This is a genomic window from Micromonospora sp. NPDC002717, assembly GCF_040295705.1.
GTDB lineage: Bacteria > Actinomycetota > Actinomycetes > Mycobacteriales > Micromonosporaceae > Micromonospora.
The window spans coordinates 1-57,671 of the sequence record NZ_JBEOVW010000032.1; the positions used below are offsets into that span (position 1 = coordinate 1).

The window sequence follows — 57,671 nt, forward strand, 5'->3', positions numbered from 1 at the left end:
AACGCCCGGAACCGGCGGCCCAGCGGCACCTGCCAGTCCCGGTAGTCGACCCGGCGCAGGGATCAAGCCTGACCGCCCGGAGCCGGGCACGGCGGGCCACACCCCCACACCCCCACCAGGGCGAGACAAGGGAAGAGAGAAGAACTCAGACCCCGAGATACCGCAGCACCGCGAGCACCCGTCGGCTGTAACCCCCCGCCCGCGACAGCTCCAGCTTGTCGAAGATCGTGTTGATGTGCTTCTCCACCGCGCTCTGCGACACGTGCAGCCGCCCGGCGATCGTGGCGTTGGTGTGGCCCTGCGCCATGTGGTGCAGCACGTCCCGTTCGCGCGGTGTCAGCCGCGCCAGCGGGTCGGTGCGGTCGGCGCCGGCCAGGACCTGCCGCACCACCTCGGGGTCCAACGCCGTCGCGCCCTCGGCCACCCGGTCCAGGGCGTCGAGGAAGTCGTCCACCTGGGCGACCCGGTCCTTGAGCACGTAGCCGACCCCCTCGGGGCGGTCGGCGAGCAGCCGGGTGGCGTACCGCTTCTCGACGTACTGGGAGAGGACCAGGACTCCGGTGCCGGGCCACCGCCGCCGGATCTCCAGGGCGGCCCGCAGCCCGTCGTCGGTGTGGGTGGGCGGCATCCGTACGTCGGTGACGACGACGTCGGGCCGGTGCCGGGCGACGGCGGCAACCACGTCGTCGGCGGTGGCGACGGCGGCGGCGACCTCGTGGCCCTCCTCGGTCAGCAGCCGGGCCAGGCCCTCGCGCAGCAGCGTGGAGTCCTCGGCGAGCACTATCCGCACGGCAGCTCCACCGACACCGTGGTGGGCCCGCCGGCCGGGCTGTCGACCCGCAGCCGCCCGTCCTGCGCCGCGACCCGTCGCGCCAGGCCGGACAGCCCGCGCCCGGCGGGGTCGGCCCCGCCGACGCCGTCGTCGTGCACCGTCATCCGGACGAACTCCTCCCCGGCCCCGATCTCGACGGTGATCAGGGTAGCGGCGGCGTGCTTGGCCGCGTTGGTCAGCGCCTCGCACGCGACGAAGTACAGCACGGTCTCGACCTGCCGCTGCGGGCGTACCGGCAGGTCGCAGCGGACGCGGACGGGAACGTCGGAGCGCTGGGCGACCATCTCCAGCACCTGCCCGAGGTCGGCGTCGTCGAGCGCGGACGGGTACACCCGCCAGGCCACCTCGCGCAGCTCCGCGACGGCCTGCTGCGCGTCGGCGTGGGCCTGGGCGAGCAGCGCGGTGGTGCGCTCGGCGTCCCGGCTGCGGCGGGCCCGGCCGAGCAGCATGCCGAGGGCGACCAGGCGCTGCTGGAGACCGTCGTGCAGGTCCCGCTCGATGCGCTGCCGTTCGGCGTCCACGGCGGCGATGACGCCGGCGCGGCTGGCGGCCAACTCCCGGACCCGGTCTTCCAGCAGGGTACGGGCGTTCGGGCCGAGCAGGCGCCGGGCGAGCCGGACGTCCAGCGCGGCCACGCTCACCACGGCCTGCACGTTGACCAGGAGCAGCGCCGCGCCGACGACGGCCTGTAGCAGCGCGTCGGTCACGCCGAGGTCGCCGCGGAACACGGCCCGCACCACGATCGTCGCCAGCACCACGCCGACGGCAAGCACCCCGTACGCGAGCAGGCCGAGCGCCCCGGGCAGCAGGCGGGCGGCCAGGTAACCGACCTCCCGCCGGCCCGCCGCCCCGGGCGGGACCTCGACGCCGTGGAACCGGGCCAGCCGGTCCCGCTCGTACCGCGCCAGCGTCGCGGCGTACCGGCGGATCGCGGTGCGGACGCGGCGGCGGGCCGGCGGCACGGCCGCGGCGCCGGCCACGGCGACGGCCGCGCCGAGGAGGAACAGCGCCTCGACCACGGCCGTGAGGATCCCGAGGGCGACCCCGACGGGGATCCGGGTCGGGCGTGGCGTCACCGGCCGGGGCGCCTCCACCGGCTCAGCGCACCCCGTCGCGGTCCCACGGGTCGGACTGCCCGTCGGAGTAGGCGCTGCGGTAGATGGTGCCCCGCCCGGCCGGGTCGGGCGCGTGGTGCAGCGGGGCGGGTCCGGTGGTCGGCTCCGCCTCGACGGCCGCTGCCGCGCCGCGCCGGGCGCGGATCACCCGGGAGACCACGAACCAGCCGACGGCCGCCACGCTCGCGACGATGACCACGTTCTGCAACACACCGACGTACCCCTCGACCAGGTGCCAGTTGTCGCCGAGCAGGTAGCCGGCCATCACGAAGGTGGTGTTCCAGATCAGGCTGCCGAGGGTCGTGTAGACCGCGAACGTCCACACGGGCATCCGCTCCACGCCGGCCGGAATGGAGATCAGGCTGCGGAAGATCGGGATCATCCGGCCGAAGAAGACGGCCTTGACCCCGTGTCGCAGGAACCACTCCTCGGTGCGGTCGACGTCGCTGAGCTTGACCAGCGGCAGCCGCTCCGCGATCGCCCGGATCCGCTCCCGACCGAGCGCGGCGCCGATGTAGTACAGCGCGAGGGCGCCGAGCAGCGAACCGAGGGTGGTCCAGAAGATCGCGCTGACCACACTCATCCGCCCCTGACCGGCGACGAAGCCGGCGAGCGGCAGGATCACCTCGCTGGGGATCGGCGGGAAGAGGTTCTCCAGGGCGACGGCCAGGCCCGCGCCGGGACCACCGAGCCGTTCCACCAGGCCGGTGACGTAGCCGACCAGGCCGTCCTCCGGTGGTGCGGCCTCCCCCGTGGCGGTTCCGGTGGCGAGCAGGGCGTGCGCGGTACGAATCATGGCCCCCACGCTACGAACTCATCCTGAGAGCCGGCCATGGGGCCGGCCGCCCGGTTCCGCCGGGCGACCGCACCGGGCGGGGTGCGGAAAACCGCAGGGGGCCGCGCCCGACGGACCCGGTGGTGGCCGCCGTCCTAGCGGGCCGCCCGCGCCGCGACCGCGCGGGCGGTCCGGCGGTGCGCGGCGGCCTCGTCGGGGCGGCCCAGCGCGGCGGCGAGGTCGCCGAGGTGGTGGGCCACCGGGCCGAGGGTGAGGATGCCGCTGCCGGCCCCGGCCAGCTCGTCGGCGGCGGGCGCCAGTTCGGCGTACGCCCACCGCATCGTCGCGCCGTCACCGAGGGCCAGGGCGGCTCGGGCGGCGAGGCAGAGCCGGGCCTCGCGGAGCAGGTCGTGCGGTGACTCCGGGAGGGCGCGCAGCGCGGCGGCGGCCTCGCCCCGGTGGCCGGTGGAGAGCAGCACCAGGGGCCGGGCCCAGGGCTCGTACGGCCCGAAGTCCCCCTCCGCCCGGTCGTGCCGCCCCGGCCCGCTGGCACCCCGCTCCCCCGGTGCGGGTGACAGGCGCAGGCACAGCAGCGCGAGGGCGAGCAGGCCGTGTTCCATGCCGGGCATCCCGCTGCCGGTGAGCGTGGCCTGCGCGGTCCGGTACGCGGCCTCCGCCCCTTCCGGGTCACCGCCGACCGCCAGCCGCAGGGCGGCGTACCACCGGGTGAAGACGCCCACCAGCGGCAGGTCGTACCGCTCGGCGAGGCGGTCCGCGGCGTCGGCGTGCGCGTCCGCGACCGTGAGGTCGGCGAGGGCGCAGTGCGCCTGCAGGAGGACGAGGTGGCCGAGGACCTCGAAGCTCACCAGCTCGTGCCGGGCGGCCAGGTCGACCAGTTCGGCGCCGATGCGGGCGCGCTCGGCGGCGAGACCGGCCCGGCCGAAGGAGTGCAGGAAGCGGGCGTTGAGCGCGTGCGCGAGCAGCGCCGGGTGCGACAGCCGCCGGGCGATGGCCTCCGCCTCGCGCGCCGCCCGGTGACCCCGGTCGGTGGTCGTGCCGCGCAACTCCAGGGCGAGGGTGCTCAGCAGCCGGCTGCGCCGTTCCGGCTCGTCGTCGCCGAGCGCGGCCAGCGTGCGCTCGGCGGCCCGGACGACCTGGCGGGAGAGCTGCTCGTCGTCGTTGCGGGTCCAGATCGCCGGGACGTCGAACGCGGTCAGCACGCTCGTGGCCAGGCTCGGATCGTCGAGCCCGACGGCCGTGGTGATCGCCGCCGACCGGAGCCGCCGCGCCTCGTCGAGGTGGCCGGTGACGGCGAGTGCCCGGCCCAGTCCCATCGCCGCATCCAGCCGCCCGCGTACGTCGTCGCCGCCCGCACGGTCGTGGGCGGCTACCGCCTGCCGCCACAGGCGGGCCGCCTCGTGCGGGTGGAAGTGGCGTTCGGCCTGCGCTGCCGCCGCCCGGGCGTAGCGCGCGGCGCGGGGCGCGGTGGCGCGGGTCGCCGCGCGGGCGAAGTGGTGGGCGAGGGCGGCGACGTCGTGCGGGTACAGCCGCTCGATGGCGTCCCCGGCGGCGGCGTGCCAGCGGGCCCGACGCGGCCCGGACAGGTCGCCGTAGAGCGTGTCCCGCACCAGGATGTGGGTGAACCGCAGCCGCCCGTCGGCCTCGTGCTCGCCGAGGAAGCCGGCCGCCAGGGCGCGGTCCAGGGCGTCCAGCACCGGCGCGGGGTCGCCGGCCAGCGCGGCCAGCACGTCCGGGTCGACGTCGCGGCCGAGCACCGCCGCCTGCCGCAGCACGGTCTGCGCCGCGTCCGGCAACCGGGCGAGGCGGTGCCGGATCACGTCCCGCACCCCCGCCGGGACCTGGTGCAGCGCCGACTCGCCCTCGGCCGCGAGCAGCCGCGCCAGTTCCCGGACGAAGAACGGGTTCCCGCCGCTGCGACGGTGGATCAGGCGTACCACCGCGTCGTCCAGCGCGGGCCCGGCGACGGCGCGGGCCAGGTCGCCGGTCGCCGGCTCGGGCAGGCCGCCGAGGTAGACCCGGACCGGTTCGGTGGGGGCCACCCGGGCCAGCGCGGCGGTCAGCTCCGGGGTGATCTCGGCGGCGCGGTACGTCCCCACGACCAGCAGCGGGCCGGCGACCGGCTCCGGCGCGCCGACCAGGGCGGTCAGCAGGTCCAGGGTGTCGGCGTCGGCGCGGTGCAGGTCGTCGACGACCAGCAGCACCGGCGCCCGGCCGGCCGCCGCCGACACCACGGCGGCGGTGGCGCGGTGGACCCGGAACCGGGCCGCCGCCGGGTCCTCGCCGGGACCGACGGCGTACGGCCCCGCGCCGGTGCCGTCCGACCCCGCGCCGACGGCGTACGGCCCCGCGCCGGTGCCGTCCGACCCCGCGCCGACGGCGTACGGCCCCGGGTCGGGGCCGGGCGACGGTGTCTCCCGCCGGCCGGTGGCGTGCGGCGCCGGGCCGGTGGTGAGCGCGTCGGTGATCTGGGTCCACGGCCAGGCGGCGGGAGCGCCCTCGTACTCGGGGCTGTGGCCCCACGCCGTCGTCCAGCCGTCGGCGGTCAACTCCCCGGCGAGCGCGTCGGCCAGGGCCGTCTTGCCCGCGCCCGCCTCGCCCGAGACGAGGGCCAGCACGGGGGCGCCGTGCCGGGCGACGTGCCGGGCGGCCTGCCGCAGGAGGGTCAACTCCTCGTCACGGCCGACGAACGGGCGGCGGTCGTCGCGGTCCCGGGCACCGGTCGGCGAGGTCCCGCGCGGCGCCGCCGGGCGGTCGCGTCCCTGCTCGGTGCCGCCGCCGGGAGCGGGTGGCACGGCGTCGGCCCGCGCCGGCGGGGACACCTCGGGCGGGATGAGTTCCGGCGCCTGGGCGAGGATGTCGGCCTCCAGTCGCCGCAGCCGGGGGCCCGGGTCGACGCCGAGTTCCGCCACCAGGGTGGCGCGGGCCTGCCGCAGCGCGGCCAGTGCCTCGCCCTGGCGACCCGACCGGTACAGGGCTGTGGCCAGCAACTGCCAGGCGTCCTCCCGCAGCGGGTGACCGGTGGCGTGGGCCCGCAGTCCGGTGGCCGCCTCGGCGGCCCGGCCCAGGGCCAGCAGCGCCTCGGCCCGCCGCTCGACGGCCAGCATTCGCAGCTCGTCGAGCCGGTCGATCTCGGCCCGGGCCCAGGGCTGCCCGGCGAACTCGGCGTACGCGGGGCCGCGCCACAGGGCGAGCGCGCCGTCCAGGCAGGCCAGCGCCGGCCCGGGCCCGTCCGCTGCCAGCAACTCGCCCGCCTCGGCGACCGCCGCCTCGAACCGCCAGGAGTCCACCGCTTCGGGCGCGGCACGCAGCGCGTACCCGGGCGGATCGGTCACCAACAGCCGGGCCGGCTGCCGGGGTGGCCGGCCCGGTTCCAGGGCCCGGCGCAGGTCGGCGACGAACGTCCGGATCGCCCCCACCGCGCCGTCCGAGGGCTCCTCCCACAGGTCACCGACGAGCCGGTCGACCGGCACGACCCGGCCCCGGGCGACGAGCAGGCGAGCCAGCACCGCCCGCTGGCGGGGGCCCTTCAGCGCGACGGGACCGAGGTCGTTCACCGCCTCCACCGGCCCCAGCACGCCGAAGGCCACCGGGGGTGCCGCCGACTGCCTGGTCATGACACCAATCTAGGCACGCCCGAGCGCCGGCTCTCCCACGGCCGGGTCCGCGCGCCACTCACCCGTTGCTGACCGGTCGCTGACCGGCCCCGGGCAGGCTCGACGCCGGACGACGTGGTCCCCGACGACCACCGCGTCCGCCACCTCACCGGCACCGCAGAGAGGACCACCCGTGAACCCGACCATCAGGGGATTCGACTACCGGCGCGTCACCGTCGCCGACGGCGTCACGCTCAATGCGGCCGTCGCCGGCTCCGGCAGCCCGGTCGTGCTGCTGCACGGCTTCCCACAGACCCACCTCATGTGGCGGCACGTCGCCGCCGACCTCGCCGCCGACCACACCGTGATCTGCCCGGACCTGCGCGGCTACGGCGACAGCGACAAGCCCGCCGACCCCGACGGCACCGCGTACGCGAAGCGGACCATGGCCGCCGATGTCGTCGCGCTGGCCCGCGCGCTGGGGCACGACCGCTTCGCCCTGGCCGGGCACGACCGGGGCGCGCTGGTCGCCGTCCGCGCCGGCCTCGACCATCCGCGGGCGGTCACCCACCTCGCCGCGCTCGACGTGCTGCCGACCCTCGACATGTGGGACGTCCTGCACGGCACGACCGCCGCCGTCGGCTTCCACCTCTACCTGATGGCCCAGCCGCCCGGCCTGCCCGAGCAGCTCATCGGCGCCAGCCCGGACGCCTTCTTCGGCCACTTCCTCGACGCCTGGACCCGGGACCCGGACGCCCTGCCCGCCGACGTGCGGGCCGCGTACCTGCGGGCGTCCCGGGAGGCCGTCACCTCGATCGTCGCCGACTACCGCGCCTCGGCCGGCGTCGACGTCGAGCACGACCGGGCCGACCGCGCGGCCGGCAACAGGCTGCGCATGCCGGTGACGGTGCTGCAGCAGGACTGGGGCGCGGCCCTCGGCTACGACGCGGCCGGGCTGTGGCGGGCGTGGGCACCGGACCTGGAGCACCGCACCGTCTCCTGCGGCCACTTCATGGCCGAGGAGTCGCCCGCCGAGGTCGTCAAGGCCCTGCGCGCCCTCCTGGCCAGGTGACCGGCCGGTAGCCGTACCGGGCTGGGGTGGCCCAGCGCACCCCGCGCGCCGACGGCCGGCCCGGGTCCGCGGCCCGGGTCCGGGTCCGGGTCCGCGGTCCGGGTCCGGGTCCGGGTCGCGGTCCGGGTCGCGGTCCGGGTCGGCTGAGCGGGGCGTCGGATCGGCTGGGCGGGGCTCAGTCGTCGTCCTCGTCGTCGCCCGGCGACCCGGTGTCCACGCGGTCGAGCAGGGCATCGAGGCGGGCCGCCGTGTCGGGCGAGATCCGCTCCTCCTCAACCGCCTCGGCGAGCCGCTCCCGCAGGTCCTCGACCCGCTTCGGCCGGTCCTTCAGCTTGCCGCGGCTCAGGTCGGCGAGCTTGTCCCGCAACTGCTCGACCGTCTTCCGCTCGATCTTGCCCTGGGCCTGCGCCTGCACCAGCACGGCGGCGAACTCGGCGGCGAGCTGGCGCAGGCCGATCGGGTCTGGCTGGGCAGTCGCGGGCGGGGCGGAGGGGGTGGCCTCCGGCGTCGGCGACGCGGTGCTCGGCTCCTCGGCCGGCGTGGCCGTGGACGGGGCGGCGGTCGGCGGCGGATTCCCGTCGTCGTCGAGGGCGAGCACCCCGACGAGCCCGACGAGCAGCGCGACGCCGGCGGCGACCAGCACCGCGATCGGCCGGTTCCCCGAGGTCCGCGAGCCGGTGGCGGGACGCGGGCCGCCGGCGGCCACGGGTCGGCCGACCCCCGCCGGCACGCCGGCCCGGCCGGCGGTCACCGGGAATCCCGGGCGGCCGGTGGAGGCCGCCGCCGAGGTGGGTAGCGAGCGGTCGACCAGCGTGGGCGGGTGCGCCGGTGGGACCGCGCCCGCCGCCGGGGCGGGCAGGGTCGGCAGGAGCGCGGTGTGCGGGTTGGCGGGCGCCGCGCCGGCGAGACGGGCGGCCAGCCGGGCCGCAGTCGGCCGGCGGGCCGGGTCGGCGGCGAGGCAGGCCAGGGTCAGGTCGGCGACGTCGGCGGGCAGGCCGGGGATCCGCAGGGGCGGCACGGGCGTGTGCCCGGCGTGCACCTCCAGCGCGTCCTCCCAGGTCCGCACGGGCAGCGGGGCCTGGCCGGTGAGGGTGCGGTAGAGCAGCGCGCCGAGGGCGTAGACGTCGCTGGCCGGGTTCGGCGGCCCGGGCCGCATCCGCTCCGGCGCGAAGTAGGCGGGCGTGCCCATCAGCAGCTCGCCGGTCTGCCCGGCCAGCGGGTGGTCCGGGCCGGCGAGCGCGGCGATGCCGAAGTCGAGCACCTTGGCGCCGGTCTCGGTGAGCATGACGTTGCCCGGCTTGATGTCGCGGTGCACCACGCCGATGCGGTGGGCGGCGGCGAGCGCGGCGGCGACCTGACCGGCCAGCCGGACGGCGTCCGGCCAGGCGAGCGGCCCGTCGGCGAGCCGGTCGGCGAGGTTGCGCCCCTCCACCAACTCCATCACCAGGTACGGCACGACCGCGCCGCCGGCCAGGCTCGCCTCGCCGTAGTCGTACACCTGGGTCACGTGGGGATGGGTGAGCCGCGCGGCGGCGCGGGCCTCGCGCTGGATGGTGGCCCGCAGCTGCGGGTCGGTGCCGAACTCCCCGGCGAGGGCCTTGACCGCTACGGGGCGGTGCAGCACCTCGTCGTCGGCGCGCCACACCTCGGACATCCCGCCGAGGCCGATGCGCTCGCGCAGGACGTAACGGTCGTGCAACCGAAGGGCGGGCGAGAACGGCGACATAGCCGTTCAGTCTGCCTGGCCCGCCGGGGCGGCCACCACCCGCCATGCCCGGTTGCGCGCCGGCCGTCCCGATGCTGCCGCGACGACCGGCCGCGCGGGTGGCGCACACCACCCGCGCGGGTCCGGCGGCGGGTCAGGAGCAGCGCTGCGGCGCGGGCAGCGACGGCGGCTGGATCCGGTCGGCGAGCCGGCGCAGGGCCCCGGCGGCGGCCAGCCGGGTGGGGGCGAGCCGCGCGGTGCGGGGGCGCTCCGCGCGGACCGGCGCGCCCGGCCGGGCCGAATTGACGTGTCGGGTCACCGCGTCGATGGCGACGACGAAGCCGGTGGGCTGTTCCATGGTCAGCTCCTCGGGACGGGTCCGGTGGAGGTCCGGACGACGAGTGCGGTGGGCAGCAGGACGTGGCCGGCCGCCGGGTCGGCGGGCGGGTCGAGCAGCAGTCGGGCGGCGATGCGCCCCTTCTCCTCGGCGGGTTGCCGCACGGTGGTGAGGCCCGCCGCGGCGGCCTCGGCGATGTCGTCGAAGCCGGTGACCGAGACCGGTGGCGAGCCGGCCTCGGCGAGCGCGTCGAGGACGCCGAGGGCGAGCACGTCCGAGCCGGCCAGCACCGCCGTGGGCGGCTGCGGCGCGGCGAGCGCGGCGGCGACGGCCGCGGCGCCCGCCGACCGGCTGTTGCCGGTGGCGGCGAGCAGGGTCAGCTCGGACCAGGCGACGCCGACCTCGGCGAAGGCGTCGGCGAACCCGGCGAGCCGCGCCCGGGTGGTGGGGTGCGCGACCTCGGCCACGTCGGCGAGCCGCACCTCGCCCGGGGCCGCGCCGGGCCGGACGGCGTCGCCGAGCAGGGCGACGCGGCGGTGCCCGAGCCCGGCCACGTGCGCGGCGACCGCGCGGGCGGCGGCGCGCTCGTCGATGCCGACGTAGCGGTCGTCGGGGCCCGCGTCGTCGCGGGGCGCGGTGGTGACGACGGGCAGGCCGCGGTCGCGGAGCACGTCGACGATCCAGCCCTCGTCGCCGACGCAGTAGACGCAGAAGCCGTCGACGGCGGCGTTCTCCACGGCCCGCCGCGCGGCCGTCTCGTCGGCGGGCAGGGGCACGAGCAGCAGGCTGGTGCCGTGCCGCTCGGCCGCCTCGGCGACGCCGGCCAGGAAGCGGACCGCGAAGGGGTCGGTGAAGGCGTACGACAGCTGGGACTCGAAGAGCACCCCGACGGCGCCGACCCAGCCGCGCCGCAGGGACCGGGCCGTGGGGTTGGGACCGGGGTAGCCGAGCTGCCGGGCGGTGTCGAGGATCCGCTGGCGCAGCGCGGCGGAGAGCTGGTCGGGGCGGCTGTAGGCGTTGGAGACGGTGCTGCGGGACACGCCGACGGCGTCCGCGACGGCCTGCAGGGTCGGCTTCACCGCGCACTCCTCTGTATCGATTCAGTCTGGATCGATACAGAGGCTAGTGCCGACGGGCGGCGGCGTCAATGCGACCCAGCGATCGGCGGCGTCGACACGCCGCGACGGGCGGAGACGAGAACGCCCCGCCCGGTCAGGCCGGGCGGGGCGGCGTCGAGACAGCGGCGGTCAGGGCTTGCGGGCGACCGCACCGTACATGCTGACCTCCGCCGCGGTGGGCCGGGGCAGCGGGGCGCCCTCGGCGCGCCACTCGGCGACCGAGGTGACGCCGGGCTCCACCACCTCGAGCCCGTCGAAGAACCGGGTGAACTCCGCCAGGCTCCGCAGACTGATCACGCCGTGCGGGCCGCCGCCCCGGCCGGCGGCCCGCGCCTCCCGCGCGATCTCCGGGGGCAGGTGGTCGTAGGTGGCGTGGGAAGCCGCGAGGTAGCTGCCGGGCGGCAGCGCCTCGAGCAGCCGGGCGACCACGGCGTACGGGTCGTCGCCGTCGGGCACGAAGTGCAGGATTGCCACCAGCATCAGCGCCACCGGCCGGGACAGGTCGATGGTGCGCAGCAGGTCGGGGTGCCGGAGGATCTTCTCCGGGTCGCGCAGGTCGGCGTCGATGTAGGCGGTGGCACCCTCCGCCGAACTGTTGAGCAGCGCCCGGGCGTGCGCGAGCACGATCGGATCGTTGTCGACGTAGACCACCCGCGACTCGGGGGCGGCCGCCTGGGCGACCTCGTGGGTGTTGTCGGCGGTCGGGATGCCGGTGCCGATGTCGAGGAACTGCCGGATTCCCGCCTCCCGGGCCAGGTGGCGTACGGCCCGCTGGAGGAAGCGACGGTTCTCCAGGGCGGCGGTGCGGATGGTCGGGAAGGCCGCCGCCACCGCGTCGCCGGAGTCCCGGTCGGCCTGGAAGTTGTCCTTGCCGCCCAGCCAGTAGTTGTACCGACGCGCGGGGTGGGCCACCGACGTGTCGATGCGGTCGCTCGGGTGGGTGGGGCCGGTCGTCGCGCCCGGGGCGTCGGCGGTCAAGGCTGCCTCCACGACTCTGCGCCAACCGTCACCGGTGGCGTCCGTCCACTGTCGCCGGTCGGCGATCATGGTAGCCGCACCGCCCCCCGGGGCAGGGCCCCGCGGCCGTCAACCCGGGTAGAGGTCGTCCAGGACCCGGCCGAGGATCTCCGGCGTACGCTCCGGCGGCTCGGCCTCGACGCAGAGTCGCTCCATCGCCACCGCGTAGTAGTCGAGGTCGTCGCGCTTGTCGAGGTAGAGCGCGCTGGTGAGCTGTTCGATGTAGACGATGTCCGGCAGGTCCTGGTCGCCGAAGCGCAGGATCGTGAAGGCGCCGCCCGCCGCGGCGTGCCCGCCGGCCGCGAACGGGATGACCTGGAGCCGGATGTGCGGCGACTTGGTCGCCTCGACGAGTGCCGCCACCTGGCCGCGCATCACCTCCCGGCCGCCGATGGGCCGGCGCAGCGCGGCCTCGTCCACCACCGCCCAGAGCAGCGGCGGGTTCTCACGGCGTAGCAACTGCTGGCGCTGCATGCGCAGGGCGACCCGGCGCTCGATCTCGGCCGGCGCGGCCGTCCCGTGGCCGAGCAGCACCACCGCCCGGGCGTACTCCCTGGTCTGGAGCAGGCCGGGGACGAACTGGACCTCGTAGGAGCGGATGAGTGCCGCGGCGGCTTCCAGACCGAGGTACGACTGGAACCAGCTCGGCAGCACGTCGCCGTAGCGGTGCCACCAGCCCGGGCTGTTGGCGTCCCGGGCGAGCTTGAGCAGCGCCTCGCGTTCCTCGGGCGCGGTGACGCCGTAGAGAGTGAGCAGGTCGGCGACGTCACGCTCCTTGAAGCCGACCCGGCCCAGTTCCATCCGGCTGATCTTCGACTCGGAGGCCCGGATCTCCCAGCCGGCGCCCTCCCGCGTCACCCCGCTGGACTCGCGGAGACGACGCAACTGGGCGCCGAGCAGCATGCGCAGCACGGTGGGCCCGGTGGCCGGGCCGCCCTCGACGGGAACCATCGTCACTGCCGACCTCCGCATGCCGGATCATGCCCGGCCGGGAGCCCCAGCCCCGGCCGACGTGTAAGCATGCCATGAACCGTGAGTGAGAAGAACTCCCAGGGCCAGGGGCCGTCAGCACCGCAGGCGGGACGAGCGCTCAGCCGATGAGATGGTCGAAGTCTCCGTCGCGGGCCCCGAGCACGAAGGCGGCGATCTCGTCCGTCGTGTAGATCAGCGCGGGCCCCTCCGGGTGTCGCGAGTTGCGCAGGGCGATGCCGGCGCCGCCAGGCAGTTGGGCCAGCTCGACGCAGTTGCCGCTCGGGTTGCTCCGGCGGCTCTTCTGCCAGTTGAGCGGGGGCAACTGACTGGTGGGAACGCCGTTCGGTGGCTGCTGCATGGGGCGTCTTTCTCTTTGCGGGCCGCCGCTGCCGGGCGGGCGGGGCTGCGGAGAGTCGCACGGCATCGACGAGAGGGGTTGGCTGCACGTGCATCTGCTCTTGCATCTGCACCGGCCAGCGAGCATGATAACGCACGTGCGCGGTGCCGATCCGCTCACTCTGCGTCATCAACCGCTGGGCTGCCACCAGCGACGACAGGGCCCCGGGACGGGGCGCGGCACGCCGCGCGCCGGGGCCACGGGGCATCGTGGCGATGGGAGGTCTCGTGCCGGATCCGCTCACCGTCGCGTCCGGCATCTGCGCCGCGGGGGCCCTCCTCACCACCTGGCAGCTACGCAGCCGCGCGCTGCGGGCCGAGGCCGAGATCAGGCACCTCCAGGCCGAGCTGACCGCCGAGCGGCACGCCGCCAGCCACGACCCCCTCACCGGCCTGCCCAACCGCCGCGGGTTCTACCGGATCGCCGCCACGCTGCTCACCGACGCGGCCGGGCAGCCGCTGATCGCCGTGGTGCTCGATCTCGACGACTTCAAGCAGATCAACGACCGCTACGGGCACGCGGCCGGCGACCAGGTGCTGATCAGCGTGGCCCAGCGGCTCGCCGCGTTCGCCGGGGACAACCTGGTCGCCCGGCTCGGCGGCGACGAGTTCGCCGGGCTGCTCACCAGCCCGACGGTGGACCGGCGATGGATCGAGCACGCCAGCCGCCGGCTCTGCGAGAGCGTCGCCGCCCCGATCCCCCTCGGCGGGCTCAGCGTCCGGGTGACCGCGTCCGTCGGGCTGGCGCCGGTCACCGGGCCGGCGCAGCTCACCGAGGCGCTCGACCGGGCCGACGCCGCCATGTACCGGGCCAAGAGCCTCGGGTCGGCGGACTCGCCCCGGCAACTCGTCGACACCGCCCACCTGGCGGAGTGCTGACCCGGCGGAGCCACCCCGGCCAACCGCGGCGACCGGCCCGTCGGGCGTCGGTCAGCGCTGCCGGGCCAGGTCGGCCAGCGCCGCGTCGGCCAGGGTGACCAGACCGTGGGGTGACACCAGCCCTCGCACGATGTCGAGCGCCTGCCGCCGGTCGGCCTCGGCGGAGGCGGCGTCGAGCACCTGGCGGGACCAGTCGCCGATGTCGTCGAGGGCGCGCACGCTCAGGAACCAGGCCAGCCGGGTGGCGTCGACGTCGACCCGGCCGTAGCCGGCGAAGGCGGCGGCCTGCTGCGCGGCGGTGACGGGAGCGAAGGCCAGCACACCGCCGATGAGGAACATCAGGTCGCACTCGCGCGGGGCGAGCACGGCGTCGTCCCAGTCGATCAGCCAGACCCGGCCCTCGGGCCCGAGCAGCAGGTTGCCCAGGTGCGGGTCGCCGTGGCAGACCACCGCCGGCCCGGGCCGGTCGCGCAGTTCGTCGCCGAGCCGCTCCACTCCCCGGGCCAGCGCCGCCACCGTCCCCCGTGCCCCCGACCAGATGCGGGCCAGCTCGTCCACCAGCGGATCGCCCTGGTCGCCCGGCCGGAGACCGCGCAGCCGGGCGTCGACCCCGCGCGCCGCCGCCACGATCGCCGCGTGCGCGGCGCCGCCCGGAGGCAGCAGCGCGGCCAGGTCGTCGGTCACCGCCACGTCGTGCACCGCCGCCAGCAGTTCGCCGTACGCGCGCCAGTGCTCAGCCGTCATCGCGCCACCGAGCGCCCGCGCGTCGGAGACCCACGGCACCAGGGACAGCCGGCGCCCGTCCCGGTCGCTCCACAGCCGGCCGTCCCGGGTACGCAGCGGGACGGCGATGCCCGGCACGCCCCGCGCCCCCAGGTACGCCGACACCACCAGGCCGGCCGGACTGCCGCCGCCGCTCAGCTTGACGGCGTACCGCGTACCGTCGGCGGACCGGGCCTGCCACAGCCGCGCGTGCCGGTCCGCACCGTGCCCCACCGCCTCGGCCCCGGTGAGGTCCACCCCGAAGTCCTCGCGGACCCAAGCGCGCAGCGCCTCCGGCGCGTCGTCGGTCATCCCGACACCCTGCCAGTCGCCGCACCGCCCGGCCCACCCATTTACGGCGTCGGCAGAACGTGGTTTCGACGTGTCTCGAGCCGCCTGCCGGGTATGCCGACAGGGTCAGCGCAGCGCCGGCGGAGAGGAACGTTCGTGGCCACCATCCGGGCCCTGGTCCTGAACTGCACCCTGAAGCGGTCACCCGCCCCGTCCAGCGCGGAGGTGCTCGGGCGCGAGGTGCTCGATGCCCTCGCCGAGCAGGGCGTCGAGGGCGAACTGGTCCGGGTCGTCGACCACGACGTACGGTTCGGGGTCTCCACCGACGAGGGCGACGGAGACGGGTGGCCGGCCATCCGGGCCAAGCTGCTGGCCGCGCAGATCCTCGTCGTCGCCACACCGATCTGGCTCGGCCAGCCGTCGGCCGTGTGCAAGATGGTCCTCGAGCGCCTCGACGCCGAACTGTCCGAGACCGACGCCGAGGGTCGGCTGCTCACCTACGGCAAGGTGGCCGGCGTCGCCGTCGTCGGGAACGAGGACGGCGCGCACCACACCATCGGCCAGGTGCAGCAGGCCCTCAACGAGGTCGGATTCACCTGCCCGGCGGCCGGCGCCAGCTACTGGGTGGGCGAGGCACTGCACAAGGTCGACTACATCGACGCCCGGCCGAAGCCGGACACCACGGACCGCACCACGAAGGCCCTGGCGCTCAACAGCGCACACCTCGCCCGGCTGCTGGCCGAGCAGCCGTACCCGCCGCCGGACGCGAAGGGCGCCGGGGTCGGGCCCAGCCGGGAGCCAGCCTGACCGTCAGTGCCCAGCGGTCGCCGGCGCAGGCTGAAGCCGAGCGGTCAGCGCCAGCCGTAGCCGGCGCGCAGGGCCTGCCCGACCCGGTCGAAGCGGGCCCGGTCCAGCACCGCGCCCTCCCGGCGGATGCTGTCCTCCCGCATGGTCAGCACGCGGTCCAGGCGCACCCAGCTCGGCCGGTTGTCCCGGTCCCACTCGCCCGGGCCGAGCGCGAGCCAGTGCCGCTGGCCGTCGCGCTCGCTCTGGCTGGAGAGCATCAGCCCGAACAGGGTCCGGCTGTGCCGGCCCACCACCAGCACGGGGCGGTCCTTGCCCTGCCGCGGGTCGTCCTCGTACGGCACCCAGGTCCAGACGATCTCGCCCGGGTCGGCGTGCCCGTCGAGCTCCGGCGCGTACGCCAGCACGCGGCGCTGCAGCGCGGCGACCTGGCGGCGCCGGGCGACCTGCGCCGGAGCCGGGCCGGGCCGCCGGGGCGACGGGATGACACCGCCGATGCGCGCCGCGACACTCCTCAGAAGACCTGCCACGAGCGGCAGCCTATCTCCCGCCGCGCGGCCCGGCCGGACCGGGACAATCCGGTGGACCCGGGGCCGGTGGTCGATCAGGATCGGCGGCATGACGGTCCCCGCCCACCAGATCCGCGCCGACTTCACCGCCGACACCGTGACCGTGTACCAGGCGTACCCGCCGGAGATCGCCCGCGCGGCGCTGGCCGCCGGTCGCTTCGTGCCACCGTTCAAGCGGGAGCGGATGACCTGGATCAAGCCGTCGTTCCGCTGGATGATGTACCGCTGCGGCTGGGCCACGAAGCCCGGTCAGGAGCGGGTGCTGGCCGTTGAGATCACCCGGTCGGGCTTCGAGTGGGCCCTGGCCCACTCGTGTCTGAGCAGCTTCGACCGCGACCGCTACCCCGACCGGGAGACCTGGTCGCGGCGGCTGCGCGCCAGCCCGGTGCGGGTGCAGTGGGACCCCGAGCGGTCGCTGCGGCTGGCGCCGCTGCCGCACCGGTCGCTCCAGGTCGGGCTGGCCGGCGAGGCGGTGCGCCGGTACGTCGACGAGTGGTTGGTCGCCCTCACCGACGTGACCCCGACGGCCCACGCGGTACGCGCGGCGCTCGACGCCGGCGACGGCCCGGCCGCCGAGGCACTGCTGCCGCCGGAGCGCCCGTACCCGCTGCCGCCGGACGTGGCCGCCGTCGTCGGCGCGACGATCCCGTGAGGGGATTCCGCGCCTGGGCGAGGCGTGGCGCCGCCGGTGCCGTGCGACCGACCGCCGCGCGGCACGTGCCGATCCTCCAGCCGGTGCTGGAGGTGAATCCCCTCGACGGCTTCACGCTCTGGCCGGTGGCCGAGGTCGGCCCGTGGCTGGTGCTCTCCGGTGCGCTGACCGCCGCCGAGGTGGGCACCGTCGTGGCGCGGATCGCGGCGTACAACCACGTCGACGACCGCACCGTGTGGCCCGAGGACGACGATCCGCTGACCGCCGTGCTGCCGGTGACGACGGCCGGGCCGGAGCCGGGTTCCCTCGTGGTGCCCGGCGGCCTGCGCCTCACCGACCCGGGCACGGGGGCGCGGGTCGACCCGGGCTGCTGCAGCGGCCTCGAGGACTGGCGCGCCTGGTACGAGATTCCGTCGGGGGCGTCGCCGGACCAGGGCCACGACCCCGACCCCTGGGTGGAGCACCGCGCGGACGGCACGGTCCGGGTCTGGGCGGACGAGGAGCGTGGTTCGCATGTGGACGTCCGGGTCGACGAGCTGGTGCGGCTCGTCGACGGCGTCCGGGCGGACCTCGCCGGGTTCCTGCGGGAGCTGCGGGCGTGGGCCGACGAGGTCGTACCCGCCGGCGCCGACGCGTTGGTGGAGAGCCTGGACCGGCACCTCCAGGTCTCGGCACCGGCGGCCGGGGCGGCGCCCTGAGCGGCCGGCGGTGGGTGGGGCGGGCGTCGGCCCGCCTCGTGGTGCGGCACGTGCTTGACTGGGGTGTCGGTGCCGGAGCAGGGAGGCGGTGGCAGGTGACCGTCGAGGTGCGGGGCCTGCCCGACGCCCGCCGGTGTGAGCCGTACCGCCCACGCGGTCCGTGGCCGGCTCGCCGCAGGCGGAGCGCCGCGGGCACGACGGCTCTCGCCCTGGCCCTGCTGGCCGGCGCGGCCGGTTGCGCCGGGAGCGAGCGCCCGGAGCCCCCGCCGACCGACGGCCCGTCGGCCACCGCCGCGTCGGTCGGGCCGGCGGTCGAGACCCGCGACGACCTGGCGAGCCTGTTCCGGCAGGCCGGCCTCCAGGGCACCTTCGTCCTGTACGACGTGACGGCGGCGCGCGTCGTCATGGTGGACCGCGCCCGGGCCGAGCGCCGGTTCATCCCGGCCTCGACGTTCAAGGTTCCGCACAGCCTGATCGCGCTCGAGACCAGCGTGGTGCGCGACGAGCACGAGAAGGTTCCGTACGGCGGCCGGCCCCAGCGCGTCGCGGCCTGGGAGCGGGACATGGGGCTGCGTGACGCGGTCCGGGTGTCCAACGTGCCGGTGTTCCAGGAACTGGCCCGGCGGATCGGGCCGGAGCGGGAGCGGGAGTGGCTGCGCCGGCTCGGCTACGGCAACGGCGAGGTCGGCGCCGCGGTGGACGAGTTCTGGCTGCGCGGGCCGCTGACGATCTCGGCCGACGAGCAGGCGCGGTGGCTGGCCCGGCTGGCCCGGGGCGAACTGCCGGCCGACCGGGGGCACCAGGCGACCGTCCGGGACATCCTGCGCCTGGAACGCACCGCCACGCACACCCTGTACGCCAAGACCGGCCAGACGGACGCCACCGAGCCGGGCACCGGGTGGTGGGTCGGCTGGGTCGAGCGCGGCGACCGGCTGTACTGCTTCGCGCTGAACGTGGACATCCGCACCGACGCCGACGCGGACAAGCGACTGCCGCTCGGCCGGCAACTGCTGCGCCGCCTCGGCGCCCTGCCCACCGCCTGACCGTCCCTCACTCGTTACCCAGCGGCGGCGACGCGTGGCCGGCGGGTCGGAGCGACCGACCTTCATCGGATCGTCAAGCGGAGTCAACGCCCGGTACGCGTAGCGCGGCTGGTCCGGCCCTAGGTTCGGCGACCATGAACCGATCGCCCCTCAACCACGCCGTACGCGTCACGACCGCGCTCTCCCTTGTCGCTGCCGGCGCTGTCGCCGGAGCAGCGCTCACGACCGGCCGGCAAGCACCTGCCGCCCTCGCCGTCGCCGCCAGCGGCGTCGGCGCTCCTCCCCCGGCGCTCCGCTACGGCGGGCCGGGTCGGGGTGGCGGCACGCCGGCCGAGCGCGCCTACCATGACATCCTCGACCACGGTCCGAAGGCCAAGATCCTCACCGCCGCGCACCGCGGCCAGTGGCGTGACGCCCCGGAGAACTCCCTGCCCGCGATTGCGGCTGCCTACCAGGACGGCGCTGAGATCGTCGAGATCGACGTGCGGCTGACCAGGGACGGCGTCCCCGTGCTCATGCACGACACCACCGTCGACCGCACGACGAACGGAACCGGCGCCGTCGCCGACCTCACTCTCGCCCAGGTCAAGGCGCTCCGCCTGAAGCAGGGCCTCGGCGGCGCCCAGGCGGCGGTCACCGACGAGCAGGTCCCGACTCTCGCCGAGGCCATGGCGGTCGCGAAGACGCGTGGTCTCGTCAACCTCGACAAGGGCTGGCCGTTCCGCGAGGAGATCTGGAAGGTGCTCGTCGAGACCGGGACGGTCCGCAACGGGCTCTACAAGAGCGCCGCGCCGGTGGCCGAGGTCCAGCGGTTCCTGGCCGGCCACGAAGGCGCGCTCTACCTGCACATGATCGGCGACGCCAATCTCGCCGACGTCGCGGCGTTCGGCGGCGACCAGCCGGTCGGCTACGAGGTCAACTTCGACAGCCAGTACGACGTCGTGGCACGCCAGCCGTTCCTCGACCGGCTGGCGGCGAGCAGCAGGGTCTGGGTCAACTCGATGTGGAACGGTCTGGCGGACCACTTCACCGACGAGGCCTCGCTCATCGATCCTCGTCGAGGCTGGGAGGGGCTGGTCACCAGCTTCGGCGCCACCGTCATCCAGACCGACGACGTCGAGAAGCTCGAGCGGTGGCTGCACACCGGCGACGGCGACCCGGTGCCGAACGGTAGCGTCCGGGTCCAGGCCGAGGACTTCCTTCCGGGCGAGGGCGTGGGCTACCACGACCTCGACGCCGGCAACCGCGGCGGGCTGCCGATGCGCCCCGGCGAGGACGTGGACATCAGTGACGCCGACGGCAACGTGCGGCTCTCGTGGATGCGCGGCGGCGAGTGGCTGACCTACGCCATCGAGGTGCCGCGCAGCGGCAGGTACGCCGTTTCGGCACGGGTGTCCTCGCCGTACTCCCCGGCCGGCACGTACACGCTGTCGTTCGACGGAGGCCCGGAGAGCGAGCGGGTGGCGGTCCTGAACACCACGAGCCACAACAAGCAGGTGCTCCAGCCCAGTGGCGTCGTCCAGGAGCTCGCGGCCGGCCACCACACCGTGCGGGTGAGCCTGCCTGCCGACGCCTACCAGAACTGGAACCTCGACTACCTCCAGTTCGACCCGGTCCGCCCCTGAGGCGGCGGGTGACGCGCGCCGCGCGGAGGGCGGTGGCGAAGTGTGACCAGCCGCCCTCCGCCAGCACGCGTCGTCGCGGGGCATGATGGGCGAATGATCGAACTTCCCCGGGACCTGCCGGTCTTCGAGCGCAGCGCGGTGCGGGTGGTGGTGCTCGACGCCGACGACCGGGTGCTGCTGTTCCACACCCGCGACCCGGACCACCCCCGCCTGGGCACCTGGTGGGAGCTGCCCGGCGGCGGGATGGACCCCGGCGAGACGTACCTGGACACGGCGGTGCGCGAGTTGCGCGAGGAGACCGGCATCGTGGCCGGCCCCGCGCAGATCGGTCGGCCCACCTGGCGGCGGCGGGCCAGCTTCGTGCACCGGCAGCGGCGGCACCTCCAGGACGAGGTGATCGTCCCGGTGCGGCTCGTCGGGCCCGGGCCGGACGTGGACGAGGCACACCGGCTCGACTACGAGCGGGAGGACTACTTCGGCTTCCGCTGGTGGCCGGTCGCCGAGGTGGTGGCCAGCGGTGAACGGTTTTACCCGGGCCAGCTTCCCCGGCTGCTGACGCCCTTTCTCGCCGGCGAGGAGATCGACGAACCGTTCGAGTTGTGGTCTTGACCGCACCGAAAAACGGTCGACAGATGGTGGTGACGCGCGCCCGACCAGCGGGCACAGTGGGGCGGTGACGATCGACATCCGCACTCCCCTGGCCCGCTACGCCGACCGCCTGCACGCCGTGATCGGCGACGGGCACCACGTCGCCTCCCCGCTCGGCGCGTGGCTGCTGCTGGCGCTCGCGGCGCCGGCGACCACCGACGCGACCCGCACGGCGCTGGAGGAGGCGCTCGGCACGGACGCGAAGACGGCCGCCGAGGCGGCCCGCGCCCTGTTGGAGGCGCCGCACCCGCTGGTGCCGTCGGCGACCGCGTTCTGGCACCGGCCGGGGTCCGAAACCGCCGGGCTCGACGGGTGGCGGGCGACCCTGCCCGGGCCGACCGCCACCGGGCCGCTGCCGGAGCAGGCCGGGCTCGACGCGTGGGCCCGCGAGAACACGCTCGACCTCATCGAGACGTTCCCGTTGACGGTCACGCCGGACGTGCTGCTGGTCCTGGCGAGCGCCCTCGCCACCCGGGTGTCCTGGGCCGTGCCGTTCGAGGTGGCGCCCGCTGCGGCGCTCGGGCCGGGCAGCGCCTGGGCCGGCCGGCTGAGCCGGGCGCTGCGCACGCCGGAGCGCGGCCACCGGTGCTGGATCGCGGACACCGCGCGGGCCGGCACCATCGCCGCGCACGCCGCGCAGGCCCAGCCGGCCGGCGCCACCGACGGCGAGGCCGGGCTGGTGGTGGTCTCCGTCGCGGCCGCGCCCGGGGTGGCGGCCGGGAACGTCCTCGCCGCCGCCCACGGGATCGCGGCGGAGGCCGCCGCCGCGGGCGACCGGCTGCCGGCCGGCCGGCGTTCCCTCTTCGACCTCCCGCTCGGCGAGACGCCACTGTGGACGCTGCGGGAGGAGCCGGTCCGGACCTCGGCCCCGGACGGTCGGGAGGAACGCGTCACGGCGGCCCTGCCCTGCTGGTCGGCGGAGAGCCGGCACGAGCTGGCCGCGCCCGAGCTGGGCCTCCACGCCGTCAGCCGGGTGTTCGGCGAGCTGCTGGACGCCCCGGGGCTGGAATACGAGGCGGCGCAGGCCGCGATGGCCCGCTACGGCCGGTACGGCTTCGAAGCCGCCGCCGTCACCGGGATGATGGCGTGGATGAGCCTGCCGCCCGAGGGGACCGCGCGGATCGCGGAGTTGCGCTTCGGCCATCCGTACGCCGTGGTGGCGGTGGCCACCGACACCCGTCCCGGCGGCGCGGCCGGGCCGTGGCACGGCGTACCGGTCTTCTCGGCGTGGGTCGCCGAGCCCGAGGAACTGCCCGAGGCGGATCTCGTCGACCGCCCCACACGCTGACGAGGGCGGGGCCTCCGGCGCGCGCCGGAGGCCCCGCGTCTCACACCCCTACCGGCACCTTCTCCTCCGCGCGCTCGGCGGCACGGGCGGCGAGCCGCTTCTCCCGCTCCTGCGCGCCGATCAGGTCGTCGGGCAGCGAGTCCTCCACCTCGATGTCGAACCGGCGCAGCAGCCGGATCGCGAAGCCGCCGAGGGTGATCAGCACCAGCGCGACGCCGAAGCAGACGTACGCGAAGCCGATGCCACGGCCTGGACCGGTGCCGATCACCGCGCCCACCGACCCGGCGAGCGACCCGCCCGGGGCGAGCATCGGCTCGAACAGGGCGGTCGCGCCGGGGGCGATCAGCGCGAACCCGATCGGCAGGGTCGACCAGGAGATGGTCTGGTTCAGGCTGAACACCCGGCCGTGGAAGCGCTGCGGCACCTTCACCTGGACGATGGTGGCGTAGATCGACTGCGCCGTGGTCATCGCCATCGCCAGCCAGAACGCGCCGACGCAGATCATCGCCACCGAGGCGTCCAGGCCGATCAGCATGCAGCCGACGGCCGTGCCGAGGTTGCCGATCAGCACGCCGATCATGCGCCGGTGCCGGGGGCCGCCCCAGAGCGACATGAGCACGCCGCCGGCGACCGCGCCGAGCGCCTCGGCGAGGGCCACCTGCGCCACCTGCGTCGGGGTGCCGAAGGAGAGCACCAGCGGCGTGGTGAGCACCAGGGCGGGCGCCAGGAAGATGTTGCCCAGCGCGAAGTAGCCGAGCATCAGCCGGAAGCCCCGGTGCTGCCAGGAGTAGCGCATGCCGTTGGCGATGGCCACCAGCAGCCGCTCCTTGGGCCGCCACCCGAGCAGGTCGGGGAAGCGGACCACGGCCAGGGTCAGCACCGCCACCACGTAGCTCGCCACGTCGATGAGCAGGATGCCCTTGAGCTCGATGGCGGCCAGCAGGCCGGCGGCGAAGACCGGCATCAGCAGCATGGCGAAGCCGTTGGTGAGCTGGGTGATGCCCATCGCGTGGCCGAGGTATCGCTTCGGCACGAGCTGCGGCACCGCCGACTGGAACGCGATGCGTTGGAACGACCCGGCGACCTGGCTCAGCGCCACCAGCAGGTAGATGTTCCACAGCTGGAGGTTGTCGGTCCAGAGCAGCGCGGCCAGCACCAGCTGGATCGAGCCGGCGCTGCTGCTGGCGATCATCATGATCTTCCGGCGGCTGACCCGGTCGGTGATCGCCCCGGCGATCGGCAGCATCAGCACGCCGCAGATCAGGGCGAGCGCCCAGAGCAGCCCGAGGTTGGCCACCGAGCCGGTCTGCGTGAACAGCCAGATCGGCAGGGCGAACGCGGTCAGCGCCGACCCGGTGGTGGAGACCAGCTGCCCTGCGGTGACCGCCACGAACCTGGCCATGGACGGCCTGACCACCGCCTTCGCCGGCCGGTCCTCGACGCCGACACGCTGGTGGTCGGCGACCACCCAGCCGGCGTCCTCGTCCCGGGCGGCCGGGGTGAGGGCCGAGACGTCCCCGGCCACGACCGCCGGGTGGACCCGGGTGACGATCTCGGCCAGTTCCTCGGCCCGGTACTTCAGGAAGAAGTGCCCGGCCTGGTCGAGCACCACCAGGCCGAGGGTGTCGCTGAGGAACTGCCACTCCGCGTACCGCTCGGTGTGGTAGTCGGTGACCGGGTCCTCCGAGCCGACCACCGAGATGATCGGCACGCGCAGCTTGGCCGCCTGCCGGTCCAGCAGGCCGGTGAAGTACTCCTCCGAGGCCCGGGAGTCGGCCCGCATGTTGCTGATGATCCGGTCCGCCTGCTCCGGGTCCAGCTCGTCCGTGTCGACGCCCATCGACTTGAGCCAGCTCGCGTAGTGCCGGTTGCTGCGCAGCTGCTCCAGCCGGTTGCGCAGGGTGGCGAACGCGCCCTTCGGGCGGGCGAACGGGAACATCGCCCCGATGTAGAGCGCCTCCAGGTCTCGCCCGGCCGCCTCGACCTTGCGGGCCACCTCGGCGACGATCGCGCTGCCGACGCCACAGTGGCCGTACAGGACGATCGGCCCCTCGACGCGTTCCAGGATCTCCTCGGCGACCCGGCTGGTCAGCTCGTCGAAGGGCAGGCCGTCCTCGCTGAGGCCCACGTCGTGGCCGGGGATGGCGAGGGACCACAGCGCGTGCCCGGCCGGCAGCGCGTCGGCGAGCGGCTGGTAGACGATCGCGCTGCCGCCGCCGTAGGGGACGCAGACGTACGACAGCACGCGCTTGGCCGCCGGGATCGGCTTGGTCAGCTCGTAGAGCAACCGGCGCGGCCCGTCGGCCTCGGCGCTGCCGGACATGAAGGCCGCCAGCTCGCGGATGGTCCGCTGCTGGAACAGGTCCATCACGCCGACCGGCCGGCCGCCGTGTTCCGCCTTGCGGATCTTCGCCACGACCTGGGTGGCGAGCATCGAGTGCCCGCCGAGGTCGAAGAAGTCGTCGTCGATGCCGAGCGTGTCGACGCCGAGCACCTCCGACCAGATCCCGGCCAGCAGCCGCTCGGTGTCGTCGCGCGGCTCCACCAGCGCCACGGACGCCTCGCGGGTGACCACCGGCGCGGGCAGCGCCCGGCGGTCGAGCTTGCCGTTCGGCGACAGCGGCAGCGCGTCGAGGGTGACGAACGCGCTCGGCACCATGTACTCGGGCAGCGTCTCCTTCAGCGCCGACTTCAGCGCGGCGTGCTCCGCCCCGCCGACCACGTACGCGGTCAGCCGCTTGTCGCCGGGGCTGTCCTCGCGGACGATCACCGCCGCCTCGGCCACGCCCGGCTGCTCGCGCAGCGCGCTCTCGATCTCGCCCAGTTCGATCCGCAGGCCGCGCAGCTTGACCTGGTGGTCGATGCGGCCGAGGAACTCGATGACGCCGCCCGTGCCGCCCGGGGCGGTGCGCCAGCGGGCGAGGTCGCCCGTGCGGTACAGCCGCGCCCCGGGCTCCGCGGAGAACGGGTCCGGCACGAACCGCTCGGCGGTCAGCGCCGGCCGGCGGTGATAGCCGCGGGCCAGCCCGACCCCGCCGATGTGCAGTTCGCCGGCCACCCCGACCGGGCACTCCTCGCCGCGCTCGTCGAGCACGTGCAGCCGCAGGTTCGCGATCGGCCCGCCGATCGGCACGCTGGTCAGCCCGGCCAGCAGTGCCGGGTCGCAGTGCCAGGAGCTGACGTCGATGGCCGCCTCGGTCGGGCCGTACAGGTTGTGCAGCCCGCACCACGGCAGCCGGGCGGTGAAGTCGACCGCCGAGGCCAGCGGCAGCTCCTCGCCCGAGCAGATCACCCGGCGCAGCGCCGTCGCCGCCTCGACGCCGTCCTCGGCGAGGAAGACGGTCAGCATCGACGGCACGAAGTGCGCGGTGGTGACCCGCTCGGCGACCAGCAGGTCGCGCAGGTAGCCGGCGTCCTTGTGCCCGCCGGGCTTGGCGAGCACCAGCCGGGCGCCCTCGCGCAGCGGCCAGAAGAACTCCCACACCGACACGTCGAAGCTGGCCGGGGTCTTCTGCAGCACCGCGTCGTCGGCGCCGAGCCCGTAGGTCTTCTGCATCCAGTCGAGCCGGTTGACGATGCCCCGGTGGGTGTTCGGCACCCCCTTCGGGCGTCCCGTGGAGCCGGAGGTGTAGATGACGTACGCCAGGTGCCCGGGGCCGGCGACCGGCGCGGGGTCGTCCGCCGGCTGGTCGGCCCACACCTGCTCGTCGTCGAGGGCGAGGACCGTGGCGCCGGTGTCGGGCAGCACGTCGCGCAGGTGCTCCTGGACCAGCACCACCGGCGCGGCCGCGTCGGTGACCATGAAGGCCAGCCGGTCGGCCGGGTACTCCGGGTCCAGCGGGAGGTAGGCCCCGCCGGCCTTGAGCACGCCGAGCAGCCCGGCGACCAGTTCCACCGAGCGTTCCGCGCAGACCCCGACCAGGCTCTCCGGGCCCACGCCGGCGGCGCGCAGCCGGTGCGCGACCCGGTTGGCGGCGGCGTTCAGCTCGGCGTACGTGACACTGCGGCCCTCGAAGGTGACGGCCACCGCGTCGGGGGTGCGGGTGGCCCGCTCCTCGATCGGCCCGTGCAGCGTCTGCGCCTCGGGGAAGTCGGCGGCGGTGTCGTTCCATCCCGCGAGCAGGTCCCGCTCGTCGGCGGGGAGCAGGTCCAGCGCGGAGATCGGGGTGTCGGGGGCGGCCACCACCGCGCGCAGCAGGGTGCTGAGCCGCCGCGCCATCCGCTCCACCGTGTCGCGGGTGAACAGGTCGGTGTTGAAGACCAGCTTGCCGTAGAGCCCGTCGAGGACCTCCACCGCGTGGAACTCGAAGTCGAACCGGGTGGCGCGCAGCTCCATCGGCGTCCAGTCGAACGTGACGTCGCTGGCGTCGGAGACCTCGTTGAACCGGCCGATCTCGTAGTTCTGGAGCACGAACATCGCCTGGAACACCGGGGAGCGGCTGACGTCGCGGGGCAGGCCCAGCTCGTGCACCACCTTGGCGAACGGTACCTCGCCGTGCTCCAGCCCGTCGAGCACGGCACGCCGGGTGCGGTCCAGCAGCTCGGCGAAGGTGGGGTCGCCGGCCAGCTCGGCCCGCAGCGGCAGCATGTTGATGAACATGCCGACCACGTTCTCCAGCTCCGGCGCGGAGCGCCCCGCCACGGACGCCCCGACGGCGAAGTCGTCCTGCCCGGCGTGCCGGGCCAGCAGCACCTGGTACGCCGCGAGCAGCGTCATGAACAGGGTGCCGCCGTAGGAGCGGGTGAGCGCGTTCAGCCCGTCGGCGGCGGCCCGGTCCAGCCGGAACTCGACGAAGTCGCCGGCGTAGGTCTGGGTGGCCGGGCGGGGCAGGTCCAGCGGGAGTTCCAGCGGGGTGATGCCGGCCAGCCGCTGATTCCAGTAGTCGAGGTGTCCACGGGCCTGCGGCCCGTCCAGCTCCTGGGCCTCCCAGTGGGCGAAGTCGCCGTACTGGATCGGCATGGCGGGCAGCTCCCCGCCGCGGTAGAGGGTGATCAGGTCGCGCAGCAGCACGTCGACCGACCAGCCGTCGCCGACGATGTGGTGCTTGCCGAGGAACAGCACGTGGTCCTCGTCGGCCAGCCGGATCAGCAGGGCGCGCAGCAGCGGGCCCTCGGCCAGGTCGAACGGTTCGGCGGCGGCGGCGTCCACCAGCGCCTGCGCGGCGGCCTCGTCGGGGGCGTCCACGATGGTCAGCGGCACCTCGACGGAGTCCGCGACCACCACGGTGGGCCGCCCGTCGGCGTCGGCCGGGAACCGGGTGCGCAGCGACTCGTGCCGCCGGGTCAGCCCGTCCAGCGCGGCGCGCAGCGCCGCGACGTCGAGCGGCCCGCGCACGCGCAGCGGCACCGCGATGTGGTAGGCCGCCTCGCCCGGAGCGAGCTGGTCCATGAACCAGACCCGCTCCTGGGCGTACGACAGCGGCACCTCGGCGTCCGGCGGACGCGGGGTGATCCGGGCGGTGGGCTTGGCGGCCTGCCGTTTACGCAGGCGCTGCGCGATGAGCGCCTGCCGGGCCGCGTCCCGGGCCGGATCCTTCAGGTCGGTCATCAGGGAGTGTCCTCTTCCGCCGCGAGCAGCGCGGCGACCTCGGTTTCGGAGAGCTCGTCGAGTTCGGCGGCGATCCGCTGCTCGATCTGGGCGGCCAGGTCGGCCACCACCGGGGTGCTGAACAGCGCCCGCATCGGCAGGTCCACGTCCACCTCGGCCCGGATCCGGGCCATCGCCCGCATGCCGCGCAGCGAGTTGCCGCCCAGGGCGAAGAAGTCGTCCAGCGCGCCGACCTTGTCCACCTGGAGGATGTCGGCGTACACCTCGGCGACCAGCGCCTCGGCGTCGGTGCGCGGGGCGACGAACGCGTCGGCGGCCGGGGCGGTGGCCGGGGCGGGCAGCGCCGCGGCGTCCAGCTTGCCGTTCGGCGTCAGCGGCAGCGCGTCGAGGCGGACGAACGCCGCCGGCACCAGGTGCGCCGGCAGCTCCCGGGCCAGGTCGGCCGCGAGCGCCGCCTCGTCGGCCGCGCCGACGACGTAACCGACCAGGGTCGGCTCGCCGGAGTCGGTGCGCACCACCACGGCCGCCTCGCGGACGTCCGGCCGGGCCAGCAGGGCCGACTCGATCTCGCCCAGCTCGATCCGCATGCCACGGATCTTGACCTGGTTGTCGCGGCGGCCGAGGTAGTCCAGCGTGCCGTCGGCCCGCCAGCGGGCCAGGTCGCCGGTGCGGTACATCCGCTGCCCCGGCGGCCCGTACGGGCACGGCAGGAAGCGCTCGGCGGTGAGGCCGGGCCGGCGCAGGTAGCCCCGGGCAAGCTGGTCACCGGCGACGTACAGCTCGCCGGCCACGCCCGGCGGGACCGGGTTCAGCGCGGCGTCGAGCAGGTACACCCGGGTGTTCCAGGTGGGCCGGCCGATCGACACCGCCCCGGCGGGCAACTCCTCGCCCGGCGCGACGCGGGCGGCCACGCAGCCGACGGTCGCCTCGGTCGGGCCGTACTCGTTGATCACGGCGACGCCCGGGTGGGCGGCCCGCCAGTCGGCGAGCTGCTCCGCGGTCAGCGCCTCGCCGCCGATGACCAGGTCGGCCGTCGGCGACAGCTCGGCGTCGAGCAGCGGCAGGTGGCTGGGCGTGACCTTGAGGAACGCCGGCCGGTCGCCGACGCGGGCCGAAGCCTCGTCGATGGCGGCGAGCCGGACGGTGCCGCCGGCGGTGAGCGGGCCGAGCAGGCCGGTGACGGTCAGGTCGAACGACACCGGCGAGTGCAGCAGCGCCGTGCCGGCCAGCCCCGGGTAGGTGTCCCGGGCCCAGGTCAGGTAGGCCGCGACCGCCCGGTGCTCCACCACCACGCCCTTCGGCCGGCCGGTGGAGCCGGAGGTGTAGAGCACGTACGCCGGGTGCCCGGGGCGCAGCGGGGCGAGGCGGTCGGCGTCGGTCAGGTCGGCGTCGTCGCCGTCGACCGGGCCGTCGAGCACCAGCGCGCCGGCGGGCACCAGCCCGGCGGTCTCGGGCGTGGCGAGCACCAGCGCCGGCTCGGAGTCGGCCAGCAGGTAGGCGATCCGCCCGGCCGGGTAGCCGGTGTCCACCGGCACGTACGCGGCGCCGGACTTGAGCACCGCGAGGATCGCCACCACCAGCTCCACGGAGCGGGGCAGGGCCAGCGCGACCCGGGCCTCCGGTCCGGCACCCCGCGCCACCAGGGTGCGCGCCAGGCGGTTCGCGGCGGCGTTCAGCTCGGCGTACGTCAGCGAGACGCCGTCGCGGACCAGGGCGGTGGCGGTCGGGGTGGCCGCCGCCTGCCGCTCGAACTCGGCGACCAGGGTGGCCGCCGGCACCTCGCGGGCGGTGTCGTTCCAGCCCGACAGCACCAGCTCCCGCTCGGCGTCGTCGAGCAGCGGCAGGGCGGAGATCCGCAGCGTCGGGTCGGCGACGGCCGCGGCGAGCAGCCGGACGTACCGGGCGACGACCGCCTCGGCGGTGGCCCGGTCGAACAGCGCGGTGCGGTAGACCAGCCGGCTGTCGGCGGCGGTGATGTCGAACGCTAGGTCGTCCTTGGTGGTGCCCAGCGGCACCGGGTCGAGCCCCGAGTCCGGGATGTAGTTCAGCGCGGTCTGGAAGATCGGCTGCACCGAGGGGTCCCGCTGCGACGCGACCGTCTCGACGATCTTCTGGAACGGGGTCGAGCCGTGCTCCATCGCGTCGACCAGCCCGCCGCGCACCCGGCCGAGCAGCTCGGCGAAGGTGGGGTCGCCGGTCAGGTCGCAGCGCAGCGCGACCGGGTTGACGAACATGCCGATCAGCGGGGCCAGCTCGGCGGTGTCCCGGCCGGCGGTGGAGACGCCCACCACCACGTCGTCGTCGCCGGAGATCCGGGACAGCAGCGCGGTGAACGCGGCGAGCAGCACCATGTACGGGGTGGCGGCGGAGCCGGCGGCGACCTGACCGACCCGGTCGAGCAGGCCCTCGGGCAGGTCGAAGCGCACCTCGTCACCGGCGAAGCCGAGCTGCGCCGGTCGGGGCCGGTCCAGCGGCAGGGCGGTCACCGGCGGCGCGCCCGCCAGATGGCCGCGCCAGAAGGCGAGTTGCCGGTCCAGTTCCGCGCCGGTGAGCTGGTCGCGCTGCCAGACGGCGAAGTCGGCGTACTGGATGGGCAGCTCGGGCACGTCGGCGGGCGCGCCGGTCAGCGCGGCCCGGCTGAACGCGGCCAGCTCGTCGGTGAACACCACCGCCGAGTGGCTGTCGAAGACCGCGTGGTGCGCCACGAACAGCAGCGCCACCTCGTCGTCGGCGAGGCGGACCAGCCGGGCGCGCCAGGGCGGCGGCGCGTCCAGCGGGATCGGCGTGCGGGCCAGCCCGCTCAGCAGCTCCGTCACCCTCTTGTCGCGCTCCGGCCCGGCGAGGCCGCGCAGGTCGTCGACCGGCAGCGCGACCGGCTCGGCGGCGCGGACCACCTGGGTGAGGATGCCGTCGTCGGACCGCAGATGGGTGCGCAGGGACTCGTGCCGGGCGACGATCTGGCCGAACACGTCGTTGGCCTGCTCCGGGGTGATCCCCGCCGGGAAGCGCCACGGGTTGGAGACGTTGTAGACGGGCGAGTCGGTGTCGAGCTGGTTGGCCATCCACACCCGCTCCTGGGCGTAGGAGGCCGGGAAGGTCCACTCCTTCGCGGTGCTCATGAGGTGGCCTCCCGCACGGAACGCGGGCGCATGTCCGTCCAGACGGTGTCGATGTGCGCGAGGCACTCCTCGCGGGTGCCGGCGAAGCCGGCCTCGTGCCAGCCCGCCGGGAGGTCGCGGTCGGCCGACCAGATCGAGTACTGCTCCTCGTCGTTACGGACGACCAGGAATCGGGTTTCGGCCATCACTTCTCTCCAGCGCTCTCGGGGGTGTGCGGTTCGGCCATCGCGACGGCGATCTTGCGGGGACCGGTGAACGGCTCCCGCCCGTGCGCGGCGGTCATGTTGTCCACCACCAGCACGTCGTCGCGCTGGTAGTCGAAGCGGACGCTGGCCGCCCGGTACGCGGCCCGCAGGTGGTCCATCACGTCGGCGGGAATCTCGCCGCCGTCGCCGTAGTAGGTGTTCGACGGCAGCCCCTCGGGGCCGAACATCGCCAGCAGCCCCTCCTGGTAGTCCTTGGGCAGCGTGCTGACGTGGAAGAACGTGGCGTGGTTGAACCAGCGGGGGGTGTCCGAGCCGGGCCGGTGGTGCACGACGTCCCGCACCGCCCGGGTGCGCAGCCCGTCCGAGCCCTGCCACTCCAGCTCGATCCGGTTCGCCGCCGCGTACGCCTCGACCTCGGCGCGGTCGTCGGTGTTGAACACGTGCTGCCAGGGGGTGCCGAAATCGCCGTGGAAGTTGCGCACCAGCATCCAGCGGCGGCGGACGAACTCCTCGCGGACCGCCGGGTCGATCTCCGCGTACACCCGGCGCACGTCGGCGAGCGGGGTCGCGCCCTGCGTCAGCGGCGGGGTGATGCAGTAGAAGAACAGGGTCAGCGGCCAGCGGGCCTGGTACGAGTTCTCGTTGTGCAGGAAGATCTCCTCGTCCGGCGGGTAGTCGGTCGAGGTGTAGACGCGGCCGGCGATGGCGTGCCGGGGCGACGAGCGTTCGGTGTAGACCAGCGGCTCGCCGGACAGCGCCCGCACCACCCGGTCGAAACCCTCGACGCCGCCGACGTCGAACCCGCGGAACAGCAGCCCGCCGTGCTCCACGAGGCTCGCGCGCAGTTCCGCGCGGCGGGCGGCGATCAGCTCGGTCAGCTCCCGGCCGTCGTTCTCGACGACCACCGGCAGCGTGGCGATCGTGTCGCTCATTGCTTCCTCACTCCTGTTGTCGCTCGTCGTCACGCGCGGGGCAGCCGCGGGATGTTGGGGGTGGCCGGCGCGGCCGGTTCGTCGGCGGGGGCGGCGGCCCGCATCTCCTCGATCCGCGCCGCGATCCCGGCCACGGTGGGCGTCTCGAAGAGGCTGCGCATCGGCAGCCGCACCCCGGTCGCCTTGCGCATCGCGGCGATCAGCTGCACCGCCACCAGCGAGTTGCCGCCGAGGGCGAAGAAGTCGTCGTCGACGCCGACCTCGGCGACCCCGAGCCCGTCCTGCCAGACCCGGGCGATGATCGTCTCCAACTCGGTGCGCGGCGCGGCCGAGCCGCCGCCGGTGCCAGACGGCGTCGTGGAGGTCGTCTCCGGCTCGTTCTCCAGGCTCTCCGTGGTCACCCGGCCGGCACGGCTGCGGATGTCCGCCACCGTCCGCGTGGCGATCACGACCTGGGCACCCAGCCCGGCGGTGAGACTGCGCCGGAACGCCTCCACACCGTCCACCGGCCGGATGTCCTCCGTCGGCCCGGCGGCGGTCGACGCCGGGTCCGCCTCCGGCGCGGCGGCCAGGCCACCGGTCACCGCGTCCTGGTCGACCCGCCGCAGCACGAAGTCGCTGATGGCGACGAGTTCCCGGCCGTCGGCGTCGCGCAGCGACAGGTCCGCGGCCACCACCTCGGCGGTGGCGCTGTCCCGGTGCCGCAGGTGGCTGTGGAACCGCGCCGGCAGCGACCCGCGCACCACGATCCGCCCGTACGACAGCGGCAGGTAGGTGCCGGAGCCCTGGCCGCGGCCGAACGCGGTCGCCACGTCCAGCAGCGCCGGGTGCAGGCCCCACGACGGCAGGTCCCCGACCGCCTCGGCGGGCGCCTCGACGCGGGCCAGTTCCTCGCCGTCGCCGAGGTGGTGCTCGCGCAGTGCGGCCCAGCGCGGCCCGAAGGCCAGCATGCTGGTGCGCCCGCGGCCGAACGACGAGTCGTCGTCGACCCGGCGACCCGTCACGGCCGGCTGCTCCGCCGGCGGGGCGGGCTCGACCGTCCAGCCCGCCGACCCGCGCACGTGGGTGCGGGACTGGCCGGCGGCGAGGCTGCACACGGCGAAGTCGACGCCGTCCTCGGCGGGGGTCAGCTCCACCCGGTACTGCGCGACGGTGCCGTCGGGCACCGAGAACGGCTCCAGGAACACCACGTCGCGCAGTTCCACGGCGGCGTCCCCGGCCGGGGCGGGCAGCGCGGCCGTCACCGCCGCGCGGACGGACTCCAGGTGGGCGGTGCCCGGCACCACGGGCACCCCGCCGATGCGGTGCTCGTCGAGCAGCCAGTGACTGGTGGCCGAGACCAGGCCGTGCAGCACGGTGCCGTCGGGCCCGGTGACCTTCGTGGTGAGCACCGGGTGGTCCACCGGGGTGGCGACCGTGTCCCGCGCGGCGGCCCGGAAGCCGGCGGGGACGTTGGTCTCCACGGCCATGCCCACCTCGGCCCAGCCGCCCCAGTTCTGCGACACCACCGGCGCGGCGAAGCCCGCGCCGGCCCGCGCGTACGCGTCGAGGAAGTTGTTCGCCGCGCAGTAGTCGACCTGGCCGAAGCCGCCGATCACGGCGGTGATCGAGGAGCAGAGCACCACGAAGTCCAGCGGCAGGTCGCCGAAGACCCGCGCCAGCGCGAGGGTGCCGGCGAGCTTCGGCGCGAGCACCCGCTCCGCCTCGGCCCGCTCCTTGATCTCGGCCATGCCGCCGCCGGGCAGGCCGGCCGCGTGCACGATGCCGTCGATGCCGCCGTACGCCCGCTCGGCCTCGGCCCGCACCCGGGCCAGGTCGTCGGGGTCGGTGACGTCGGCGGCGAGCACCAGCACCTCGGCGCCGGCGGCCTCCATCCGGCGGATCGCGGCGATGGCCCGGCCGGCGCGGTCGCCGCCGTGCACGGCCAGGTGGTCGTCCCACTCCTCGCGGGCGGGCAGCCCGGAGCGGGCCAGCAGCACCAGCTTCGCCCGGGCCCGGGTGGCGAAGTCCTCGGCGAGGGTGATGCCGATGCCGCCGAGGCCGCCGGTGATCACGTACCGGCCGCCCTCGCGCAGCGCCCTCGGCTCGCTCTCGGCGTCGACGGTGACCTGCTCGTAGCCGGTCACCCAGCGGCGTCCCCCGCGCAGCGTCACCTCGGGCCGCTCCGGGTCGACCGGGCGGCGCAGCTCGGCCACGAGGGCCCGCTCCCCCGCGTCGGCCGGGCCGGCGTCGAGCAGCCGGACGGTCAGGCCGGGGACCTCGGCGGGCAGCACCCGGGCCAGGCCGGCCAGGGTGGCGTGCTCCGGCCGGGTCAGGTCGGCGCCGGTCACGTCGCCGATGCCGGCGGTGACGAGGTCCAGGGCGAACGCGCCCTCCTCGGCGGTCAGGCCGGCGCCGGCCAGCGCCTGCACCAGGTGCAGGGCGCTGAAGAAGCCCCGGTCCTGGGCGGCCCAGGTGGCGGCGACGTCGGCGCCGGCGGGCTCGCCGTCGAGGGCGAACGCGTGCACCAGCCGGGTCGGCACGCCGTCCGCGGCGAGGGCGGCGACCAGCGCGTCGTAGTCGTCCCGGACGCCGGGGCGCAGCCGCCAGCCGTCGCCGTCGGCGGCGAAGCCCTCGCCGGGGCGTACGGTCACCGGCTGCTCACCGGCGGCCCGCAGCGCCGCGACCAGCGCGTCGCCGCGCGGGCCGTCGACGAGGACCAGGCAGCGGCCCAGCGGCGCGGTCCGCGGCTCGGGGGCCGCCTGCCGCCACACCGGCACCGCGAACCACTCGGGCAGCGGCCGGGGCCCGGTCTCGACCGGCGCGGCGGCGCCCGCCTGCACCGGGTCCGGGTCGACCCAGTAACGACGCCGCTCGAACGGGTACGTCGGCAGCGGCACCCGCCGTGCGTCCGGGTCGGAGCCCAGCCGCACCGGCGTGCCGGCGCACCAGAGCGCCGCGGCGGTGCCGAGCAGGGTGGCCAGGTCGCCGGTGGGCTCGCCCGGGCCGGGCAGGCTGCCCAGCGGGACGAGCTTGCGCTGCGCCTCGGACGCCTTGGCCACCTGCATCCGGGCCAGGTTCGCCAGTTGGCGGCCCGGGCCGCACTCCACCAGCGACCAGGTGCCCTCGGCGAGCAGGGTGGCCACGCAGGCGCCGAAGCGGACCGGCTGGCGCAGGTGCGCCGCCCAGTACGCCGGGTCGGTGGCCTGCTGCTCGGTGATCCAGGTGCCGGTCACGTTGGACAGGAACGGTACGGCCGGCGGACGCAGCGCCACCGTCGCCATCAGGGCGGTGAACTCGGCGAGGATGGGGTCCATCATCGGCGAGTGGAAGGCGTGCGAGGTGCGCAGCGCCTTGGTCTTGGCGTCGATCGTGTCGGCGAAGGCGGCGACCGCGTCGCTCGGGCCCGCCACCACGCAGGTGCCCGGGCCGTTGACGGTGGCGATGGCCAGCCCCTCGGGCAGCCGCTCGGCGACCACCGACTCGTCCAGCGGCACGGCGAGCATCGACCCCGGCGCGACGGACTGCATCAGCCGGCCCCGGGCGGCCACCACCCGCAGCGCGTCGGGCAGGCTCAGCACCCCGGCCACCGTCGCGGCGACGTACTCGCCGATCGAGTGGCCGATCATCGCGGCCGGCCGCACGCCGGCGGACTGCCAGAGCACGGCCAGGGCGTACTCGACGACGAACAGGGCGGGCTGGGTGTAGCGGGTCTCGGTGAGCTTCTCCCCCGCCTCGGGGTCGCGGCCGAGGATCAGGTCGCGGATGTCCAGGCCCAGCTCGGGGCGGAGCAGCTCGGCGCACTCGTCCACGACGGCCGCGAAGCCCGGCTCCTCGGCGTAGAGCTGCGCGCCCATCCCGGCGTACTGGGAGCCCTGGCCGGAGAAGAGGAAGGCCGGCCGGGGCGCCGGGCCCTCGACCACGCCGGCCTGCCGGCGGCGCTTGGTGCGCAGCGCGGCGACCGCGTCGGCCAGGTCGGTGGCGACCACGGCGGCACGGTGCGGGTACTGCTGGCGGCCGACGCGCAGGGTGTGCGCGACGTCCGCGAGGTGCTCCGGCCCGCGGTCGGTGGCGGACTGCAGGTGCGCGGCGAGCCGCTGCACGGCCGCGTCCAGCGCGCCGGCGGTCTTCGCCGAGACGTGCAGCAGCTGCGCCGGCCGGACCCGCCGCTCCCGGTACGCCGCCGGCGCCTGCTCCAGCACCACGTGCGCGTTGGTGCCGCCGATGCCGAACGAGCTGACCCCGGCCCGGCGGGGCGTGCCGTCGGTGTCCCACTTGGTCAGCGTGTTCGCCACGTAGAACGGGGTGTCGGCGAACTCGATCGCCGGGTTCGGCGTCTCGTAGTTGATGGTCGGCGGGATCAGCCCGTGCTCCATCGCGAGCACCGTCTTGATGACGCTGACGATGCCGGAGGGCTGGCTGAGGTGGCCGATGTTGGACTTCACCGAGCCGATGCCGCACCAGCCCCGCTCGTCGGTGTCCTTGGTGTAGACGGCCGAGAGCGCGGCGATCTCGATCGGGTCGCCCATCGCGGTGCCGGTGCCGTGCGCCTCGACGTAGCTGATGGTGCGCGGGTCGACGTCGGCCATCGCGACCGCCTGGGCGATCGCCTCCATCTGCCCGTCGACGCTCGGGGCGGTGAAGCCGACCTTGCCGGCGCCGTCGTTGTTGATCGCGTTGCCGAGCACCACGGCGCGGATCGCGTCGCCGTCGGCGATCGCGTCGGAGAGCCGCTTGAGCAGGGTCACCCCCGCGCCGCTGCCCCAGACCGTGCCGTTCGCGTCCGCGTCGAACGGGCGGCACCGGCCGTCGGGCGAGGTGAAGCCGTCCATGCCGAGGTAGCCCACGTGCGGCAGCTCGATGTTGACGCCGCCCGCGAGGGCCATGTCGCACTCGCCGTTGCGCAGCGCCTCGCAGGCCAGGTGGAACGCGACCAGCGAGGTGGAGCAGGCGGTGTGCACGGTCATGCTCGGCCCGCGCAGGTCCAGCCGGTACGACACGTTGGTGGCCACGTAGTTCGGGGAGTTGCCGGTGGCCAGCGAGACGGTGCCGTGCACGTTGCCCCCGACCCGCTTGTTGCGCAGCACGAAGCGGTGCAGGTAGGTGTTGCCGCCGGTGCCGGCGTACACGCCGATCGAGCCGTCGTATCGGGTCGGGTCGTAGCCGGCGTCCTGCAACGCGGTGTAGCAGGACTCCAGGAACAACCGGTGCTGCGGGTCGGTGATCTCCGCCTCGCGGGCGGTCATGCCGAACAGCCCGGCGTCGAACTCGTCGTACCCGTCGACGAGCGGGGCGCGGTTGACCCAGCCCGGGTCGTCGACCTCGTCGGCGGTGGCGCCGCGGGCGATCTGCTCCTCCCGGGTCAGCTCGGTGGCCGACTCGACCCCGTCGACCAGGTTGCGCCAGAACTCGTTCACGTCGGCCGCGCCGGGCAGGCGGGCGGCCAGCCCGACGATGGCGATCGGCTCGATGCCGTCGCCCTCGGGAAGGTCGGTTGCGGTCGGGTTGCTCATCAGGCTGTCCTTCGTCACGCGGTGCCGCCGGGGCGGCGGGGTGGGTTGCGGCGGGTACGACTGCGTCGGGCGGCGGCGCGCAGCGCGGCGCGGGCCAGCTCCGGCCGGTCGGCGGCACCGTCGAGGCTGGCGGCGAGCGCCCGGATGGTGGGGTGGCGGAAGAGGTCGAGCATCGTGATCGAACGGCCGGTGGCGGCGGTGAGCCGGGCGTGCACGGCGGCCAGCGCCAGGGAGTGCCCGCCGATGTCGAAGAAGTTGTCGGTGACCCCGACCTGGTCGCGTTCGAGGACCTCGCGCCAGATCCCGGCGATCAGCTCCTCGGTCTCGGTCAGCCCGTCCGGGCCGGCCGGCAGCACGGCGCGCGGGGCCTCGCCGGCCGCGACGGTCATCGCGCCGAGCTGGGGGGTGGCCACGGTGGGCCGGGGCAGCTCGGTGGCGACCCGGTCGGCCGGCGTGTCCGGCGCGGCGACCAGCGCGCCGACGAGGGCGGCCAGGTCCGCCAGCAGGTCGTCGATCCGGCCGGCGTCGAACAGGTCCGGGTTGTAGACCACCTCGACGCCGTACCGGCCGGCCCGCTCCACCACGTAGACGGTGATGTCGAACGGCGAGCCGGGCTTGGGCACCGCGACCGGCTCGGCGTCCAGACCGGTCAACGCCAGCCGGGGCGGGGCGAAGTTGAGCACGTTGAACAGCACCTGCACCAGCGGCGAGCGGGACGTGTCCCGGCCGACGCCGAGCGCCTCGACGATCCGCTCCAGCGGGGCGCCCGGGTGGGCGGTCGCCTCGTGCAGTTCACCCGCGCACCGGTCGACCAGCTCGGCGAAGCTGGCCCCGCCGCCGCGCACCCGAACGGGGACGGTGTCGATGAAGAAGCCCACCACGTCGTCGAACGCGGCCAGCCGGCGGTCGGCGACGACGGCGCCGACCACGTGGTCGTCGCGGCCGGTGAGCCGGCGCAGCAGCTCGCCGAAGCCGGCCAGCAGCACCGCCGCCACGGTGGTGCCGCGCCGCTCGGCCAGCTCCCGCACCCCGCGGTCGCACGCCTCGGGCAGCCACACCGCCGCCTCGGCGCCGGCGTAGGTCGCCACCGCCGGCCGGGGCCGGTCGCGGGGCAGGTCCAGCACGGTGGGCACGTCGCGCAGGTGCGCCACCCACCAGTCCAGGTCGGCGGCGCCGCGCCGCCGGTCCCGCTCCGCCCGCCAGACGGCGTAGTCCGCGTACGTGGCGGGGAGCGCGGGCAGCGTCGGGCTGCCGCCCACCAGCGCCCGGTCGTACGCCGCCGCGAGGTCGTCGTAGAGCGGCTTCTCGGACCAGCCGTCGAAGACCGCGTGGTGCAGGGTGATCGCCAGGACGTGCTCGTCCGGCCCGAGCCGGTAGACGGTCACCTGCCAGGGCGGCCCGGTGGCCAGGTCGAAGGAGTGCGCCGCTCCGGCGGCGAGCATGCCGGCCAGTTCCGCCTCGGCGTCGGCGCTGCCGGTCAGGTCCACCACGGGGACGGCGATGTCGGTCGGTTCCTCGCGGACCGCGTACGGCACGCCGGCGGTCTGCGGGATGCGCCAGCGCAGCACGTCGTGCCGTTCGGCGACCGCCCGCAGCGCCGCACCGAGGGCGGCGGTGTCCAGCGGGCCGCGCAGCCGGTGCGCCACCGCGATGTTGTAGGGAGCGCTGGAGGGGGCGATCTGGTCGACGAACCAGAGCCGGCGCTGCGGCGCGGAGAGGGTGGGCGGGTTGCCGGTGGTGAGCCCGTCGCCGTCGGCCGGGGCGGCGGCGGTGATCCGCTCCACCAGGCCGGCCAGGGTGCGGCCGGTGAAGACGTCCCGGGTGTCGACGTGCCGGCCCAGCTCGGCCCGGAGCGCGGCGACCAGGCGCATCGCGGCGATGGAGTTGCCGCCGGCGGCGAGGAAGTCGGTCTCCGGGGTGGGCGTCCCGCCGAGCAGCCGGCCCCAGATCCGGGCCACGGCGGCCGGAAGCGGCTCGTCCGCGTCGACGGGACCGGCCGGGGCCGGGACGTCGGCGGCGGCCAGCGCGCGCAGCGCCGGCCGGTCGAGCTTGCCGGTGGTCGGGCTGACCGGCAGGGCGTCGCGGCGCAGCACCCGGGTCGGCAGCATCGCGGCGGTCAGCCGGGGCAGGGCGTACGCCCGGAGCCGCTCGTCGTCGGGGGCGTCGGCCGGGGTGAGGAAGGCGACCAGTTCGGTGCCGGCCGGGCCGGGGACGGCCTCCACGGCGACCTGCCGTACGCCGGGCAGGTCGGCCAGCACGGCCTCCACCTCGCCCAGCTCGATGCGCTGGCCCCGGATCTTGACCTGCCGGTCCATGCGGCCGAGGTAGACCAGCCGGCCGTCGGGCTCCTGCCGGACCAGGTCGCCGGTGCGGTAGAGCCGCTGCCCCGGGTGCTCGCCGAACGGGTCGGGGACGAACCGCTCGGCGGTCAGGCCGGGCCGGCCGAGATAGCCGTCGGCCAGCCCGGGACCGCCGACCAGCAGCTCGCCGGCCTCCCCCGGCGGCACCGGGCGCAGCCCGGCGTCCACCACGTACACGCGGTGGTTGGGGACCGGGCGGCCGATCGGCACCGGGTCGGTCTCGGCACCGGTCAGCTCGCCGCTGACCGCCATCACCGTGGCCTCGGTCGGGCCGTAGGCGTTGACGAAGAGCCGGCCGGGGGCCCAGCGGGCGGCCAGCTCGGCCGGCACCGCCTCGGCGCCGCAGAGCACGACCCGCCAGGCGGGCAGCTCCGCCGGGTCCAGCATGGACAGCACGGTCGGGGTGAGGAGTCCCCAGTTCACCTCGTGCGCGGCGACGAACCGGGCCAGTCGCACCGGGTCGGCCCGGTCGTCGGCGCCGACGAGCTGGACGGCGCCGCCGAGCAGCAGCGGCACGAAGAGGTCGATGATCGCCGCGTCGAAGCTGAGCGAGGCGTAACCGAGGCTGCGTACGCCCTGGTCGGCGCCGGTCACGGCGGCGCAGCCGGTGACGAACTCGACCACGTTCCGGTGGGTGACGACCACCCCCTTGGGCCGGCCGGTGGAGCCCGAGGTGAACAGCACGTACGCGGGGTCGCCGGGGCGGGCCGGGCAGGCGGCCAGCGGCGCCGGCCCGGGCAGCCCGAGCGCCTCGACGCCCGGGACGTCGCCGAACTCGGCCACGGCGGCGTCGCCGACCACCACGGTCACCCCCGCGTCGGCGACGATCTCCCGCAGCCGCCGGCGGGGGCCGCCCGGCTCCAGCGGCACGTAGCAGCCACCGGCGAACAGCACCCCGAGCACGGTGGCCACGAGGTCGGGGTTGCGGGCCCCGCAGACGCCGACCCGGCTCTGCCGGCCGACGCCGCGCCCGCGCAGCGCGGCGGCCACCCCGGCCGCCCGACCGACCAGCTCGGCGTAGGTGAGCCGGGTGTCCCACTGACGCACCGCGACCGCGTCGGGGGTCCGAGCGGCCTGGGCGGCGATCAGCTCGGCCAGCGTCGCGTCCGGCCACGGCAGGGTCTCCCCGTGGACGGCGCTGGTGGACAGGATGTCGGTCACCCGTTCTCTCCCCGGTAGCTCACTGGATCGGTGATCTGCAACCGCAGCTCGCTGACGTAGCCGCGTCCCCGCGCGTCGGTCACCCAGGCGTCCGCCGGGTCCGGCAGCAGCTCGCCGACCGTCACGGTGACGTCGGGGCCGCTCTTCGCGGCGGCGTCGACCATGGCGCAGAGGGACTGGGCGTGCAGCGGGGCGGTGAGGTCGACGTAGCAGGGCTTGATCTCGGTGCCCACCTTGACGAACACCCGCTCGGGCAGCCCGAGACCCGCCCGCCACCGGCGTACGGCGAGGAACCGCTCGGCCTCGCCGGTGACGCCGGCCAGGCCGGTCTGCGCCACCGTCGTCCGCCAGGTCCGCCGCGCCACGACCAGCCGGTCGATGGTGATCCGGGGCGTGTGCGGGGCCGGCGCGAGGAGCTTGAAGGTGTCCAGCAGCAACGCGCCGAGCAGGTTGGCGAAGATCTCCATCAGCGGCCAGCGGGTGCCGTCCGGCAGCACCGCGAGCCACTCGTCGCCGTCGTTCTCCACCCGTGCCTCGGTGGCGCGGACCAGCCGGTCGACGTCGGCGCCCCGGGCCGTGTCGATGCCGAACTGGCGGTCCCGGGGACCGTTGAGCGCGTACGTGATGCGGGTCGTCATCCGCGGGAAGTTCTCCGGGTAGAGCACCCGCGCCCGGGCCGGCCCGAGTTCGGCGTCCAGCGCGGCCCGCAGCGACGGCTGGTCGGGGTGGAACGGGGTCAGCACCGCGCTGTCGAACGGGACGTAGGCCGGGTGCAGCTCGCCGAGGACGAGCAGGAAGTCGCCCCGGTTGAGGGCGTCCAGCCCGGCGGCGGCGATCTGCACGTCCGGACTGTGGATCCGGGCGGACGGCCAGCCGGGCCGGTCGGCGGCGAAGAGGGCACGGGCCCGCTCGGCCAGGTCGGCGCTGCGCAGCCGCAGCTCGGTCTGCCCGGGGTCCACCGCGTCCAGGCCGATCAGCTCCGCCCAGCGGGTGGTCAGCCCGGCGCCGGCCCGGGCGATCGGGCCGTCCGGGGCGAGCAGCAGCCCCTGGGCCAGGGCCCAGATGTCGGCCAGCCGCACCGGCCCGTCGCCGCGCAGCTCGGCGTGCAGCTCCGCGAAGAGCCGTTCGCAGGCGGCGCCGACCTCGGCGGTCAGCCAACGCGCGGCCGTCAGCACGATCGCCAGCGGCTCGGCCAGCGCGTCGAGCACCCCGGAGCCGACCGTGAAGTCAAGGTCGCGGGCGGTCTCCTCGTAGAGCACCGTGCGACCGGCGTACATCTGCCCGGCCTGGCGGGTGGCGGGCCGGCCGGTGACGGCGGTGAACTCGGTGTTCAGCGCGGCCAGCGCGGCGCCGAGCCGGTCCGGGTCGCCGGCCGCCGCGGCCACCGCGTCGCGCGCCGCGCGCAACCGGTCGAACGCGGCCGCCACCTCGGCGCGGACGGACGCGTCGCCGATCGCCTCGATCCGCTCTCCCAGCACCCGCTCGGCGTCCGGGCTGACCGGCAGGCCGGCGTCCCAGGTCAGCAGGCTCCGGTCGACCAGCCGGTCGAGCAGCAGGTAGCCGTCGTCGGCGCTGCGCAGCCCGGCCTCCCCGCCGGCGACGAGCCGCTCCACGAGGGCGACCGCCGGGGTGCGCCCGTCGCAGGCGGCGAGCAGCCGGGCCTCCGCCCCGGTCAGCTCGGTCGGCGGGAGCAGCGGGCGGGTGACCTGCCGGTCGGACAGGCTCAGGTGCGGCGGCAGCGTCGGCGCCCACCAGCGCCGCACGGCCAGGTCGTCGGCGAGCCGGTCGGCGTACGCGATCAGCGCCCACGCCTCGAAGTGGACCTCGCGCCGGGACACCAGCGCCGGCCCCGGCCGCAGCCGCGTGGTCGGCTCGTCCGGGTCGAGCCGACCCCAGCAGACCGGGCCGAAGAAGCCGATCGTCTCCGCCTTGCCGCAGTATCGCTGCCAGTAGCGCAGCAGGCTCAGCTCGCGCTTGCGGCGGCGGACGTTGCGGACGGCCGGGTCGGTGCGCAGCAGGCCGTCCAGCGCGACGAGCATCTCCGCGTTCTGCCAGGTGACCGCCTCGCGCAGCAGCGGGTCGGCGGCGATCTCGTTGGCCACGGCGGAGCCGTCCAGCAGCGCCGTCGCGAACGCCTTGTCGAACGGCTCCGCCTCGCCCTCGCCGCAGAGCAGGGCGTCGGCGGCAGCCGCCGCCTCGGGCGCGGCGAAGGCCGCCAGCCCGGCCGCCGGGAAGCCGGCGGTACGCAGGACGACGTCGCGCCACACCGACCAGCCGGTGTCGCCGAGGGGGATCTTGTGGCTCATCGGGCGTCCTCCCGCTCGTCGGCGTCGACGATGTGCAGCCGCAGCTCGCTGAAGTAGCGCCGGCCGGCCGCGTCGGGCACCCAGGCGTCACCGACCGTGGGCAGCATCTCGCTGACCATCAGCGAGGCGTCGTCACCGCCGTCGGTGCGGGCGGCCCGCACCATCGCGCAGAGCATGGCGCTGAACGCCGGGCTGCTGAGGTCCACGAAGCAGGGCTTGGTCTCGGTGCCGAGCTTGACGTACACCTGCTCCGGCAGGCCCAGACGGCGGCGCCAGTCGCGGACCGCGAGGAACCGTTCCCGTTCGCCGGTGACGGCGGCGAGCCCGCTCTCGCCGACCGTCGTGCGCCAGGTCTGCCGCGCCACGACCAGCTCGCCGACCGTGATCCGGGGCGTGTACGGCGCGGGGCTGACCAGCTTGAACCCGTCGACGGCGTGCGCGCTGAGCAGCGGGGAGAAGATCTCGGGCAGCGTCCAGCGCTGCCCGTCCGGGGCGGTGGCGAACAGCCGGCCGCCGGATTCGGTGACGGTCAGGTCGACCGTGGGCAGCACCCGGTCGGGGTCGGCGCCGGGCGCCGGCGCGAAGGCCAACTGCCGGTCCGTCGGCCCGGTGAGCGCCTCGGCGACCCGGCTGGTGCGCCGGGGCCAGTCGGTCGGGACGAGCAGCCGGATCCGCCGCTCGCCGAGGTCCTCGGTCAGCGCGTCGCGCAGCCGGCCCACGTCGGGGTGCGACGGGGTGAAGACCTGGCAGTCGAAGGACGCCCAGGCGGCGTGCAGCTCGCCGAGGACCACCGTGTAGTCGCCGCGCGCCAGCGCCTCCGCGTCGGCGGCGCAGATCTGCAGGTCGGGGCTGTGCAGCCGGGCGTTGGGCCAGGCCGGCCGCTCGGCCGGGAAGGCCTCGGCGACCCGGGTGGCCAGGTCGGCCACCGGCAGCCTGACCTCCGTCGTCCCGGCCGGCAGCGCGGCCAGGCCGAACAGTCCGGCCCAGCGGTCGGCGAACTCGGCGGCGACCGCGTCTACCGGCCGGGCGCCGTCGCCCCAGAACATGCCCTGCGCCAGGAACCAGAGGTCGGCCAGGGACACCGGGCCGCCGCCCGCCTCGGCGCGCAGCTCGTCGTACAGCTCACGGAACGCCGCGTCGTACGCCCGCTCCAGCGCGTCGACCAGCCAGCGGGCCGCCTGGAGCAGCACCGCGAGCGGGGCGGCGATCCGGTCGAGCAGCGGCTTGCCGAAGACCACGTCGAGGTCGCGGCTGGTGTCCTCGTAGCAGAGGGTGCGGCCGGCGTACATCTGGCCGGCGCGGCGGCGCGGGGGCTGCCCGGTCAGCTCGGTGAAGGTCGCGTCGAGCGTGTCCAGGGCGGCACCGAGCCGCTCCGGGTCGCCGGCGGCGGCGGCCACGGCGTCCCGGGCGGCGCACAGCCGGTCGAAGCCGGCGCGGGCGTCCTGCCGCGCGGGCTCGTCGCCGATCTCCTCGATCCGCCGCCGCAGCACGTCCTCCGCGTCGGGGCTCACCGGCAGCCCCGCGTCCCAGATGATCAGCTCGCGCTCGACCAGCCGGTCCAGCAGCGCGTAGCCGTCCTCCGCCCGGCGCAGCCCGATCGCCGGGTCGGCGACCAGCTCGCGGGCCGGGCGCCGGCCGTCGGCGGCGGCCAGCAGCGCCGCCTCCACCGGGGTGAGCGACACCGGCGGCCGGCCGGGCCGGTGGACGGTGCGGTCGGCGAGGCTCAGCTGCGGGCAGAGCATCGGCGCCCACCAGGCGCGCACCGCCACGTCCCGGCCGATCCGGTCGGCGTAGGCGCTGAGCGCCCAGGACTCGAACCACACCCAGCGGCGCCGGGTCAGGCCCGGGCCGGGGCGCACGTCGGCGGTCTCCGGGCGCGCCGGGTCGAGGGTGACCCAGCAGCTCGGGCCGAAGAAGCCGACCGTCTCGTTCTTGCCGCAGTACCGCTGCCAGTACTTCAGCAGGGCGCGTTCCCGGTCCCGCCGCCGCACGTTGCGCGCCGGGTCGGGGCCGCCCCGCGCCAGGCCGTCCAGCGCGACCACGGCGCCCCGGTTCTGCCAGGTGACCGCCTCCCGCAGCAGCGGATCGGCGGCCAGCTCGGTGATCCGGCGCCCGGTCGCCGTCAGCGCCTCGGCGAGCTCCTTGTCGTACCGCTCCGCGCCTTCGCCGGTGGCGAGCAGCTCGTCGGCGGCCGCCGCGGCCTGCGGAGCGGACAGCATGGTCAGGCCGTCGGCGGGAAAGCCGGTGGTACGCAGGATGGCGTCCCGCCACACCGACCAGCCGGTGTCGCCGAGCGGCACCCGGTGCCCGCCCGCCACCGCGCCGGTCCCGACCGTCGCCGCCGGCGGGACGGCGGCCGCCGGCTCCGGGCCGGCCGTCACGGCCCCGTCGAGGTCGGCGCGGATCGCGGCGAGCAGGTCGGGGAGCCGGTCGTTGAGGAAGAAGTGCCCACCCTCGATCTCGTGCAGGGTGAAGCCGGCGGCGGTGTGCTCCCGCCACGCGTCGCTGTGCTCCCGGCGGACGGCGCGGTCGTGCCGGCCGCTGAACGCCACGATCGGCACCGGCAGCGGCTCGCCCGGGGTGTAGCGGTAGCTGTCGACCCGGCCGAAGTCGGCGCGCAGCAGCGGCAGCAGCAGCTCGACCAGCTCGGGGTGCGCCAGCAGCTCGGCCGGCAACCCGCCGCCGGCGCCCAGGCGGCGCAGCAGCTCGTCGTCGTCCACCCTGGACAGACCGTCGAAGAGGCTGGGCGCGGTGACGTGCGGGGCGCGGGCGCCGCCGACGTAGAGCCGCAGCGGCAGCGGACGGCCGGCGCGGCGCAGCTCGCGGACCACCTCGAAGCCGACCCGGCCGCCCATCGAGTGGCCGTAGATCGCGTACGGGCCGCGGACCCGGTCGGCGATGGCGGACGCGACGTCCACCACCTGGAACTCCGGGTCCTCGCTGATCCGGTTCTCCCGCCCGGGCAGCTGCACCGGCAGCACCTCGACGTCCGGCCCGATCTCCTCCTGCCACCGACGGAAGACGCTCGCGCCGCCGCCGGCGTACGGCAGGCAGAACAGTTGCACCGGCGCCGGTTCACGACGGCCGGCGGAGACGAACCAGTTCACCGCGCACCTTTCTGAGGGGGGTCGATCCAGTACCGCTGGCGTTGGAACGGATAGGTGGGCAGCCCGGTGCGCCGGACCGAGCCCTCGGGGTGCAGCGCCGCCCAGTCCACGTCCCGGCCGGCAACCCAGGCTGTCGCCAGCTCGCGCAGCTCGCCGGGCTCGCCGGCCAGCCGGGCGTCGGTGGCGAGCAGTTCGTCCAGCGCGGCGACGGCGCCGGCGGGGTCGGCCGCCACCACGGCCGCCCGGCAGCCGAAGGCGCGCCGGCCCAGGGCGAGCGTGGCGGCCACGTCCGCGAGCGCCGGGGCGGCCCCGGCGAGGTGCTGCCGCAGCCGGGTCAGCGCCACCCGCAGCGCCGCCGGGGTCCGCGCCGACACCGGCAGCAGGTACGCGGGCGCGTCCGCGCCGTCGACCGGCTCGGCCGGGGGCGGCTGCTCGACCACCACGTGCGCGTTCGTGCCGCCCAGCCCGAACGAGCTGACCCCGGCGACGCGGCGGGTCGCCTCGGGCCAGTCCCGTGCCTTGGTCGGCACGTAGAACGGGCCGCCGGCCAGGTCGATCTCCGGGTGCGGACGGGTGAAGTGCAGGTTCGGCGGGATGACGCCGTGCTGCACGGCGAGTACGGCCTTGATCAGCCCGGCGATGCCGGCGCCCGCGTCGAGGTGGCCGATGTTGGTCTTCACCGAGCCGAGCGCGCACGTCTCGGCGGGCCCGGCGCCGGCGTACACCTCGTGCAGCGCGGCGACCTCGATGGCGTCGCCGAGCGGCGTGCCGCTGCCGTGGGCCTCGATGAAGCGGACCTCACCGGGGGCGACCTCCGCTGCGGCGAGCGCGCCGGCGACGGCGGCGGCCTGCCCGGCGGGCCCGGGGACGGCGAACCCGGCGCGGTCGGCGCCGTCGTTGGTGACGGCCCAACCGGGCAGGATCGCGTAGATCCGGTCGCCGTCGGCCTGGGCGTCGGCGAGCCGGCGCAGGGCGACCACACCGGCGCCGGAGCCGAAGCCGGCGCCGGCGGCGGCCTCGTCGAAGGCGCGGCAGCGGCCGTCCGGGGAGGCCAGACCGCCGGGGGTGTGCCGGTAGCGGGGCCAGGTGACGTTCACCCCGCCGGCCAGGGCGATGTCGCACTGGTAGTCGGCGAGGCTCTGCGCGGCGAGGCAGACCGCGACCAGCGAGCTGGAGCAGGCGCTCTGCACGGCGACCGCCGGCCCGGTCAGGCCCAGCCGGTAGGCCACCTGCCCGGGCAGGTGGTCGGTGAACTGCCGGCCGACGAGCCGGGCCTCCCAGTCGTCGGGGTCGACGTCGCCGACCACGGCCGGGTTGTCCATGAGGTGGAACAGGAAGTACCGGTTGGCGGAGGTGGCGGCGTAGACGCCGACCAGCCCGGGGAACCGCGCCGGGTCGTGCCCGGCGTCCTCCAGGGCCTCCCAGGCCGTCTCGAGGAAGAGCCGGTGCTGCGGGTCGGTGCGGGCCGCCTCGTCGGCGCCGAAGGAGAAGAACTCGGCGTCGAAGTCGGCCACCCCGTCCAGCCGGCCGGCCGCCTTGACGTGCCGGGGGTCGGCGCGCAGGCCGGGGCCGATGCCGAGGGCGGCCAACTCCTCGTCGCTGTGGTCGTGGATGGAGTCCACGCCGGCGCAGAGGTTCCACCAGAAGGTGCCGACGTCGGGCGCGCCCGGGAACCGGCCGGCGAGGCCGACCACGGCGATCTCGTCGCCCGTGTACTCCCGGGCGGCGGTCGCCGGGGCGACCGGGGCGGGCACGGCCGGCGCGCGGACCTGCTCCGGCGGGGTGTCGACCAGCCGGGCCTGGGCGGCCACGGTCGGGTGCTCGAAGAGCCGAAGCATCGGCAGCCGCACCCCGAACCGCTCGGCGAGCCGCTGCTGCACCCGACCGAGCAGCAGCGACTGGCCGCCGACGTCGAAGAAGCTGTCGGAGCGGCCGACCGCCGGGCGGCCGAGCACCTCGCACCAGATGTCGTGCACGATCCGCTCGGTGGGTGTGGCCGGCGCCTCCCCGGCGGGCACGTCCCGGGCCGGGTCGGGCAGCGCCCGCTCGTCGATCTTGCCGGTGACGGTGAGCGGGAACTCGTCGACCACCACCACCGCGCGCGGCAGCGCGTACTCCGGCAGCCGTCGGGCGAGGGCGTCGCGCAGGGCCACCGGGTCCAGCGCGGCACCGCCCGGCCGGGCGTACGCGAGCAGCTCACCGTCGCGCGCGATGGCGCGGACCGCGGCGACGCCCGGCTGGTCGGCGAGCACGGCCTCGATCTCGGTCAGCTCGACACGGAACCCGCGTACCTTCACCTGCCGGTCGAGCCGGCCGAGGCAGACGAGGTCGCCGCCCGGCAGCCGCGCGCCGAGGTCCCCCGTCCGGTACGTCGGCACGCCGTCGGGGTCGAGGGCGAACCGGTCGCTGTCCTGGCCGAGGTAGCCGGGGGCGAGGTGCCGGCTGCGCACCACGATCTCGTCGCCCTCGCCGAGGCGCAGCTCGTACCCGGGCAGCGCGGTGCCGATCGGCAGCGGCCCGGTCGCGGCGGGGTCGGCGTCGGCGAGCGGCAGCGCGTACCGGGCGGCGAAGGTCATCTCCGTGGCGCCGTAGCCGTTGACCAGCACGCAGTCGGGGGCGAAGCGGTCCCGGCCGCGGGCCGCGTCGGCGTGGGTGGCCTGCTCGCCGCCGAGCAGCACGACCCGCACCCGGTCGAGGCGGGGGCCGGGGATGTCGAGCAGGAAGCGGTAGACGGTCGGGGTGGAGTGGTAGACGGTGACCCCGTGCCGGGCGAGCTGCTCGACGGCGTGGGCGAGGCCGTGCCGGCGCAGCTCCACCGGGACGACGGCGGCCCCGGCGAGCAGCGCCGGGTAGAGGTCGGGAATCGCCGCGTCGAAGCTGAACGAGGCGAGCAGGCTGAGCCGGTCCTCCGGGCCGATGTGGAGTGCCGCGATCTGGTTGTCCACCACGTGCAGCAGGTTGCGGTGGGTCTGGCCGACCGCCTTCGGCACGCCGGTGGAACCGGAGGTGAACAGCACGTACGCCAGCTCGTCCGGGTCGACGGGCACGGGCCGCAGCGGCGCGGCCGGTAGGTCGTCGACGGTCAGCACCCGGACGGCCGGCCGGTCGGCGGTGAGCCGACGGGCCAGCCCGGCGTGCTCCACTCCGCACAGGACGGTGCCGACCTCCGCGGCGGCGAGCATGTGCCGCAGCCGCTGTTCCGGGAAGCCCGGATCCAGCGGCACGTACGCGCACCCGGCGGCGAGCGTGCCGAGGATGGCGGCGATGGTCGCGGGCCCGTGCCCGGTGAGCAGGGCGACCCGGTCGCCCGGCCGGCATCCGGCCGCGGCGAGCGCGACGGCGTGCCCGCCCGCAGCACCAGCGAGCGCGGCGTAGCTGAGCGGAGCGGTCTCGCCGAGGACAGCCGGCTGGTCGGGCCGACGGGCGGCGACGGCGCTGAAGCGATTGACTACCGTCGGTTCTGCCATGTCAACGCGTGGTGGCGGACCCGCTGATGGACAGCGTGCAGCGTTTGACAAACGCAACCATCGATCCCCCCCAGGACTTCACAATGGAAGCAGCATAAGGCTCGATACCTGGCGGGAAAGATCATCGTTTAGAGTCCAGCCGAACAGTCGACGGACACCTCACACAACGGATGGGGAAATTCGTCCGATCATCCCTCTAGCGCATAGAGGAGTTTCCGTCTACTTGCGACTCGGCCGGTGATTCTCCGGTCAAACGGCACGTGAACCTTCAGTCTTCCTGCGATCGGGGTCGATGTCCACAGGCGACTTTGTGAACGACGGATGACAGGCTGGGTCGTCAGCTGTCATATGGCGGGCGAGGGATCGGCTGGCTCGTGCCGTCGAAGTCCCCGGGCAGCCGGGCGACCATGTCGCGGAACTCGTCGACGGTGACCGCCTCCCGCAGGGTGGCGAAGACGGCGCCGGTGCCGACCCGGGCGGTGGCCTCGTCCACCCCGGCCCGCTCCCCCACGCGGCGCAGGAACTCCGCCGGCCCGAGGGTGGCCGGCCGGCCGTCGGACGGGTCGGGACCGGCCAGGTAGCCGTCCAGCTCGTCGGGGAGGTGCCCGGCCAGGTCGCCCGACCGGCCGCCGGTCATCCGCTCCACCATCGTCTGCAGCACGGCGCGGGCGATCGTGGCGGACTGTGCGGTCGACAGCCCCGCCCGGCGGGACACCGCGTCGACGAATAGGGGAAACCGCACGGCGCCCTCCTGTCGTCACCGGCCCCGCGCATACCCGCGCCCGCCGCCGGCAAACGGGCCCTCGCCCGCCGGTCGGGCGGCGACTCAGCCGCCCGGGTCGTCGGCGAGGACGTCGAGCAGCAGCGCGGCGGTCCAGCCGAAGGCGGGCGAGCCGAGCCCGGCGCCGGTGTCCGGGTGGAAGTACTCGTGGCAGCCGGAGAGGGCCACCAGCTCGATCATCGAGTCGCGCAGGCCGGCCGCCAGGTCGGGACGGCCGTGGGTGAGCAGCCCCCGGCGCACCAGCCAGTTGACGTTCATCCAGCTCGGCCCGCGCCAGTAGCGCAGCGGCTCGAAGTCCGGCGCCGTGCGGTCGTGGCTGGGCAGCGGCCGGTCCATCCGGGCGGCCAACCCGAACCGCGGCGAGCAGGCCTCGGCGACCAGCGCCGTGGCCTGCCGGGCGGGCAGGTCGGGCAGGATCAGCGGGACGATGCCGAGCACCGTCCGGGCCGGCACGAGGCGGTCGGCGCGCAGGTCCCGGGGCTGGAAGGTGCCGGTCGTGGGGTCGTACAGCCGGTGCACCAGGGCTTCGGTGATCCGGGCGGCGCGCTCCCGGTGCGGGCCGGGGTCGGCCCCGACCACCGGCGCGATCCGGGCGAGCGCGTGCTCGGCGGCGCCCATCGCCGCGTTGAACAGCGGACACTCCACGAGGAACGGATGGTGGGCGGCCAGTTCCGCGTCGCGGTAGCGGTGCTGCCGGTAGGACGCCACGATCGCGACGTAGCGCGCGTAGTCGAGGTCGGTGGGGCGGTGCGCCGCGTCGGCGTGCGTGGTGTCGTGCCGGCGGTACGCGCGCATGACGGCGGCGTCGGCGGGCACCGCCGCCATCGGCGCGTCCCAGGCGGGGCTGTTGTCCAGCCCGGACTCCCACGGGTGGACGATGCAGGCCAGCCCGCCCCCGCCGACGTCCCGGCGGGTGGTCAGGTAGCGTTGCTGCGCCACCAGCCCGGGATAGAGCCGGCGCAGCGCGGCCCGCCCGTCCTCGGAGGGGCACCGGCGGTACGCCAGCCACGCGGCGGGCGCGTGCACCGGCGGCTGGACCAGCCCGGACGTGGCGGCGGCCGGGGCGCCCTCGGCGAGGGCCGAGTCCCAGAACTCCGGCCCCGGGAAGTACGAGCCGGGCCGCAGCGCCGGGTTGAACACGATGTGCGGCACCCGCCCGTCGGCCCACTGGGCCCGGAACAGGCTCGCCAGCTCCCGCCAGGCGCGGTCGGGGCGGACGTGGGCCCAGCCGAGCGCGATGAACGCCGAGTCCCAGCTCCACTGGTGCGGGTAGAGGGTGCGCGAGGGCACGGTGTGGTCGTGCTCCCAGTTGCCGTCGAGGGTGGCGACGGCGATCTGGCGCAGCGCCCCGCCATCCCGGGCCCCGCCGTCGGCGGCCGTCCCGGTGCCCGGGCCGCCGTCCGCGGTGTCGGTGCTCATGCCGCCGCCTGCCGGGGCTGCGCGTGTCGGAGCACGGCGGCGGCCTGGTGCAGGGCGCGGACCGGATCACCCCGCAGCCGGCACTCCAGCGCCAGCCAGCCCCGGTAGTCGATCTCCAGCAGGGTGCGCACCAGGGCCGGCCAGTCGAGGTGGCCGGCGCCCGGCTGGTAGCGGTTGGAGTCGCTGACCTGGACGTGCCCGAGATAGGGCGCGGCGGCGCGCAGCGCCCGGTGCACGTCGTCCTCCTCGATGTTCATGTGGAAGGTGTCCGCCACCACCCGCACCGAGGGCAGCCCGACGGCCGCGCAGAGGGTCACCGCGTCGTCGAGCCGGTTGACCATGTGGTCCTCGTACCGGTTCAGCGGTTCCAGGAAGAGGGTGACCCCCTCGGCGCGGGCGTGCTCGCCCAGCTCGCCGAGGGCGTCGAGGAGCACCTGCCGGTCGCCGGCGGGCGAGCGGGGCGGCTCGAACGGCGGCAGCCGCCGGGAGAACATCCCCCACGCCGCCGGGGTCATCGCGCCGACGCCGCCGAGCTCGGCGATCACCGAGAGCTGCGAGCGCAGGTTGCGCACCGCGTCACGGGACCGCTCGGGGTCGAAGTCGCCGATGAAGTGGTCCATCTCGACGCAGACGGTGGGCATGACCACCCCGGCCGCCCGGGCGCGGCGCAGCTCGGGCAGCCGGCGGGCGAGGCCGAGGTCGCCCCGGCCGCGCAGCTCGATCGCGTCGTAGCCGAGCGCGGTGGCGAGCGCGAACTTCTGGATCAGGTCGGTGCCCGGCAGGAGCTGCTCCTGACAGGCCAGTGGGATCGTCATCTAGAACCTCAGCACCACTTGGAGGGCGTCACCGTCACCGCGGTCGAGCAGCGCCAGCGCGTCGGCCACCGCGCTGGCGTCCACGACGTGGCTCACCAGCGGCAGCGGGTCGACGCTGCCCTCGGCCACCAGGTCCATGAAGGTGTGTGCGACGCGGGATCCGGTCCACCGGCCGGCCATGCCGGGCGCCGGGGTCGGCCCGGAGACCTGGGCCGCCACCAGCTGGATCCGGTTGTGGTGGAACTCCTCACCCAGGCCGAGCCCGTCGGCCTGCCCCTGGTAGAAGCCGGCGGCCACGACGCGGCCGGCGTGGGTGGTGGAGCGGATCGCCTCGTGCAGCGCCGGGTAGGCCCCGGACAGCTCCAGGCAGACGTCCGCGCCCCGGCCGCCGGTGGCCCGGCGCAGCACGGCCGCGGCCGACTCGGTGCCCGCGTCGACCGCGATGCGCGCGCCGAGGCGGGTGGCGTGCGCCAGCCGGGCGGGCACCCGGTCGACGGCGACCACCCGGGCGCCGGAGAGTGCGGCGAGGCGGGTGGCGAGCAGCCCGATGACGCCCTGCCCGAAGATGCCGACCCAGTCGCCGAGGTGCAGGTCGCCGGCGAGCACGGCGGTGAGGGCGATCGCCCCGGGGCGGGCGAAGACGGCCGCGAGCGGATCCAGCCCGGCGGGCAGCGGGTGCACCGCCTCGGCGGCCACGACCGCCTCGGCGCGATGTCCCCAGATGCCCCAGACCACCTCCCCCGCCCGCCGGCCGGCCACGTCGGGCGCGACCTCGACGACCTCGCCGACCTCCTCGTAGCCGAAGCCCACCAGCGGGTACGGCACGGAGGTCTGCCGGGGCACGAACATCCGGCTGACGTCGTCCCAGTCCTTGCTCAGCCGGGGGTTGCTGCCCCGGTAGAGGGTGAGCTCGGTGCCGGCCGAGATGCCGGAGTAGCAGGTGCGGACGCGGACCTGACCGGGCCCGAGCGGATCCGGGGGGCAGGGCTCGAGGCTGATCCGTCGGGGCCCGGCCAGAGAGACAACCCAGTTGACCATGAGTCACATCCCGGTAGCACTGGGCTCCATCGTAGGCAGAAAATCGGTATATGTCTTGTAATTGATCAATCGAAGGCGTTGAATCCCTTGTATACCCTTCGAGAGGAGTGCCACCGATGTCAGCACCTCCGATGCGGATACTCGCCGCCACCCTGATCATGGCAGTCACCGGGTCCAGCCTGCTGGCCTGCGGCGACGACGAAACCGACAGCGACAGCAAGAAGATCACCGTGTGGAGCCTGGAGGACGTGGCCGACCGGGTCACCGCCACCAAGGCGATCATCGCGGACTTCACCGCCAGGACCGGGATCACGGTCGACCTGGTCACCGTGAACGAGGACCAGTTCCCCTCGCTGATCGCCTCCAGCGCCGCCGCCGGCGAGTTGCCCGACGTGGTCGGCTCGGTGTCGCTGGCCGGGGTACGCACCCTCGCCGGCAACGAACTGCTGCACCCCTCGGCGAACGCGGAGGTCGTCGAGGCGCTCGGCCGGCAGACGTTCTCGCCGCGCGCGCTCGAACTGACCGCCGACGACGGCAGACAGCTCTCCGTGCCCAGCGACGGCTGGGGTCAGCTACTCGTCTACCGCAAGGACCTGTTCGACGCCGCCGGGCTGCCCGCCCCCGACACGTACGAGAAGATCACCGCCGCCGCCACGAAGCTGAACACCGGCGGCGTCGCCGGCATCACCGCCGCCACCGCCCCCGGCGACGTGTTCACCCAGCAGACCTTCGAGCACCTGGCGCTGGCCAACAACTGCCAGCTCACCGACGACTCCGGGGCCGTGAAGCTGGACTCCCCCGAGTGCGTCGAGGCGTTCCGGTTCTACGGCGACCTCATGCGCACCAGCTCCGTCAAGGGCGCGCAGGACGTCGACACCACGCGGGCCACCTACTTCGCCGGCAAGGCGGCCATGCTGATCTGGTCGCCGTTCATCCTCGACGAGCTGGCCGGGCTGCGCGACGACGCCAGGCCGACCTGCCCACAGTGCCAGGCCGACCCGACGTACCTGGCGAAGAACAGCGGCTTCGTCACCGCGATCAAGGGCCCGAACGGCGCCGCGCCGGCCCAGTACGGCGAGATCAGCTCGTGGGCGGTGCTCGACGGCGCCGCCGCCGACTCGGCGAAGTCGTTCGTGGAGCACATGCTCGGCGACGCCTACCCGCGCTGGTTCGGCATGTCCCCCGAGGGGCGCTTCCCCGTCCGCAAGGGCACCGCGGCCGAGCCGGAGAAGTACCTCACCGCCTGGAACGCCAGCCAGGCCGGGGTGGACGCCAAGAAGCCGCTCGCCGACGTGTACGGCGAGGAGGTGCTCGCCGGCCTGCGGCGCAGCCCGGACACCTTCCAGCGCTGGGGCCTCACCCAGGGCCAGGGCAAGCTGGTCGGCGCGATCCTCGGCGAGCTGCCCGTGCCCAAGGCGCTGAACGACGTGGTCGCCGGCAAGACCGACGCCGCCGCGGCCGCCGGCCGGGCGAAGAAGGACGTGGAGGCGATCAAGGCGGGCGTCAATTGACCACCGCCGCGCCGGGCACCGGCCGCTCCCCCACCCGGGATCGGCCGGCCCCGGCCCCCCGCCGGCGACCGCTGACCCTGCGCCGCCGGGAGGCCCGCGCCGGGCTGGCGCTGGTCGCCCCGACCCTGCTCGTCGTCGTCGCGGTCATCGGCGTCCCCATCGTCTGGACCGTCGTGCTGGCCTTCCAGCGGGTACGCCTCGCCACGCTGCGCCGCACCGGGCTCTTCGGCGAGTTCACGATGGACAACGTCGAGCGGGTCCTGAACACCCCGGGCTTCGCCGGCACCCTCTGGACCACGCTGGTCTACAGCGTGGCCAGCACCGCCGGCTCGATCGTCCTCGGCCTGGTGGCGGCGCTCGTCGTACGCCGGCCGTTCCGGGGCCGCACCCTCGTGCGCGCGTCGATGCTGCTGCCGTACGTGGCGCCGGTGGTCGCGGTCACCTTCGTCTGGCAGGTGATGCTCGACCCCCAGCTCGGCGTCGTCAACGACTGGGGCCGCCGGTTCCTCGGCTGGGACACCCCGGTGCCGTTCCTGTCCCAGGAGTCGACGGCCCTGGCCACGGTCATCGCGTTCGAGGCGTGGCGCTACTTCCCGTTCGCGTTCCTGTTCCTGCTCGCCCGGCTCCAAGCGGTGCCCGGCGAGCTGGAGGAGGCCGCCCGGGTGGACGGGGCCACCCCCACCCAGCGGTTCCGGCACATCCTGCTGCCGCAGCTGCTGCCGGTGATCGGCCTGCTGGGCGTGCTGCGGTTCATCATGACGTTCAACAAGTTCGACGACGTCTACCTGCTCACCGGCGGGGCGGCCGGCACCGAGGTGGTCAGCGTCCGGGTCTACGAGTTCCTGACCGCGCGGACGGACATCGGCGCGGCGGCGGCGCAGGCGGTCGTGCTCGCGGTGGTGCTGATCGTGTTCGTGCTGGTGTACCTGCGCTTCTTCGGTGGACGGAGGGTCGACTGATGGACCGGGACCGGATCGAGACGGTGGGGCTGCGCTGGCTGCGCCGGCTGGTGATCGCCATGTTCCTGCTGGTCACCGTCTTCCCCTTCTACTACATGCTGGTGCTCTCGGTACGCCCCGTCGAGCGGCTGCTGCTCGACCCCGGCTCGCTGGTGGTGGGCCTCGGCGAGCTGACCTTCGACACGTACGCCGAGGTGGTCAGGGCGGCCGACGACGGCGGCCAGGGCTTCCTCACCTTCATGCGCAACAGCGGCCTGGTCGCCGTCGCGGCGACCCTGCTGACGCTGGCCGTGGCGATCCCCGGCGCGTACGCCGTCGCCCGGCTGCGGTTCTTCGGCCGGCGGCAGGTCGACTTCCTCTTCCTGGCGGTCTACCTCTTCCCGTCGATCGTCATCGCGATCCCGCTCTTCGTGGTCTTCACCCGGGCCGGGCTGCGCGGCTCGCTGCTGGGCCTGGTGCTGGTCTACATCTCGCAGACCCTGCCGGTCTCGGTCTACATGCTGCGCAACTACTTCGAGACCATCCCCGTCAGCCTGGAGGAGTCCGCGGCCATCGACGGCGCGGGGCGGCTCGGCATCATCCGTCGGGTCAGCCTCCCCCTGGCGGCGCCGTCCATCATGGCGGTCGCCCTGTACGACTTCATGATCGCCTGGAACGAGTTCCTCTTCGCCCTGCTCTTCCTGGTCGACAAGCCGAACCGGTGGACGGTGTCGCTGGGGCTGGCGCAGCTGGCGGACGGGGTCGAGGTGCCGAAGACGGTGCTGATGGCCGGCTCGGTGATCCTCACCCTGCCCATCGTGATCCTCTTCTTCGCCAGCGAGCGGTTGCTCACGGAGGGGCTCACCAGCGGCGCCGAGAAGGGCTGAGGCAGGGCGGGGTTGCCGCGCGGCGGGCCGCTGGCCAAGGATGTCCCGGGTGGAAGCCTCCCCCGAAACCGACACCGACACCGACACCAAGGCCGGCGTCCCGCCCGCGGCGGCCCCGCCCGGCGTCGGCCTGACCGGCGCAGAGCCGCCCGCCGCGGCACCGGTCGGCGCAGAGCCGCCCGCCGCGGTACCGGTCGACGCGGCACCGGTCGACGTCGACCCGGTCGACCGGAGCCTCGGCCGCCGCGTGGCCCGGCTGGTCACGGAGGTCCTCGCGCCCAGCGTGCTGGTCACCGTCATGCCGCTGGTGGTGGCGGCGCGCGCCACCGGCAGCCTCGGCGGCGTGCTGCGCTGGGGCGGCGCCGCCCTGGT

General features: G+C 75.4%; 38 protein-coding genes (1 of these 38 running past the window's edge). 13 read left to right on the forward strand and 25 right to left on the reverse strand.

Features of this window, described 5'->3' with window-relative positions:
* Positions 1 to 145: 145 nt before the first annotated feature.
* From ABT006_RS29965 to ABT006_RS29980, 4 genes are all read right to left on the reverse strand, one after another.
* Complete coding sequence (locus tag ABT006_RS29965; RefSeq protein WP_350711819.1) at positions 146 to 790, reverse strand: response regulator; 645 nt, start codon at positions 788 to 790, stop codon at positions 146 to 148.
* Complete coding sequence (locus ABT006_RS29970) at positions 781 to 1,926, reverse strand: sensor histidine kinase (protein WP_350711821.1); 1,146 nt, start codon at positions 1,924 to 1,926, stop codon at positions 781 to 783. The genes ABT006_RS29965 and ABT006_RS29970 overlap by 10 nt, the downstream gene beginning before the upstream one ends.
* Positions 1,927 to 1,930: 4 nt before the next feature.
* Positions 1,931 to 2,743, reverse strand: coding sequence for a DedA family protein (locus ABT006_RS29975; RefSeq protein ID WP_350711822.1), 813 nt, complete (start codon positions 2,741 to 2,743; stop codon positions 1,931 to 1,933).
* A gap of 134 nt (positions 2,744 to 2,877) precedes the next feature.
* The gene (locus tag ABT006_RS29980; RefSeq protein WP_350711824.1) at positions 2,878 to 6,357 is read right to left on the reverse strand and encodes an ATP-binding protein; all 3,480 of its coding nucleotides are present in this window, start codon (positions 6,355 to 6,357) and stop codon (positions 2,878 to 2,880) included.
* A 172-nt stretch (positions 6,358 to 6,529) separates the two neighbouring features.
* Between ABT006_RS29980 and ABT006_RS29985 the strand changes: the two genes are divergently transcribed.
* A complete protein-coding gene (locus ABT006_RS29985; RefSeq protein ID WP_350711826.1) occupies positions 6,530 to 7,408 on the forward strand; it encodes an alpha/beta fold hydrolase in 879 nt (292 codons plus the stop codon).
* A 175-nt stretch (positions 7,409 to 7,583) separates the two neighbouring features.
* On the opposite strand, the gene ABT006_RS29990 is transcribed toward ABT006_RS29985, so the two are convergent.
* The 6 genes from ABT006_RS29990 to ABT006_RS30015 form a co-directional block, all read right to left on the reverse strand.
* Positions 7,584 to 9,134 carry a serine/threonine-protein kinase gene (locus ABT006_RS29990; RefSeq protein ID WP_350711828.1) on the reverse strand — a complete coding sequence of 517 codons (1,551 nt, stop codon included), beginning with the start codon at positions 9,132 to 9,134 and terminating at the stop codon, positions 7,584 to 7,586.
* Positions 9,135 to 9,267: 133 nt separating this feature from the next.
* On the reverse strand, positions 9,268 to 9,471 hold the full coding sequence (locus tag ABT006_RS29995; RefSeq protein ID WP_350711829.1) for a hypothetical protein: 204 nt from the start codon (positions 9,469 to 9,471) through the stop codon (positions 9,268 to 9,270).
* A 2-nt stretch (positions 9,472 to 9,473) separates the two neighbouring features.
* Positions 9,474 to 10,529, reverse strand: a complete 1,056-nt coding sequence (locus tag ABT006_RS30000) for a LacI family DNA-binding transcriptional regulator (RefSeq protein ID WP_350711831.1) — start codon at positions 10,527 to 10,529, stop codon at positions 9,474 to 9,476.
* A 168-nt stretch (positions 10,530 to 10,697) separates the two neighbouring features.
* Positions 10,698 to 11,546 (reverse strand): SAM-dependent methyltransferase, encoded by an 849-nt coding sequence (locus ABT006_RS30005; protein WP_350711832.1) that lies wholly within the window; start codon positions 11,544 to 11,546, stop codon positions 10,698 to 10,700.
* Between the two features lie 108 nt (positions 11,547 to 11,654).
* A complete protein-coding gene (locus tag ABT006_RS30010) occupies positions 11,655 to 12,536 on the reverse strand; it encodes a Sco1979 family transcriptional regulator (RefSeq protein WP_502891041.1) in 882 nt (293 codons plus the stop codon).
* A 139-nt stretch (positions 12,537 to 12,675) separates the two neighbouring features.
* Positions 12,676 to 12,915, reverse strand: coding sequence for a DUF397 domain-containing protein (locus ABT006_RS30015; protein ID WP_350711836.1), 240 nt, complete (start codon positions 12,913 to 12,915; stop codon positions 12,676 to 12,678).
* A 266-nt stretch (positions 12,916 to 13,181) separates the two neighbouring features.
* Here ABT006_RS30015 and ABT006_RS30020 point away from each other — a divergent pair, with 266 nt between their 5' ends.
* Positions 13,182 to 13,832, forward strand: a complete 651-nt coding sequence (locus ABT006_RS30020; protein WP_350711838.1) for a GGDEF domain-containing protein — start codon at positions 13,182 to 13,184, stop codon at positions 13,830 to 13,832.
* A gap of 51 nt (positions 13,833 to 13,883) precedes the next feature.
* Here ABT006_RS30020 and ABT006_RS30025 read toward each other — a convergent pair whose 3' ends face one another.
* Positions 13,884 to 14,906, reverse strand: coding sequence for a phosphotransferase enzyme family protein (locus tag ABT006_RS30025; RefSeq protein ID WP_350711839.1), 1,023 nt, complete (start codon positions 14,904 to 14,906; stop codon positions 13,884 to 13,886).
* A gap of 135 nt (positions 14,907 to 15,041) precedes the next feature.
* Here ABT006_RS30025 and ABT006_RS30030 point away from each other — a divergent pair, with 135 nt between their 5' ends.
* Positions 15,042 to 15,692, forward strand: a complete 651-nt coding sequence (locus ABT006_RS30030) for a flavodoxin family protein (RefSeq protein ID WP_350711840.1) — start codon at positions 15,042 to 15,044, stop codon at positions 15,690 to 15,692.
* Between the two features lie 44 nt (positions 15,693 to 15,736).
* Here ABT006_RS30030 and ABT006_RS30035 read toward each other — a convergent pair whose 3' ends face one another.
* Positions 15,737 to 16,219: a type II toxin-antitoxin system PemK/MazF family toxin gene (locus ABT006_RS30035; RefSeq protein WP_350684091.1), complete on the reverse strand. Its 483-nt coding sequence runs from the start codon at positions 16,217 to 16,219 to the stop codon at positions 15,737 to 15,739.
* A gap of 88 nt (positions 16,220 to 16,307) precedes the next feature.
* Between ABT006_RS30035 and ABT006_RS30040 the strand changes: the two genes are divergently transcribed.
* The 6 genes from ABT006_RS30040 to ABT006_RS30065 all read left to right on the forward strand — a co-directional run bounded on the left by ABT006_RS30040 (position 16,308) and on the right by ABT006_RS30065 (position 22,212).
* The gene (locus tag ABT006_RS30040) at positions 16,308 to 16,910 is read left to right on the forward strand and encodes a DUF4291 domain-containing protein (protein WP_350711841.1); all 603 of its coding nucleotides are present in this window, start codon (positions 16,308 to 16,310) and stop codon (positions 16,908 to 16,910) included.
* Between the two features lie 41 nt (positions 16,911 to 16,951).
* Positions 16,952 to 17,608, forward strand: coding sequence for a hypothetical protein (locus ABT006_RS30045; protein WP_350711842.1), 657 nt, complete (start codon positions 16,952 to 16,954; stop codon positions 17,606 to 17,608).
* Positions 17,609 to 17,703: 95 nt separating this feature from the next.
* Positions 17,704 to 18,651, forward strand: coding sequence for a class D beta-lactamase (gene blaOXA / locus ABT006_RS30050; RefSeq protein ID WP_350711843.1), 948 nt, complete (start codon positions 17,704 to 17,706; stop codon positions 18,649 to 18,651).
* Between the two features lie 134 nt (positions 18,652 to 18,785).
* The gene (locus tag ABT006_RS30055) at positions 18,786 to 20,276 is read left to right on the forward strand and encodes a glycerophosphodiester phosphodiesterase family protein (protein ID WP_350711844.1); all 1,491 of its coding nucleotides are present in this window, start codon (positions 18,786 to 18,788) and stop codon (positions 20,274 to 20,276) included.
* A 93-nt stretch (positions 20,277 to 20,369) separates the two neighbouring features.
* Complete coding sequence (locus ABT006_RS30060; protein WP_350711845.1) at positions 20,370 to 20,885, forward strand: NUDIX hydrolase; 516 nt, start codon at positions 20,370 to 20,372, stop codon at positions 20,883 to 20,885.
* Positions 20,886 to 20,949: 64 nt separating this feature from the next.
* Positions 20,950 to 22,212, forward strand: a complete 1,263-nt coding sequence (locus ABT006_RS30065) for a hypothetical protein (protein WP_350711846.1) — start codon at positions 20,950 to 20,952, stop codon at positions 22,210 to 22,212.
* A gap of 40 nt (positions 22,213 to 22,252) precedes the next feature.
* Here the strand turns inward: ABT006_RS30065 and ABT006_RS30070 are convergent, their stop codons facing one another.
* From ABT006_RS30070 to ABT006_RS30130, 13 genes are all read right to left on the reverse strand, one after another.
* Positions 22,253 to 27,760, reverse strand: coding sequence for a non-ribosomal peptide synthetase/MFS transporter (locus ABT006_RS30070; protein WP_350711847.1), 5,508 nt, complete (start codon positions 27,758 to 27,760; stop codon positions 22,253 to 22,255).
* On the reverse strand, positions 27,760 to 30,879 hold the full coding sequence (locus tag ABT006_RS30075; protein WP_350711848.1) for a non-ribosomal peptide synthetase: 3,120 nt from the start codon (positions 30,877 to 30,879) through the stop codon (positions 27,760 to 27,762). Before ABT006_RS30075 ends, ABT006_RS30070 begins: the two co-directional genes overlap by 1 nt.
* Positions 30,876 to 31,064 carry an MbtH family protein gene (locus ABT006_RS30080; RefSeq protein ID WP_350711849.1) on the reverse strand — a complete coding sequence of 63 codons (189 nt, stop codon included), beginning with the start codon at positions 31,062 to 31,064 and terminating at the stop codon, positions 30,876 to 30,878. Before ABT006_RS30080 ends, ABT006_RS30075 begins: the two co-directional genes overlap by 4 nt.
* Positions 31,064 to 32,017, reverse strand: coding sequence for a TauD/TfdA family dioxygenase (locus tag ABT006_RS30085; protein ID WP_350711850.1), 954 nt, complete (start codon positions 32,015 to 32,017; stop codon positions 31,064 to 31,066). Before ABT006_RS30085 ends, ABT006_RS30080 begins: the two co-directional genes overlap by 1 nt.
* Before the next feature lie 29 nt (positions 32,018 to 32,046).
* Positions 32,047 to 37,509 carry a type I polyketide synthase gene (locus ABT006_RS30090; protein ID WP_350711851.1) on the reverse strand — a complete coding sequence of 1,821 codons (5,463 nt, stop codon included), beginning with the start codon at positions 37,507 to 37,509 and terminating at the stop codon, positions 32,047 to 32,049.
* Positions 37,510 to 37,523: 14 nt separating this feature from the next.
* A complete protein-coding gene (locus ABT006_RS30095) occupies positions 37,524 to 41,030 on the reverse strand; it encodes a non-ribosomal peptide synthetase (RefSeq protein WP_350711852.1) in 3,507 nt (1,168 codons plus the stop codon).
* Entirely contained in the window at positions 41,027 to 43,336 is a 2,310-nt protein-coding gene (locus ABT006_RS30100; protein WP_350711853.1) for a lantibiotic dehydratase, read from the reverse strand. The genes ABT006_RS30095 and ABT006_RS30100 overlap by 4 nt, the downstream gene beginning before the upstream one ends.
* The gene (locus tag ABT006_RS30105; protein WP_350711854.1) at positions 43,333 to 46,443 is read right to left on the reverse strand and encodes a thioesterase domain-containing protein; all 3,111 of its coding nucleotides are present in this window, start codon (positions 46,441 to 46,443) and stop codon (positions 43,333 to 43,335) included. The genes ABT006_RS30100 and ABT006_RS30105 overlap by 4 nt, the downstream gene beginning before the upstream one ends.
* Positions 46,440 to 49,910 (reverse strand): AMP-binding protein, encoded by a 3,471-nt coding sequence (locus ABT006_RS30110; RefSeq protein ID WP_350711855.1) that lies wholly within the window; start codon positions 49,908 to 49,910, stop codon positions 46,440 to 46,442. The genes ABT006_RS30105 and ABT006_RS30110 overlap by 4 nt, the downstream gene beginning before the upstream one ends.
* 337 nt (positions 49,911 to 50,247) lie before the next feature.
* Entirely contained in the window at positions 50,248 to 50,652 is a 405-nt protein-coding gene (locus tag ABT006_RS30115; RefSeq protein ID WP_350711856.1) for a DUF2267 domain-containing protein, read from the reverse strand.
* An 84-nt stretch (positions 50,653 to 50,736) separates the two neighbouring features.
* On the reverse strand, positions 50,737 to 52,110 hold the full coding sequence (locus ABT006_RS30120; protein ID WP_350711857.1) for an MGH1-like glycoside hydrolase domain-containing protein: 1,374 nt from the start codon (positions 52,108 to 52,110) through the stop codon (positions 50,737 to 50,739).
* A complete protein-coding gene (locus ABT006_RS30125; protein WP_350711858.1) occupies positions 52,107 to 52,925 on the reverse strand; it encodes a sugar phosphate isomerase/epimerase family protein in 819 nt (272 codons plus the stop codon). Before ABT006_RS30125 ends, ABT006_RS30120 begins: the two co-directional genes overlap by 4 nt.
* Positions 52,926 to 53,963, reverse strand: a complete 1,038-nt coding sequence (locus tag ABT006_RS30130) for a zinc-dependent alcohol dehydrogenase (protein ID WP_350711859.1) — start codon at positions 53,961 to 53,963, stop codon at positions 52,926 to 52,928.
* Between the two features lie 116 nt (positions 53,964 to 54,079).
* Between ABT006_RS30130 and ABT006_RS30135 the strand changes: the two genes are divergently transcribed.
* The 4 genes in view from ABT006_RS30135 to ABT006_RS30150 are tightly spaced (at most 49 nt apart) and all read left to right on the forward strand, a layout consistent with a single transcriptional unit that may run on beyond the window.
* Positions 54,080 to 55,474 (forward strand): ABC transporter substrate-binding protein, encoded by a 1,395-nt coding sequence (locus tag ABT006_RS30135; protein WP_350711860.1) that lies wholly within the window; start codon positions 54,080 to 54,082, stop codon positions 55,472 to 55,474.
* A complete protein-coding gene (locus ABT006_RS30140; RefSeq protein WP_350711861.1) occupies positions 55,471 to 56,433 on the forward strand; it encodes a carbohydrate ABC transporter permease in 963 nt (320 codons plus the stop codon). Before ABT006_RS30135 ends, ABT006_RS30140 begins: the two co-directional genes overlap by 4 nt.
* On the forward strand, positions 56,433 to 57,299 hold the full coding sequence (locus ABT006_RS30145) for a carbohydrate ABC transporter permease (protein ID WP_350711862.1): 867 nt from the start codon (positions 56,433 to 56,435) through the stop codon (positions 57,297 to 57,299). The genes ABT006_RS30140 and ABT006_RS30145 overlap by 1 nt, the downstream gene beginning before the upstream one ends.
* A gap of 49 nt (positions 57,300 to 57,348) precedes the next feature.
* On the forward strand, positions 57,349 to 57,671 hold the 5' portion of the coding sequence (locus tag ABT006_RS30150; protein ID WP_350711863.1) for a phosphoesterase PA-phosphatase. It continues 442 nt past the right edge of the window; the window shows 323 of its 765 coding nt (coding positions 1-323); its start codon is at positions 57,349 to 57,351; its stop codon lies off the right edge, out of view.

What these genes read in the sequence shown, in the direction of transcription:
- ABT006_RS30055 (WP_350711844.1), top strand. Translation starts at nt 18,786, where the DNA reads ATGAACCGATCGCCCCTCAACCACGCCGTACGCGTCACGACCGCGCTC.
- ABT006_RS30075 (WP_350711848.1), bottom strand. Translation starts at nt 30,879, where the DNA reads ATGAGCACCGCGAAGGAGTGGACCTTCCCGGCCTCCTACGCCCAGGAG.
- ABT006_RS30040 (WP_350711841.1), top strand. Translation starts at nt 16,308, where the DNA reads ATGACGGTCCCCGCCCACCAGATCCGCGCCGACTTCACCGCCGACACC.
- ABT006_RS30125 (WP_350711858.1), bottom strand. Translation starts at nt 52,925, where the DNA reads ATGACGATCCCACTGGCCTGTCAGGAGCAGCTCCTGCCGGGCACCGAC.
- ABT006_RS30060 (WP_350711845.1), top strand. Translation starts at nt 20,370, where the DNA reads ATGATCGAACTTCCCCGGGACCTGCCGGTCTTCGAGCGCAGCGCGGTG.
- ABT006_RS29990 (WP_350711828.1), bottom strand. Translation starts at nt 9,134, where the DNA reads ATGTCGCCGTTCTCGCCCGCCCTTCGGTTGCACGACCGTTACGTCCTG.
- ABT006_RS30010 (WP_502891041.1), bottom strand. Translation starts at nt 12,536, where the DNA reads ATGGTTCCCGTCGAGGGCGGCCCGGCCACCGGGCCCACCGTGCTGCGC.
- ABT006_RS30080 (WP_350711849.1), bottom strand. Translation starts at nt 31,064, where the DNA reads ATGGCCGAAACCCGATTCCTGGTCGTCCGTAACGACGAGGAGCAGTAC.
- ABT006_RS29975 (WP_350711822.1), bottom strand. Translation starts at nt 2,743, where the DNA reads ATGATTCGTACCGCGCACGCCCTGCTCGCCACCGGAACCGCCACGGGG.
- ABT006_RS30145 (WP_350711862.1), top strand. Translation starts at nt 56,433, where the DNA reads ATGGACCGGGACCGGATCGAGACGGTGGGGCTGCGCTGGCTGCGCCGG.
- ABT006_RS30135 (WP_350711860.1), top strand. Translation starts at nt 54,080, where the DNA reads ATGTCAGCACCTCCGATGCGGATACTCGCCGCCACCCTGATCATGGCA.
- ABT006_RS30090 (WP_350711851.1), bottom strand. Translation starts at nt 37,509, where the DNA reads ATGAGCAACCCGACCGCAACCGACCTTCCCGAGGGCGACGGCATCGAG.
- ABT006_RS30120 (WP_350711857.1), bottom strand. Translation starts at nt 52,110, where the DNA reads ATGAGCACCGACACCGCGGACGGCGGCCCGGGCACCGGGACGGCCGCC.
- ABT006_RS30070 (WP_350711847.1), bottom strand. Translation starts at nt 27,760, where the DNA reads ATGACCGACCTGAAGGATCCGGCCCGGGACGCGGCCCGGCAGGCGCTC.
- ABT006_RS30085 (WP_350711850.1), bottom strand. Translation starts at nt 32,017, where the DNA reads ATGAGCGACACGATCGCCACGCTGCCGGTGGTCGTCGAGAACGACGGC.
- ABT006_RS29995 (WP_350711829.1), bottom strand. Translation starts at nt 9,471, where the DNA reads ATGGAACAGCCCACCGGCTTCGTCGTCGCCATCGACGCGGTGACCCGA.
- ABT006_RS30110 (WP_350711855.1), bottom strand. Translation starts at nt 49,910, where the DNA reads ATGGCAGAACCGACGGTAGTCAATCGCTTCAGCGCCGTCGCCGCCCGT.
- ABT006_RS30015 (WP_350711836.1), bottom strand. Translation starts at nt 12,915, where the DNA reads ATGCAGCAGCCACCGAACGGCGTTCCCACCAGTCAGTTGCCCCCGCTC.
- ABT006_RS29980 (WP_350711824.1), bottom strand. Translation starts at nt 6,357, where the DNA reads ATGACCAGGCAGTCGGCGGCACCCCCGGTGGCCTTCGGCGTGCTGGGG.
- ABT006_RS30100 (WP_350711853.1), bottom strand. Translation starts at nt 43,336, where the DNA reads ATGAGCCACAAGATCCCCCTCGGCGACACCGGCTGGTCGGTGTGGCGC.
- ABT006_RS30025 (WP_350711839.1), bottom strand. Translation starts at nt 14,906, where the DNA reads ATGACCGACGACGCGCCGGAGGCGCTGCGCGCTTGGGTCCGCGAGGAC.
- ABT006_RS30130 (WP_350711859.1), bottom strand. Translation starts at nt 53,963, where the DNA reads ATGGTCAACTGGGTTGTCTCTCTGGCCGGGCCCCGACGGATCAGCCTC.